General features: G+C 60.3%; 42 protein-coding genes and 1 pseudogene. 24 read left to right on the forward strand and 19 right to left on the reverse strand.

What is annotated here, in order from left to right:
• Positions 1 to 51 precede the first annotated feature (51 nt).
• The 8 genes from uppO (at position 52) to QD336_RS23065 (ending at position 9,313) form a co-directional block, all read left to right on the forward strand.
• A complete protein-coding gene (gene uppO, locus QD336_RS23030; protein ID WP_499172286.1) occupies positions 52 to 1,467 on the forward strand; it encodes a polysaccharide biosynthesis phosphomannomutase UppO in 1,416 nt (471 codons plus the stop codon).
• Positions 1,468 to 1,988: 521 nt separating this feature from the next.
• Positions 1,989 to 3,017, forward strand: a complete 1,029-nt coding sequence (locus tag QD336_RS23035) for a LacI family DNA-binding transcriptional regulator (RefSeq protein WP_499172287.1) — start codon at positions 1,989 to 1,991, stop codon at positions 3,015 to 3,017.
• A gap of 281 nt (positions 3,018 to 3,298) precedes the next feature.
• The gene (locus QD336_RS23040) at positions 3,299 to 4,240 is read left to right on the forward strand and encodes a sugar ABC transporter substrate-binding protein (protein WP_499172288.1); all 942 of its coding nucleotides are present in this window, start codon (positions 3,299 to 3,301) and stop codon (positions 4,238 to 4,240) included.
• A 137-nt stretch (positions 4,241 to 4,377) separates the two neighbouring features.
• Positions 4,378 to 5,301, forward strand: coding sequence for a substrate-binding domain-containing protein (locus QD336_RS23045; RefSeq protein ID WP_499172289.1), 924 nt, complete (start codon positions 4,378 to 4,380; stop codon positions 5,299 to 5,301).
• A 44-nt stretch (positions 5,302 to 5,345) separates the two neighbouring features.
• On the forward strand, positions 5,346 to 6,242 hold the full coding sequence (locus QD336_RS23050) for a sugar phosphate isomerase/epimerase family protein (RefSeq protein WP_499172290.1): 897 nt from the start codon (positions 5,346 to 5,348) through the stop codon (positions 6,240 to 6,242).
• Positions 6,243 to 6,252: 10 nt separating this feature from the next.
• Positions 6,253 to 7,263, forward strand: a complete 1,011-nt coding sequence (locus QD336_RS23055; RefSeq protein ID WP_499172291.1) for a Gfo/Idh/MocA family protein — start codon at positions 6,253 to 6,255, stop codon at positions 7,261 to 7,263.
• A gap of 8 nt (positions 7,264 to 7,271) precedes the next feature.
• Positions 7,272 to 8,057 (forward strand): TIM barrel protein, encoded by a 786-nt coding sequence (locus tag QD336_RS23060; protein WP_499172292.1) that lies wholly within the window; start codon positions 7,272 to 7,274, stop codon positions 8,055 to 8,057.
• 209 nt (positions 8,058 to 8,266) lie between these two features.
• Positions 8,267 to 9,313 (forward strand): LacI family DNA-binding transcriptional regulator, encoded by a 1,047-nt coding sequence (locus tag QD336_RS23065; protein ID WP_499172293.1) that lies wholly within the window; start codon positions 8,267 to 8,269, stop codon positions 9,311 to 9,313.
• 9 nt (positions 9,314 to 9,322) lie between these two features.
• Here QD336_RS23065 and QD336_RS23070 read toward each other — a convergent pair whose 3' ends face one another.
• The 6 genes from QD336_RS23070 to QD336_RS23095 are packed head-to-tail and all read right to left on the reverse strand — an operon-like array spanning position 9,323 to position 17,463.
• Entirely contained in the window at positions 9,323 to 10,372 is a 1,050-nt protein-coding gene (locus QD336_RS23070) for a carbohydrate ABC transporter permease (RefSeq protein WP_499172294.1), read from the reverse strand.
• Between the two features lie 2 nt (positions 10,373 to 10,374).
• On the reverse strand, positions 10,375 to 11,370 hold the full coding sequence (locus tag QD336_RS23075) for a carbohydrate ABC transporter permease (protein WP_499172295.1): 996 nt from the start codon (positions 11,368 to 11,370) through the stop codon (positions 10,375 to 10,377).
• 1 nt (position 11,371) lies between these two features.
• On the reverse strand, positions 11,372 to 12,475 hold the full coding sequence (locus tag QD336_RS23080; protein WP_499172297.1) for an ABC transporter ATP-binding protein: 1,104 nt from the start codon (positions 12,473 to 12,475) through the stop codon (positions 11,372 to 11,374).
• Positions 12,475 to 13,827, reverse strand: coding sequence for a polygalacturonase PglB (gene pglB, locus QD336_RS23085; RefSeq protein ID WP_499172299.1), 1,353 nt, complete (start codon positions 13,825 to 13,827; stop codon positions 12,475 to 12,477). The genes QD336_RS23080 and pglB overlap by 1 nt, the downstream gene beginning before the upstream one ends.
• A 5-nt stretch (positions 13,828 to 13,832) precedes the next feature.
• Positions 13,833 to 14,927: a beta-galactosidase BglB gene (bglB, locus tag QD336_RS23090; RefSeq protein ID WP_499172300.1), complete on the reverse strand. Its 1,095-nt coding sequence runs from the start codon at positions 14,925 to 14,927 to the stop codon at positions 13,833 to 13,835.
• Between the two features lie 13 nt (positions 14,928 to 14,940).
• Positions 14,941 to 17,463: a hypothetical protein gene (locus tag QD336_RS23095; protein ID WP_499172301.1), complete on the reverse strand. Its 2,523-nt coding sequence runs from the start codon at positions 17,461 to 17,463 to the stop codon at positions 14,941 to 14,943.
• A 194-nt stretch (positions 17,464 to 17,657) separates the two neighbouring features.
• On the opposite strand from QD336_RS23095, the gene QD336_RS23100 reads away from it, so the two are divergent.
• Positions 17,658 to 18,938, forward strand: coding sequence for an ABC transporter substrate-binding protein (locus QD336_RS23100; protein WP_499172302.1), 1,281 nt, complete (start codon positions 17,658 to 17,660; stop codon positions 18,936 to 18,938).
• A 220-nt stretch (positions 18,939 to 19,158) separates the two neighbouring features.
• Entirely contained in the window at positions 19,159 to 21,141 is a 1,983-nt protein-coding gene (locus tag QD336_RS23105) for a phosphatase PAP2 family protein (protein WP_269343174.1), read from the forward strand.
• A gap of 51 nt (positions 21,142 to 21,192) precedes the next feature.
• Here the strand turns inward: QD336_RS23105 and QD336_RS23110 are convergent, their stop codons facing one another.
• From QD336_RS23110 to QD336_RS23130, 5 genes are all read right to left on the reverse strand, one after another.
• On the reverse strand, positions 21,193 to 22,416 hold the full coding sequence (locus QD336_RS23110) for an MFS transporter (RefSeq protein WP_499172303.1): 1,224 nt from the start codon (positions 22,414 to 22,416) through the stop codon (positions 21,193 to 21,195).
• Positions 22,416 to 24,845, reverse strand: a complete 2,430-nt coding sequence (locus tag QD336_RS23115) for a TonB-dependent siderophore receptor (protein ID WP_269343178.1) — start codon at positions 24,843 to 24,845, stop codon at positions 22,416 to 22,418. Before QD336_RS23115 ends, QD336_RS23110 begins: the two co-directional genes overlap by 1 nt.
• A 110-nt stretch (positions 24,846 to 24,955) precedes the next feature.
• On the reverse strand, positions 24,956 to 25,924 hold the full coding sequence (locus QD336_RS23120; protein WP_269343180.1) for a FecR family protein: 969 nt from the start codon (positions 25,922 to 25,924) through the stop codon (positions 24,956 to 24,958).
• Between the two features lie 83 nt (positions 25,925 to 26,007).
• Positions 26,008 to 26,514, reverse strand: coding sequence for an RNA polymerase sigma factor (locus QD336_RS23125; RefSeq protein ID WP_499172304.1), 507 nt, complete (start codon positions 26,512 to 26,514; stop codon positions 26,008 to 26,010).
• A 197-nt stretch (positions 26,515 to 26,711) separates the two neighbouring features.
• Positions 26,712 to 27,860 (reverse strand): ROK family transcriptional regulator, encoded by a 1,149-nt coding sequence (locus tag QD336_RS23130; RefSeq protein ID WP_269343183.1) that lies wholly within the window; start codon positions 27,858 to 27,860, stop codon positions 26,712 to 26,714.
• Between the two features lie 144 nt (positions 27,861 to 28,004).
• Here QD336_RS23130 and QD336_RS23135 point away from each other — a divergent pair, with 144 nt between their 5' ends.
• From QD336_RS23135 to QD336_RS23160, 6 genes are all read left to right on the forward strand, one after another.
• Entirely contained in the window at positions 28,005 to 29,234 is a 1,230-nt protein-coding gene (locus QD336_RS23135) for an extracellular solute-binding protein (protein WP_499172305.1), read from the forward strand.
• 84 nt (positions 29,235 to 29,318) lie between these two features.
• Positions 29,319 to 30,359: an ABC transporter ATP-binding protein gene (locus QD336_RS23140; protein WP_499172306.1), complete on the forward strand. Its 1,041-nt coding sequence runs from the start codon at positions 29,319 to 29,321 to the stop codon at positions 30,357 to 30,359.
• Positions 30,359 to 31,213: an ABC transporter permease gene (locus QD336_RS23145; protein ID WP_499172319.1), complete on the forward strand. Its 855-nt coding sequence runs from the start codon at positions 30,359 to 30,361 to the stop codon at positions 31,211 to 31,213. Before QD336_RS23140 ends, QD336_RS23145 begins: the two co-directional genes overlap by 1 nt.
• Positions 31,210 to 32,076: an ABC transporter permease gene (locus QD336_RS23150; RefSeq protein ID WP_442864907.1), complete on the forward strand. Its 867-nt coding sequence runs from the start codon at positions 31,210 to 31,212 to the stop codon at positions 32,074 to 32,076. The genes QD336_RS23145 and QD336_RS23150 overlap by 4 nt, the downstream gene beginning before the upstream one ends.
• Before the next feature lie 46 nt (positions 32,077 to 32,122).
• Entirely contained in the window at positions 32,123 to 33,019 is an 897-nt protein-coding gene (locus tag QD336_RS23155; RefSeq protein WP_269343190.1) for a glycerophosphodiester phosphodiesterase family protein, read from the forward strand.
• Positions 33,016 to 33,801: an inositol monophosphatase family protein gene (locus QD336_RS23160; RefSeq protein ID WP_499172307.1), complete on the forward strand. Its 786-nt coding sequence runs from the start codon at positions 33,016 to 33,018 to the stop codon at positions 33,799 to 33,801. Before QD336_RS23155 ends, QD336_RS23160 begins: the two co-directional genes overlap by 4 nt.
• Positions 33,802 to 33,864: 63 nt before the next feature.
• Here the strand turns inward: QD336_RS23160 and QD336_RS23165 are convergent, their stop codons facing one another.
• A complete protein-coding gene (locus QD336_RS23165) occupies positions 33,865 to 34,614 on the reverse strand; it encodes an SDR family oxidoreductase (RefSeq protein WP_499172309.1) in 750 nt (249 codons plus the stop codon).
• 96 nt (positions 34,615 to 34,710) lie between these two features.
• Between QD336_RS23165 and QD336_RS23170 the strand changes: the two genes are divergently transcribed.
• Positions 34,711 to 35,640, forward strand: a complete 930-nt coding sequence (locus QD336_RS23170) for an AraC family transcriptional regulator (RefSeq protein ID WP_499172310.1) — start codon at positions 34,711 to 34,713, stop codon at positions 35,638 to 35,640.
• A gap of 109 nt (positions 35,641 to 35,749) precedes the next feature.
• On the opposite strand, the pseudogene QD336_RS23175 reads toward QD336_RS23170, so the two are convergent.
• Positions 35,750 to 36,066 (reverse strand): annotated as a pseudogene (locus QD336_RS23175) (flavin reductase family protein).
• Here QD336_RS23175 and QD336_RS23180 point away from each other — a divergent pair.
• Positions 36,008 to 36,130, forward strand: coding sequence for a hypothetical protein (locus QD336_RS23180; RefSeq protein WP_499172321.1), 123 nt, complete (start codon positions 36,008 to 36,010; stop codon positions 36,128 to 36,130). The pseudogene QD336_RS23175 and the gene QD336_RS23180 sit on opposite strands and share 59 nt — an antisense overlap.
• A gap of 197 nt (positions 36,131 to 36,327) precedes the next feature.
• Here QD336_RS23180 and QD336_RS23185 read toward each other — a convergent pair whose 3' ends face one another.
• Complete coding sequence (locus QD336_RS23185) at positions 36,328 to 37,461, reverse strand: ROK family transcriptional regulator (protein ID WP_499172311.1); 1,134 nt, start codon at positions 37,459 to 37,461, stop codon at positions 36,328 to 36,330.
• Positions 37,462 to 37,753: 292 nt separating this feature from the next.
• Between QD336_RS23185 and QD336_RS23190 the strand changes: the two genes are divergently transcribed.
• The 4 genes from QD336_RS23190 (at position 37,754) to QD336_RS23205 (ending at position 42,665) form a co-directional block, all read left to right on the forward strand.
• Positions 37,754 to 38,746 carry an ABC transporter substrate-binding protein gene (locus QD336_RS23190; protein ID WP_331284192.1) on the forward strand — a complete coding sequence of 331 codons (993 nt, stop codon included), beginning with the start codon at positions 37,754 to 37,756 and terminating at the stop codon, positions 38,744 to 38,746.
• A gap of 113 nt (positions 38,747 to 38,859) precedes the next feature.
• On the forward strand, positions 38,860 to 39,945 hold the full coding sequence (locus tag QD336_RS23195; protein ID WP_269343200.1) for an ABC transporter ATP-binding protein: 1,086 nt from the start codon (positions 38,860 to 38,862) through the stop codon (positions 39,943 to 39,945).
• Positions 39,942 to 41,627, forward strand: coding sequence for an ABC transporter permease (locus tag QD336_RS23200; RefSeq protein WP_499172312.1), 1,686 nt, complete (start codon positions 39,942 to 39,944; stop codon positions 41,625 to 41,627). Before QD336_RS23195 ends, QD336_RS23200 begins: the two co-directional genes overlap by 4 nt.
• Before the next feature lie 81 nt (positions 41,628 to 41,708).
• Positions 41,709 to 42,665 carry a hypothetical protein gene (locus tag QD336_RS23205; RefSeq protein WP_499172313.1) on the forward strand — a complete coding sequence of 319 codons (957 nt, stop codon included), beginning with the start codon at positions 41,709 to 41,711 and terminating at the stop codon, positions 42,663 to 42,665.
• 171 nt (positions 42,666 to 42,836) lie between these two features.
• On the opposite strand, the gene QD336_RS23210 is transcribed toward QD336_RS23205, so the two are convergent.
• The 4 genes from QD336_RS23210 to QD336_RS23225 all read right to left on the reverse strand — a co-directional run bounded on the left by QD336_RS23210 (position 42,837) and on the right by QD336_RS23225 (position 45,935).
• Complete coding sequence (locus tag QD336_RS23210) at positions 42,837 to 43,400, reverse strand: flavin reductase family protein (protein ID WP_269343208.1); 564 nt, start codon at positions 43,398 to 43,400, stop codon at positions 42,837 to 42,839.
• A gap of 11 nt (positions 43,401 to 43,411) precedes the next feature.
• Complete coding sequence (fdxA, locus tag QD336_RS23215; protein WP_499172320.1) at positions 43,412 to 43,747, reverse strand: ferredoxin FdxA; 336 nt, start codon at positions 43,745 to 43,747, stop codon at positions 43,412 to 43,414.
• A gap of 103 nt (positions 43,748 to 43,850) precedes the next feature.
• On the reverse strand, positions 43,851 to 44,450 hold the full coding sequence (locus QD336_RS23220; RefSeq protein WP_499172314.1) for a superoxide dismutase: 600 nt from the start codon (positions 44,448 to 44,450) through the stop codon (positions 43,851 to 43,853).
• Between the two features lie 444 nt (positions 44,451 to 44,894).
• Positions 44,895 to 45,935, reverse strand: coding sequence for an aldo/keto reductase (locus QD336_RS23225; RefSeq protein WP_499172315.1), 1,041 nt, complete (start codon positions 45,933 to 45,935; stop codon positions 44,895 to 44,897).
• Between the two features lie 185 nt (positions 45,936 to 46,120).
• On the opposite strand from QD336_RS23225, the gene QD336_RS23230 reads away from it, so the two are divergent.
• Positions 46,121 to 47,026, forward strand: a complete 906-nt coding sequence (locus tag QD336_RS23230) for a LysR family transcriptional regulator (RefSeq protein WP_499172316.1) — start codon at positions 46,121 to 46,123, stop codon at positions 47,024 to 47,026.
• A 96-nt stretch (positions 47,027 to 47,122) separates the two neighbouring features.
• On the opposite strand, the gene QD336_RS23235 is transcribed toward QD336_RS23230, so the two are convergent.
• Positions 47,123 to 47,908, reverse strand: a complete 786-nt coding sequence (locus QD336_RS23235) for a 2-keto-4-pentenoate hydratase (RefSeq protein WP_499172317.1) — start codon at positions 47,906 to 47,908, stop codon at positions 47,123 to 47,125.
• A 286-nt stretch (positions 47,909 to 48,194) separates the two neighbouring features.
• On the opposite strand from QD336_RS23235, the gene QD336_RS23240 reads away from it, so the two are divergent.
• The coding region (locus QD336_RS23240) for an AGE family epimerase/isomerase (RefSeq protein ID WP_499172318.1) at positions 48,195 to 49,194 on the forward strand (1,000 nt) is incomplete at its 3' end.

Genomic DNA, 49,194 nt, shown 5'->3' on the forward strand with positions numbered 1-49,194 from the left:
TTCACATTATCGATTTGCACCTCAAAAGAATTTATGGAAACGGAGTTTGGTATGAGCCTGAAATTCGGAACAAGTGGCCTTCGCGGCCTCTCCGTCGATCTGAAGGGACAAGCCTCCGCCATTTATGCCACGGCATTTGCAAGGCACCTTCTCACATCGGGTCAGGCAAAAATGGGTGATCCCATTCTCATCGGCCGCGATTTTCGCGATTCGAGCCCGGATGTTTCAGCCACCTGCATCGCCGCTCTGAAAAAAGCCGGCCTCACCCCGCTTGACTGCGGCACCGTGCCGACACCTGCCCTGGCGCTTTACGGCCTGTCGCTGAAGGCGGGCGCGCTGATGATCACCGGCTCGCATATCCCGGCCGACCGCAACGGCATCAAATTCTACCGCCCGGACGGCGAAATCGACAAGCAGGACGAGACCGCGATTGCAGCCCTTGCGGCCGAAATCGAGGAGGAAGGCATGGACGCCGAGACGGCGACGGCCGAAGACCATTCCGCCATCACCGCCGAACTCTTTTACGAACGCAACGTCGCGCTGCTGCCGGAACAAGCGCTTTCCGGCCTCAGGATCGGCGTCTATCAGCACAGCACGGTGGCGCGCGATCTCTTCGTCGACGTCCTCGCCCATTATGGCGCAGAGGTCGTGCCGCTCGGCCGCTCCGAGACCTTCATCCCGGTCGATACCGAGGCCGTCTCGCCGGAAACGCTGGCCCTTCTCAAAAAATGGTCGCCGGAACACGGCCTCGACGCCGTCGTTTCCGCTGATGGCGACGGCGACCGCCCATTGCTTGCAGATGAAAACGGCGTGCCGCTGCGCGGCGATCTGATCGGCCTGATCACGGCCAATTTTCTGGATGCCGGCGTGGTCGTCACCCCCGTCACCTCCAATTCCGGCATCGAGGCCAATGGCACATTCGAGGTCATTCGCACCAGGGTCGGCTCACCCTTCGTCATTGCCGGCATGGCAGGGGCACTCGCCGAAGGAAAGAACGGCGTCATGGGYTTCGAGGCCAATGGCGGCCTGCTGACGGCCTCCGCCTTCACGCTCAACGGCAGGCCGCTCTTACCGCTGCCGACGCGAGACAGCTTCCTGCCGGTTCTCGCCGTRCTGCTGCTTTCGGCCGAACGGAAAAAGCCGCTGTCRCAGATCGCCGCCGCCTATAACCTGCCGGTCGCCGCCGCCGACCGTCTGGAGAATTTCGCYCAGGAAAAGAGCGCCGCCCTGATGGCGCATCTTCGCGCCTCCCGCGGCAATCTCGAAGACTTCCTCGCCCCGGTCGGCACGGTCAAGGCGACGAGCGACATTGATGGCCTGCGCGTGGCACTGACCGACGGTAGCACCATCCATTTCCGCCCTTCCGGCAACGCCCCGGAAATGCGCTGCTACGTCGAGGCCGCCAACCAGGACGAGGCCGAAACGCTGCTCAATAAGGGGCTCGAGCTTATCCGGAATTTTGGGTGAGTGTGGATGCCGTATACGCGATGGTCTAAGCTGCACGCATGAAGAGAACAGACACAATCAGGAATTCAAGCGTCACGCTCATGCGGTGAAAAGCATGGGCGTGACGCACACAATAGCCTCTTCCGCTGCTCCGGGATGATATCGAACAATCCGTGGTATGAATATTCTGATGACCAGACGCCGGGTCGGATCGGTTCTGACTTCATAATGTCGCCAATGATATCGCATTGAGTACCTCCACATCGCATCTTTCATCATTCCGGCCTTGAGCCGGAATCCAGCTGACGTACGTCTGTCCGGCGAGAGAGTCTTTTCAGCGCAAGGACTTGGGATCGCTGGATGTCGTAACAGGTACAGAGGAAGAAGCGTGTGGTAAAAGGTAGGCCTCGCGATGATCAAATCTTAAAATACGCATACTGTAGCCTGCCGCATGAAATCCTCCGACATGCGTTGGATTCCATCATCATCCATGACATGTTTTGCGAGATATGAGAGGAATCTTTCCGCCTGCTGGAGCCAATATGAAGCGTCCAACCATCACCGATGTCGCAAAAGCCGCCGGCGTCAGCGTCGCCACTGTCGACCGGGTGCTGAACGGCCGCCTGCCGGTGCGGGAGGAGACCGCGCGGCGGGTGTTCGAGGCGGCGGAGAAGATCGGTTTTCACGCCACCAACATCATTCGTCAGCGCATGCTGGCCGATATGCCTTCCTATAGTCTCGGCATCATCCTGCGCAAGGAACGGCATGCCTTTTATCAGACCTTCGCTGACGAGCTGGAGCTTGCGGCGCGCAACATCCGGGATCGGCACCTTAGCCTGCGCATTGAATTCGCCCAGTCTGGTGAACCGGGCGAGCTGGCAGCGCTGCTGACCGGCATGAAGGGCCGCGTGCAGGCAGTGGCCGCTACGGGGCCGGATCATCACGATGTCACGGCCGCTGTCGAGGTGTTGAAGGCCAAGGGTATTCCCACTTTTTCGCTGCTTTCCGATTTTGCCCAGGGTGTGCGGGAAGCCTATCTCGGCGCCAACAACATGAAGGTCGGGCGCACGGCGGCATGGATGATCTCCCGGCTGGCGCGCGGTAAAGGCAAGGTGCTTCTTCTCCTCGGCGGCCACCGTTTCCATGGTCATTCCCTGCGCGAAACCGGGTTTCGAAGTTACATGCGCGAATATGCGCCGGAATTCGAGGTAATGGATGCGCTGATTACGCTGGAAACACGCCGGCTGACCTATGAGCTTGTCATGGATACCATCGCCAAGCACCGGGATCTGGTCGGCATCTATTGCGTCGGCGGCGGCATGGAGGGGGTGATCGAGGCGTTGCAGCAGGAAAACCAGCAGGAAAATATCGTCTGTCTGGTGAATGAACTCACCCCCGAATCCCGTCAGGCGCTCCTGGAACGGCGCATCAGCGGCGTCTTCCAGACCCCGCTGCGCGAACTCTGCGCCGATCTTCTGACCACCATGGTTCACACCATCGAACACGGCATGGCGGAAACGCCGGGACAGCGTTTCGTGCCCGCTCATCTGTGGGTTCCTGAGAGCCTATGATGGTTTGATGGATTCCATCATGAATCCTGTGCCTGTTTCTATCATGCTTGATGGTTTTGTCTGCTGCTGACGCGTTGACGCCGCGACCGGACTAGGAAATCTTGGCCGCCTGTGGAGCGGGCAGGAGGCCGACCTTCACGACATTAGATTATTTCAGGGTTGCTTGACGCCGCGGATTTTCCTTCGCGGCGAATGGGCAGCTTTTGCCGGAAAGCCATGACAGCGCGAAATGCGCGAGATGGTTTGACCGGTTCTTTTCAAGGGTTTTGGAGGAGAACGACATGAAAAGACATTTTGCAATTGCAGCTTTCGCCGCCATGCTGGCGACGGGCGCGTCGGCTGAGACCGTCGGGGTTTCGATGGCGCTGTTCGACGATAATTTCCTGACTGTGCTGCGCAACGGCATGATCGATTATTCCAAGGGCATGAACGGCGTTTCGCTGCAGGTCGAGGATGCGCAGAACGATGTCGGCAAGCAGCTGAGCCAGGTACAGAATTTCGTCGCTGCCGGCGTCGATGCCATCATCGTCAATCCGGTCGATACCGACGCGACCGTAGCGCTTTCACAGGCCGCCGCCGCCGCCGGCATTCCGCTCGTTTACGTCAACCGCCAGCCGGTCAATCTCGACAGCCTGCCGGACAAACAGGCCTTTGTCGCCTCCGATGAAAAACAATCGGGCACCCTGCAGACGCAGGAAGTCTGCCGGCTTTTGAAGGAAGCGGGCAAGACGGAAGCCAAGGCGGTGGTGATGATGGGCGAGCTTTCCAACCAGGCCGCCCGCATGCGCACGCAAGATATCAAGGATGTCGTCGCCACGCCCGAATGCAGCTTCATCAAGCTTGTCGAGGAACAATCCGCCAACTGGTCGCGCACGCAGGGCTCGGACCTGATGACCAACTGGCTTTCAGCCAGCGTTGAGTTCGATGCGGTCATTTCCAACAATGACGAGATGGCCATTGGCGCTATTCAGTCGCTGAAGGCGGCCGGCCGGTCGATGGACAGCGTCATCATCGCCGGCATCGACGCCACGCAGGACGCGCTTGCCGCCATGGCGGCGGGTGATCTGGATGTGAGCGTTTTCCAGAACGCCGCTGGCCAGGGCAAGGGTGCGCTGGATGCGGCGCTGAAACTCGCCAAGGGCGATGCGGTGGACAAGAAGGTCTTCGTACCCTTCGAACTCGTCACGCCTGACAACCTCAAGAACTATCAGGCCAAGAATTGAGCCATGGCCTTGCCCAGGCGGCTTCTCCGCTCCCGGGGAGTGCCGTCGGGCAGGCCGAACGCGCCGGAGCCGGCAGGATGGCCGGCTCCGGCGACACGAAATGATTGAACCAGCGGCGATTTCCGCGGGAGGAAACCTTGAAAAAACTATTGATGGCGACGGCACTCTGCATCTTCGCGACACCGGCCCTTGCCGAGACCCGTATCGCGGTGTCTATGACGTCTTTCGACAATCCGTTTCTGACGATCCTGCTTAACGGCATCAGGGCAGAGGCCGGGCGCGATAAAAACATCGAGCTTCTGGTCGAGGATGCCCAGCTTGATCCGTCGAAGCAGCCTAATCAGGTGCAGAATTTCATCGCCAATGGTGTTGATGCAATCATCGTCAATGCGGTTGATGGCGATGCCACTGCCGCAATCACCAAGGCCGCGTCAGCCGCGAAAATTCCGCTCGTTTATGTCAACCATCCGCCGGCCGAGCTGGAAACCGGCCTGCCTGATGGAACGGCCTTTGTCGGTTCCAACGAACTCGATTCCGGCACCATGGAAGCTGAAGCCGCCTGCAAGCTGATGGGCGGCAAGGGCAAGGCCGTCATCCTGATGGGGCCATTGGAAAACCATGCGGCGCTGGTGCGCACTAAGGATGTTGAAACGGTGTTTTCCAAACCGGACTGCAAGATCGACATCCTCGAAAAGCAGACGGCGAACTGGAGCCGCACGCAGGCGCAGGACCTCGTTTCATCCTGGCTGACGGCGGGTATCCAGTTCGATGCCGTCATCGCCAACAATGATGAAATGGCGATCGGCGCAGCACAGGCGCTCAAAGCGGCGGGCGTTTCCATGAAGGATATCGTCGTTGCCGGCATCGACGCCACGCCGGACGGTCTTGCCGCCATGCAGGTCGGCGATCTCGATATCACCGTTTACCAGAATGCGACGAAGCAGGGCGAGGTCTCCGTCCAGACGGCGGTAAAGGCCGCTGCCGGGCAAAGCATCGAAAAGACGCTCTGGGTGCCTTTCGAACTCGTCACTCCGGAAAACATGTCCGTCTGCGCGAAATAGCCGGGGCTTTGGCCCCGGTCCGCTTATCTCCACTGGAAACAGCCATGAAACATACGCTCGATCCCCACATGTTCCGGCACCTCTCCCTGGCCGAAACCTGCCGCAAGGTCGCAGACCTCGGTTACGATTACGTCGAACTTTCGCCGCGCCCGGATTTCCTCTCCTGGTGGACGAGGCCCAAGGTCTATCCCGAACGCGTCGCCGAATTCAAAAAGGCGCTGAAGGACCATGGCGTCGGTCTCGCCACGCTGCAGCCGATGTATCGCTGGGCAAGCCCCTATCCGGACGAATGGGAGGTGGCGATCGACAACTGGAAACGCGCCATCGAGATTGCCGTCGAGATGGAATGCCCGCTATTCGTTTCGGAATTCGGCCGTGGCGGCTCGCCGGATCGCAGCCTCAACGACCGTTCCGGCCTGCATCGCCCGGAAACCTGCGAGGCGCAGTTCTTCCGCGCCATGGATATTCTGGTGCCGATCCTCGAGCGGGAAGGGCTGGTGCTGTCGCTGGAGGCGCATCCCGAAGACTGGATCGAGGAGATCGCCCCGGCCATCGACATCATCAAGACCATCAATTCCAAGGCGGTAAAGGCCTCCTTCATCGCACCGCATACGTTCTTTTACGGGCCGGACATGGTGGCGAATCTGCGCGCGACCGAGGGCCATCTGGTACATGTGCGCCTTGCCGATACCTACGACCACAACAAGTCGTCGCAGCTGCGTTACATCGTTAATCCGCCCGGCTCGAAGGTGAGGGTGCATCAGCACACGGATTTCGGCCAGGGCGAGATCGACTGGGAGACCTTCTTTGAGACGCTTGCCGACATGAAATTCGATGGCGTGCTGTCGAACTGCGTCTTTGCCTGGGAAGACCGCGTCGATGACAGCGCGCGGTTCATGCTCAGCGAAACCCGGCGATACGTCGCCAAATACTGGAAATGAGGTTTTTCAGATGACTGTGAGAATTGGTGTCGTCGGCACCGGCGCAATCGGGCGTGATCACGCCCGCCGTATCAATCAAGTTCTGGGCGGCGCAAAGATCGTTGCGCTCAGCGACGTCAACCGCGCCTCGGCCGAGGCGGTTAAAAACGACATCGCCCCGGATGCCGTCGTGTTCGCCACCGGTGAAGAGTTGATCGCATCGCCTGACGTGGATGCCGTGCTCGTCACGTCATGGGGCGCAACCCATGAACAATATGTGCTGGCGGCCATTGCCGCCGGCAAGCCGTGCTTCTGCGAAAAACCGCTGGCGACAACGGCCGAAGGCGCAAGACGCATTGTCGATGCGGAGGTGGCGCATGGCAAACGGCTGGTTCAGGTGGGCTTCATGCGCCGTTATGATGCCGGTTACGTGGCGCTGAAACAGGCCGTGGATAACAGGATCGGCGCGCCGATCATGGTGCATGCCGCCCACCGCAACCCGACGGTTCCGGAGCAATATGTGACGCCCATGGCGATCCACGACACGATGATCCATGAGATCGACGTGCTGCGCTGGCTGCTCGACGATGACTATGTTTCCGCCCGTGTTCTCTTTCCCCGCTCCACTGCGCGCAGCCATACGAGACTGAAGGATCCGCAGATCGTCATTCTGGAGACGGCGAAGGGCACGATCATCGACGTCGAAATCTTCGTCAATTGCCATTACGGTTATGATATCCAGTGCCAGGTGGTGGGTGAAGACGGCATTGCCAGCCTGCCGGAACCGATGTCGGTGCAGACGCGCCTCGGCGCCAAGCTGCAGAACGATATCCTCACCGACTGGAAAGACCGCTTCATCGCCAGCTACGATGTGGAATTGCAGGATTTCATCCACGCGGCGGCGAAGGGAACGGCCTCGGGGCCCAATTCCTGGGACGGCTACGTGGCCGCCATCACCTCCGATGCCTGCGTTGCCGCGCAGGAGACGGACGGGGTGGCCGTCGCAATCGAGCTTCCCACCCGTCCTGCTCTTTACCAGTGAGGTCTTTCATGCGTTTTGCCATCAACCACATCACCGCGCCGAAGCTTTCCCTCGAGCAGTTCTTCGCCACCGCCCGCAGGCTCGGCCTCACCGAAGTCGAAATCCGCAACGACCTGCCTGATATTGTCGGCACGACGGATCCGGCGGCGGTGAAGGTGGCGGCCGAAAAGGCGGGCGTGACGATCATCTCGATCAATGCGCTTTACCCCTTCAACGTCTGGTCGGGCGACCTGCCTTTGAGGGCTGTTGCCATGGCCGATTATGCCGCGGCAAGCGGTGCGAAGGCGCTGGTAATGTGCCCGCTGAATGACGGCACGGTGGTGTCTTTTGACGATCTCGTCACGGCGCTGAAGGCCATGAAACCGATCCTCGAAGAACGCGGCCTGATCGGTTTCGTCGAACCGCTCGGCTTCCCGGTCTCGTCACTGCGCACCAAAGCCGAGGCCATCAGGGCAATCGATGCGGCTGGCGGCGGCGATGTCTACAGGCTGGTGCACGACACCTTCCACCATCACCTCGCGCGCGAGACGGCGTTCTTCCCCGAACACACCGGCCTCGTCCACATTTCCGGTGTTACCGACCTTGCGGTATCCGTGGCCGACATGCTCGACGCTCACCGTGTTCTTGTAGATGGCGGCGACCGGCTGGAGAATATCGCCCAGATCAAAACGCTGGAGGCGGCCGGTTACAAGGGGCCTTACAGCTTCGAACCCTTCGCGACGGAAGTGCATGAGTTGAAGGACCCTGCTGCTGCCGTGAAGGACAGCATCGACCATATCTCCCAGTCGCTCTGACCGCCTTGCCGCCCGCAGCTTGCTGCGGGCGGTGCTTTTGGCCAGGTGATGGCAAAAACCCAAAGAAATCAATTCCGCATTTACGGATGTTGCTGTAGTCTTCCCCAGACTAGAGAGCAGCAAACAGGCACGGGTATTCTTCAGATCGACTGCGCGGGGCAGGCTTTCTGCCCGCACTGTCCGAAGAAGAGTGGTTGAATTTCCCCTATATGAAAGCGGATAGGAAAACGACGCTTAAGGACGTAGCGCGGGAGGCGAATGTTTCGCTGAGCACGGCTTCGCACGCCATCAACGGCACCGCGCCCTTGACCACGCAGGTTCGCGAGCGGGTGCTGGAGACGGCCCGCACGCTCGGATATCTCGAAAACCGCCGGCAGAAGGCGACGATCGCCACGCTGCGTGTCGTACTTCTGGCCATGACCAATGATGCAGCACCGCAGAGCGACCTCAACATGGTCAGCTGGACGATGCTGAACGGTTTTCGGCGCGAATGCGAGCGGCGCGGCATTCGCATCGTTCCTTATGTGAGTGCAACAAGCCGGATTGATCCGGTCGCTGTGGCGGTTGCTGCCGATGCAGACAATGTCGATGGCGTCGTGGTTCTCAATGATGACAGGCAGCAGCTGGTCGAGGCGCTGTCGGCGCTCGGCCGGCCGGTGGTGCTGATCAATGGCGAAGACCCGGCGATGATCGTCGATACGGTGACGGCGGAAAACCGTTTTGGCGCGCGTCTCGGCATCGAGCATCTGCTGTCGCTCGGGCATCGCAATATTCTGCACATCACCTGGAAGGGGCGCACGACGATCCGGCGCCGTTATGATGGTTTTAGCGACGCCTTTCTGGCCGCAGGCCTTTCCGTGCCTTCCGATATGGTGGTCGAGGTGGAAAGCTATGAGCCGCAATGGGGTGAGGCCGCCATTCGCCGGCTGCTGGCCGAGGAGCGTCCGCTTCGAAACGCAACGGCGATCTTCTGCGCCGCCGACAATCTGGCGCTCGGCTGCCTGAAGGCGTTGACGGAAGCGGGTATCCGGGTGCCGGACGATGTTTCGGTGCTGGGGTTCGACGATATCATGCCGGCGGCCTTCAGCGCGCCACCGCTCAGCACTATCCAGTTGCCGGCCGACCGGCTGGGCGGTGCGGCGCTTGCGCTGCTGGAGCAGCGGCTGGTGGCAGCCGATCCGACACGTCCGGCGCATCGGCTGGAACTTGGTTGTCGGCTGGTGTTGAGGGGCAGCATCGCGCCGCCCCGCAGGTGATGTCAGGGATTACTTCATCCCCGTGCCGGCAATGCCTGTCGTGATATAGCGCTGCAGGAACAGGAACACGACGGTGACGGGTGCGAGGCTGAGGAAAGTCATGGCAAGGATATAATGCCATTGCACCGAGAACTCGCCCTGGAAGGCATTGAGGCCCACCTGGAGCGTGAAGTTTTCACGGCTGCTGAGAACGATCAGCGGCCAGAGGAAGTCGTTCCAGCGCCAAAGCACCGAGAAGATGGCGAGAACCGCAAGCGCCGGGGCCGTCAGCGGCAGGATGATGCGCCAGAAGATGCGGAATTCGCTGGCGGCATCGACGCGCGCCGCCTCGATCAGCTCGTCGGGGATGGTCAGCATATATTGCCTGAGCAGGAACACGCCCGTCGGTGTTGCGACGGTGGGGATGATGACGCCCCAGAGATTGTCAACGAGGCCGACGCCGACGATGACGAGATAGGCCGGCACCATGACGACGGTGAGCGGGATCATTAGCGTCGAGATGATCAGCACGAAGATCGCCTTCTCGCCGCGGAAGCGGTATTTGGAGAGCGCAAAGGCCGCCATGGCGTTGACGATCAGCGTCAGAACCGTCGCGACGAAGGTGACGAAGACCGAGTTCTTGAGGAAGGTGAGGAAGCTGAACTGCGTCAGGGGATCGGTAAAATTCTCCGTCGCGATGGTCAGCTTCTGAACCGGCGTTATTTCGCGTGTGTCGACGCTGACGGGCGGGCCGGGATTGGCCGGATCGACCATCTGGGCTTTCAGGCCGACGCGGCGGACCATGGCCATTTCCCGCTCCGCGCCGTCGATTGGGGCTTTCCACAGGCTGAGCGGCTTGTCGTAACCCTGAACCTCCACCTGCACGGCGGCGCGCGGCAGAAGGCTCGGCGGAAACCTTGTGATCTCGGCTTCCGGTTTCAGCGATGACATGGCGGCCCAGACGACCGGGATGAGGACCGCGAGCGTGCCGCCGATGAGCCAGACCCAGGAGAGGATATCGGTGAGGCCGATCCGGCCCGGGCGGCGGGTGCGTGTGAGGAAAGAGACGGCGTTGGACATGGTCAGGACTCCATCTTTTTGCCGAGGCGCAGCTGCACGAGGGTGAGTGCGAGAAGCACAAGGCCCATGAGAACCGATGCAGCGGACGCAAGGCCGAACAGCCTCAGATCACTGCCAAAGGCCATCTGGTAGATATATTGCACGACGAAGGTATTGGCCGTTCCCGGTCCGCCGCCATTGGTCAGAACCCAAGCTTCATCAAATATTTGCACGGATCGGATCATCAACAGGATGAGCACGACGAGCAGGTTGGGGCCGAGAAGCGGCAGGGTGATGCGCAAAAGCGTGCGCCGGGGCGAGGCGGCATCGATGGCGGCGGCTTCATAGAGATCCTTCGGGATGGCCTGAAGGCCGGCCAGCAGGATCAGCGTATAAAAGCCCATATGGAACCAGACCGAAACGACGACCACGAAGAAACGCGACCAACCGACATCCAGCAGGAAGATTTCTGGCGGCACGCCCAGCATCTGGAAAAAGGCGTTGAGCAGGCCATTGCGGTCAAGGAACCATTTCCAGATGAGGCCGATGACGACGGGAGACAGCAGCACGGGGTAAAAGAACATGGCACGGAAGAAACCGCGCGCGGCGATCGCCCGGTTGAGGATGAGCGCCGTGATGAGCGCGACCAGCAACGTGGCAATGACATTGAAGGCGACAAACCAAAGCGTGTTCCAGATCGCCGTCCAGAACAGCGATTCACGGCAGCTTCCGGGGTCCATATAGCTCTGGCAATCCAGCAGCTTGCCGAAATTCTCCAGGCCGACAAAGGGACGGTCAGAGATTAGAAGTTCGGTGCCGCCGGTAAAGGCGTAACCGACGGCAATCGCAATCGGCAAAAAGGTGAAGATGCCGAAGAGAACGAGGTTCGGCATCAGGAAGATATAGGGCATGCGCCTTTTGCCGATCAGCCGCTCGATGAAGTTGAGCGGCACTTCGGCAATCGCCATCACGGCGTCGAGCGCGCGGTCGGACAGTCTCGCAAGCGTCGGATTGGCCATGCTAACCCCTCCCTTCGCTCGCGACGCGCGGCAGCGCCAGTTCGGTGGCGGGATCGAAGACATGCACCTTTTCCCGTGCCGGCATGATCTTCAGCACCGAGCCGGAAGCGGGCGCGAAATGGCCCGCCTGATGCACGATAATCTGCTCTTTCTCACCCTGAAGGTTGCCGTAGAGATAGGTCTCGGTGCCAAGGCTTTCGTGATATTGCACCTCGAAGGGCAGGCCGGCATCCGCGATGGTGAAATGCGTGGGGCGGATGCCCGCGAGAACCGCCTGTCCGGGACTGACGGTTGTCGGATCGACGAGGCAGGGGAGTGACACGCCGTAGCCGGCGTCGATGGCGATGGTGCCGTCTTCCCCCTTGGTGATGGTGCCCTTCAGCATGTTCATGCGCGGCGAACCGAGGAAACCGGCAACAAAGAGGTTGCGCGGATTGTCGAAAAGCTCAAGCGGGCTGCCCACCTGCTCGATGCGCCCGGCGCGCAGCACGACGATCTTGTCGGCCATGGTCATGGCTTCCACCTGGTCGTGGGTGACATAGATCATCGTCGTCTTGATATCACGGTGCAACCGCGTGATTTCGGCGCGGGTCTGCACGCGCAGTGCGGCATCGAGGTTCGACAGCGGCTCGTCGAACAGGAAGATATCAGGCTCGCGCACGATGGCACGGCCGATGGCGACACGCTGGCGCTGGCCGCCGGAAAGCTGTTTCGGCTTGCGGTCGAGATAGGGCTCGATAGCGAGCATGCGCGCCGCCTCATTGATGCGGCTTTCGATTTCCGCCCGCTTGAAGCGCAGGTTTTCCAGACCGAAAGCAAGATTCTTGCGCACACTCATATGCGGATAAAGCGCATAGGACTGGAAGACCATGGCGATCTTGCGCTCGGCCGGCGACAGCGCGCTGACATCGCGCCCGCCAATGCCGATGGTGCCGGAGGAGACGTCCTCGAGCCCCGCGATGATGCGCAGCAGGGTGGATTTTCCGCAGCCCGAAGGGCCAACGAAAACGACGAACTCCCCATCCTCGATCTCAAGATCGATATCATGCAGCACATGAACGGCGCCGAATGCCTTGTTGAGGTTTTCTAGCTTCAGACTTCCCATTACCTGCTCCCTTCGGGCAAGCTCGTCGTCGCGACGATCTCTTCGATATTCCAGCCCTCCGGCAAGGGCGTCACTCTTTTGATGGCGACATCATGCGCCGAAAAACCGTGAACGCCCGAAAGAAAGATCGCGGGCATGCCACCGGGATAATCCTCCATGCCGACGATCCGGCCCTCAGCATCCTGCGTCCACGCATTGGCGCGGCCGGCGGCATCGGCGCTTGGCGCTATATCGGCATTGGTGGGGCGCAGGTCATATTGCAGGCCGGTGCCGAGCTTGCCGGGCTGCTGCGCAAGCGTGATGCGTTCCAGCCTGACATTGTGAATGCCGGCCGCCGAGGTGGAGACGAGGTTGATCGCTCCCTCCATGGAGCCGCCCAGATGTTCCACCACGAGGTTTTCCACCCGGCCGGCCTGTCGTTCGGGGCGACGGTCGACGACGGTGACAGTGACCGCTTCGCCGGAGCCCCAGAAACCGCCCGGAGTTTCATGGCATTCGGTCTCGATCCGCGAAAAGCGGATGTTGCGCATGGCGCCGCCATCGCGGGAGAAAAGACCCATGCCGCGGTTGGACTGTACGACCTTGCAATCCTCGAACACCACATTGGTGAAATCGCCGAAGGATTCGGTGCCGAGTTTCAGCGCGCAGCTCATGCTGGAAACGGTGCAGCGGCGCACGGTGATATCGGCGCAGACCCCCACGGCCTTGCCATCCGGCCCGGCGCTGGTTTTGAGGCAGATGCCGTCATCGGCAGTCGAGATAAAGCAGTCCTCGATCAAGGCGCGCCGGCAGGCGTCGAGCACGATGCCGTCCGTATTCGGCAGGCGGCGGTCGTTTTCGATGCGCAGGTTGCGGAAATGGAGGTCTTCGCAATCGACCATATGCAGCGTCCACATGGGGGAGCCGCTGACGTTCAGGTTTTCAAGACGCACGTTGCGGCAGGCTTCCAGCACCATCACCCGCGGGCGTTTTTTCGCCGGGATATAGGTGCCCATGGCCGTGTCATCGCCGATGATGAAGTTTTCACCGCCGGCCTCGATGCGGCCGGGACCCGTGACGGCGATATTGCTTGCGCCTCTTGCAATGATCATGCCGCGATCGGAATCTTCGGCAATCACCGAAACCCGGGTGAGCGCATAAGCGTCGTAATCGGAAACGGGAGCAAGCACGGCATTTTCGGCAAGGTGCAGTTCCACGCCGCTCTTGAGACGGAGGCCGGTGCTGACATGGCGCCCGGCCGAGAGAGACACGCGCCCGCCGCCTGCTGATGACACGGCATCGATAGCCTGCTGGATGGTCGCCGTGGCATCAAGGCTACCTGCCGCGACTGTGATGTCCTGATTGATGTTCATGATGTTCACGATGCCTTTGGCCTTTTCAGAAAAACGTCGATCAGAAGCAGCATCGTCAGCGCCTGCCCATAGGGCGTGGGCAGATTGGGAATGCGGCGGTAGAAATCGAGATCGTGGCCCATCGGCGTACCATCGGAAACCCCGTGGACGACGCCTTCGTTATCGATATTGCCAAGCACGGCCTTCAGTGCGCGCTCCGCATGCGGTCGGTTCTCCTCGCCGAGAATGCCGGCCTCGATGCCGCGCAGAATGCCATAGGCGATGCCGGCCGTTGCCGATGTCTCGACCGGCGAGGTCGGGTCATCGAGCAGCGTATGGAACATGCCGTCTTCGCGCTGATATCTCCTCAGCGACCGCACCTGGCTTGAAAGCACATTGGCGAGGAAACGTTTGTCCTTTCCGGCAAGTGTCGGTACCAGCTCGAAAAGCTCGGGAATGGCGACGGTGATCCAGGAATTGCCGCGAGCCCAGAAGGCGTCCGCGAAATTGTGGCGGCCGTTGAAGGTCCAGCCGTGATACCAGAGCCCGGTGATCGGGTCGGAGAGATACCGCGCATGGACCATGAACTGGTAGACCGCCTCATCGATCCAGTCCTGGCGTTTGCAGACCACACCGGCGCGGGCAAGGAACAGACAAGCCATGAACAGCGTGTCGTCCCATAATTCACCCTCGTTCAGCCGCTCCTTGACGACATGCTGGAAGCCGCCATCCTCGGTTTTCGGCAATTCATTCACCAGCCAGTCGGCCCAGTCTTCCACCAGCGCCCGGAAATCCGGCCGGTCGACATGTTCCGTCAGGATGACGAGCGGCAGCATCGGCGCGGAGCTGTTGATCTGGCGCGGTGGCAGGCCACGGTCGATCTGCCAGCCATACCATGTCACGAGGTCGTCCAATGCCTTCTGGTCATTGGCGGCGAGCGCACGGCGCAGGAAGCCATAAAGGCCCACACCCACTTCCCAATCCCATTCGTCGAACTGGATCTTGCCGTCGGAACTGCCGCTGACCAGACCTTCCTGAATGCCCTTGAGGCGGCTGAAGGCGGCGGCGACATTGTCGATGGTCGTCCGGAGAGTGTCTTTTTCCATGCTTGGCTGGTTCATCTGGTCATTCCGCTTAGGAGTAAAAGGGGCGTGCCGCGCCATCCGAGGTGGGATCGGCGCTATCGAAGGTGATTTTCGGTTGCGGTTGGTCATGGTCAAAGGCCATGGCCTGTCCGCCGATGGTGAAGCTGCCGTCCCAGGTGAGCGTTAGGTCTGGCCCGCCGGATGGTGTGACTGTGAGCAGCCGGTTTTCGACATCGAAGGTGACCTGAGTGGCGAGAATTTTCTCGCGGAAGCGGGCGAAGGCCTCCTCATCGCCACTGCCGATGACACCGATCCAGCCGGCGCGACGGCCAGGCGATCTGATTTCGCGGTTGGCGGTGGCGCCAGCGGTGACGGGTTCAAGCCCGTTTGTCGCATATAGGGCGGCAAACCCGCGGCCCGAACGGGTGATGAGCCAGTTACCGTCCATCACCACCTCGTCCAGCCCGTCGCGGCCGAGATAGGCATGGGTCCAGTCATTGCGGTGATCCCCGGTGTCAAAGATCAGCATTGCAATATCGCGGTGCTGCGCCACGCGGGGCAGGATGCCGCTGCCGGCCCAGTAGGAGGGGCGCTGCGTGCCCCATGGATCGTCTTCGCCGGGGTGATTGACCCAGAGCCGCGCCATCGGGTGGCCGGCAAGCTTGATGTCCATGACATGCTGCTGGTGACCGCCGCGACCGGTCTTGTGATCGACAACGGTGGAAAGCTGGGCGGCCTCGTTCTTGAACAGCACGAGCTTGCCGGGCTCCAGCCCCTGCGCATACCGCGCCTCCACCATGCGGCCGCTTGTCAGCTGGGAAAGGGCGGCAAGGTGTGCCGGCGGCAGGTAACCACCGCAGCAGAACATCGGTAGCGAGGCAACGCCATTGTTGAGCCAGCCTTTGCCGAAGGCAACCTCGGCAAAGGGCGCCAGCTCCGTTAGCGGCCCGGCGCGCAACTCCTTGTCATAGGCTCGCCCCTGGGAACCGGAAGGGACGCCGCCGAGTGTATGCAGCGCGATCATTTTGAAAATGAGATCAAGCTGGTGGCGCGCGCGGGCGGCAAGTTCCGGCCCTGCCCAGTGTTCGATGGCCAGCAGGCCGATGAAATCCACGGGGTAATAGGCGGCCGAATTCCACTCCGCGAGGCCATGCGCCTCGACGCTGTCGAACCAGCGCTCCAGCCGGTCCGCTGCCAGCGCCGCCTGCTCGCGTCCGGTGCGGCCAGAGGCGGTGAAGGTGGCATCCGGCAGATAGTCACCGGCGAGCAGCTGGCTGGTATGGAAGCAGAGGACATGGTTCTCGCTCCAGAACCACATGACGTCATTGCCCGGCTCGTCCACCCAGTAGCGATAACCGAGGATCGAAGCGTTGATGCGTGCCCGCATATCCGCCGGCAGCCGGTCACCATAGGCGTGCACCAGCCAGAGTAGTGGGATCATGATGAAATCAGAGCAATCTTCGCGCCGGTCGATGGAATGCAGCGTGGCATCAACGATGCCGCCGATCGTCTTGATGTCATCGCTGCCGGTGGCGACCATCGCCAGCGCGCGGCCGATGCGCCAGGCGCCGAAGCGGGCACTGAAGGATAGGGTCACCTTCTTCCGCTCGTTGATATCGTTAGAGGATGCTTCCGGCGCGATATCGCGCATGAAGGCGGCATCGATGAGACGGGTGACGGTGCCGGCTCCCGATCCGAGGGTTATCCTGACGCCATGATACCCGTCGGCAATGCCAAGCGTCTCGGGGATCGTCAGCGAGGATTGCCCGGCCTTCAGCACGGTCTCGACATCGGCGAGTGCGGCGCGCTCATGGCCATGGCTTTTGACAGCGATATGCACCGGCAGGTCGTGCGCGGGCGCTGCGCCGAAGACAAGCTCGAGCGCGCTGCCGGAAAACACATCGCGGGCAGGGTGCACGTCACGCACCAGCGCGGCCAGACGCTTCGTCTCCTCCCGGTCGAGAGGGACCGGCAGCACGACGGTCAGCGGCACGGCATCGATGACCTCAAGCTCGAAGAACCAGATGATGTCGCGCTCCGCCAGGTCCTCGCAGAGCAGCAGCACCTCATTGTCGCCCGCCGCAAGCGATAGCGTAACATCGCGGCTGCTTTCGACATTCCGGATGAAGGGTTCGAAGCGCAGCTGTTCGACGCCGTTTACCCAGATGCGAACGCCGCCGCAGGTACGAAGCCGCAGATGAGCCTGCCTTGCCACGTCGCTGCGGAACGTGCCCTTCAGCCAGCGCTGCACATGGGTGGGAACATGCCAGAAGCCGGTGAATTCAACGCGGCGGTTGGAACCGGGCAGGTTGAGATGCGATACCGGCCAGTCCGTGTCGGGCTCAATGTCGCGGCCGATCATGGTCTGCTGGAAGGCCTTGCGGCAGGGCAGGTCGCCGACATCGACGAAACCGTTGATGAAGCGGTAATTGACCCGATCCTCTGCCGGTGCCGGCGTGCCCGGAAACGATGTCTCCACCAGATCCGAGACGATCCATGCCGTCACCGTCTCGCCGTTGCCGACACTGTAGGTCGGCTGCGAGGCGCTTGCCGCTAATGCTGCATCCGTCATATGGATCGCCTCCCGTCGATCTATAATGAAATTATTTTCACTAACCGACCTTCGCTTTTTCACGTCGATTTGTGCGATTTACACAAAACAAACAGCTTGACGTTTATTCTGTCAAGTCGCAAAACATTATAAATCGAATTTGGCAGAGGAGCTCTTGTTCGGTTTATGAAAATGTTTTCATTGGGAGGATGAGCATGATGAAATTGTTTTCGGGGGTCAGCGCCCTTGTATTTGCCTCCGTCGCCGGTCTTTCTGCCGCCCAGGCCGAGACCCGCACGATCACCTTTCTTTTTACGGATGACGACCAGGGCTACGTGCAGCGCATGGCCGCGCTCAGCAAGGAGTTCGAGGCAGCCAATCCGGACGTGAAGATCAACTTCGTATCGTCGGGTTATGATGCGGTTTCCAAGCAGCTGCCGGTGCAGCTGGCAGTGGGCGAGGGCCCTGATATCGCCAAGATCACCGACTGGCAGCTGGCGCCCTATTACCTCGACATGCGGCCTTACATGAAGGATGCGGAAGCCTTTGCGAAGCTGCACGGTTCCAGCCTCGACCAGCTTCGCCTGCCCAATATCAACGATCCGAAGTCGATCAACGGTTATATGGCGTCGCAGACGCTCAACCTGCCCTTCGTCAACAAGACGCTGTTTGAACAGGCGGGTGAACCCTTGCCCGGCCCGACCGCAAAATTCAGCGAGATCGTCGAGGCATCCGCCCGTGTCGCCAAGGCGACGGGTGTGCAGATCCCCTTCACCATGGACCGTTCCGGCCACCGTTTCTCCGGCGGCGCCTTCTCTTATGGCTCGACCTATGTGAAGGACGGTAAGTTCAGCTTCCCTGACGATGCGGCGAAGAAATATATCGCCGATATCTATTCATGGACGCAGAATGGCAGCTTCCCCAAGGAAATGTGGGGTGCTGCCGGCGGCTCGCAATACAAGAACATGGGTGACGAGTTCGTCAACGGCAATGTCGTGACGTATCTCGCCGGCAACTGGATGGTCAATCCGTTCCAGAACAAGATCGGCGACACCTTCGAATGGACCGCGATCAATGCGCCCTGCGGCGATACCGGTTGCTACGCCATGCCCGGCGGCACGGCGATCGTCGGTTTCAAGCGCACCAAATATCCGGAAGACGTGGCCCACTTCATCGAATTTCTCGGCTCCGAGAAGGTGCAGCGGGAAATCGCTGAAAACTACGTCATCCTGACGGGTGCGGAAATCGCCAATCCGCAATACAAGCTGAAGAGCGAAAACGCCAAGGCGGCGATGCAGGTCTTCCTCGACAACAAGAAGAACGTGCCGCAGGCCGCCCGCGAATTCGAGCGCGCCAAGGGCGGCAGCGCCATGTACCAGCAGATCGTGCAGCGCATGAGCCAGCTGATCGTCGGCGAACTGACGCTCGACCAGACCTACAAGGTTCTGGAAGAAGATATCGCCAAGATCAACGAGGCAGTCGCGGTCAAGAAATAATCGGCATTTATCCGGCTTTGCCGCAAGGCGAAGCCATTGAAGACCATGCCCGGAGTCTCCCTCCGGGCATATTCATCCCCTCCTTGCAGGCGGATATTGTTCTCGATCAGCCCCATCGAAAAACTGAAATAAGCATCGTCTAAACCTGATGACGAGACGCGCGGAAAACCGCGTCGACTGTTTCGTCGCGCGTCACTCGCTGCAAATCATAGGATTCGTCATGGCCAAACTGAATATGTCGTCTTTTCCGTCCGCACGCGCGGCCCTGCTTGCCTCTGCCGCATTGCTGGTTCTCGTTCAAGGCGCTGAGGCATTCGATCGCAACGGGCCGGCGGGCCAGGGTTATGCTATCACGGTGCCGGAGCCTGCCGCGTCCTATCCGCTGCCGTTTGCCGATAATTACCGCAACCAGACCGGCAAGAATGCCAAAGGCGAGGACGTTCGCGCCTATGACGACCGGGACAATCCGATCATCGAGATTCTCTCCGGTTTCAACCGCATCTGGACACTCGGCGATGAAAAATGGGCCGATGGCGGCGCCAATGGCGATGGTCCTACGGATTTCACCCATGTGAAGATCGTCGATCCCGCCGTCTGGCAGGAAAACATGCGTTATGTGCTGTCCGTAACCGGCGACAACCGCACCCGCGCCGCCGCTTTCGAAGCCTATATGAACGACCGCCGTTCGCAGGGTTACAGCGTCATCGACGGCTTGGGCCCGCTTGCCGGCTGGTATCGCGAAGGCGCGGGTGCGACAACGACGATCAATCATACGCTTGCCGATTTCGACCCGAACGAGGTCATCACCCGCAAGGAAGACGACAAGGGCACCGAGGCCGGTGCTGCCGATAGCGAGCTCAAGGATTTCGTCGCCTTCATGAAGGTGATCCGCGGCCCGGAAGGCACGACATCGCCCGCGAAATATTTCTATTCCTCACCGCGGCCCTGGCGCATGAATGCGAAGGGCGAGGTGATCGAGACCGGCAAGGAAACGATTGGCGACCGTAGCTTCGAAAGCTACGACAGCGGCTCGGGTGTCATCGTACCGGCGCTGAAATATGCCCGCGAAAATCGCGGCCGCGGCAAGGATGGCGGTTTTCCGAGCGGGCACACCAATGCCGCCTATCTCGCAGCCATCGCTTATGCCTATGCCGTGCCGGAGCGCTTTTCCGAATTGCTGACGGCAGCTTCCGAACTCGGTGAGAGCCGTGTCGTCGCCGGCATGCATTCGCCGCTCGACGTGATCGGCGGCCGCATCACCGCAACCGCCATGGCCGCGGCCATGTTGCAGGATCCGAAAAATGCCGAGGTGAAGAAGGCCGCGCATGACGCCGTGCAGGCCTATTTCGCCAAACGCCTGCCACAGGGCCAGTCGCTTATCGACTTTGCCCATGGCGCAAAGCCGGATGTCGACCGTTTTGCCGATGCGGTGAAGAACGGCGCGGATTATCGCCGGCGCATGACCTTCTCCTTCAGCCGCGACAAGGCAGCGGGTGACGCGGCGATGGTGGTGCCGAAGGGGGCAGAGGTTCTGCTGGAAACGCGACTTCCCTATCTGAATGCCGAAGAGCGCCGCGCCGTGCTGTTTTCCACCGGCATCGAGGCCGGTTATCCGCTACTTGACGACAGCAACGGCTGGGGCCGGATCAATCTGGTTGCCGCTGCCGGTGGTTACGGCGCGTTTGACGGCGATGTCGAGGTGACCATGGATGCCGCCACCGGTGGCTTCAATGCGGCGGACCGTTGGACGAACGATATTGCCGGGGCAGGGCGTATCGTCAAATCCGGCAGCGGTGCGCTGACGCTCAGCGGCAACAACAGCTATGGCGGTGGCACGATCGTCAGGGACGGAACGCTGGTGGCATCGTCTGCCGATGCGCTGGGAACCGGCGGTGTGCTGGTCAGCGGCGGCACGCTCTCGCTTGGCGGAGAGAAGGATGTCGTTATTGGTGGTGATTATCAGCAGTCGGGCGGCACGCTGGCGCTTGATCCGCAAAAGGCGCCGCTGCACGTCAAGGGCAATGCGGTGCTGGAGGGCGCAACGCTGAAGCTCACCTTTGATGGCGGCGCGCCGGCCGCGGGCACACGGTTCGACGTGATTTCCGCCAACGGCCTGACCGGAACCTTCACCGCGATCGATGCGGGCAATGTGAAGGTGCGGCCGGTCTATACCGGCTCGGCACTGTCGGTGGTGGTCGAATAGGCCGATGCAAGAGGCCTGCCGGGCGTGGTTTAAGCCGCCCGGTGCTTCGGTTCAGGAGTTCTGCCGTCGCATCAGCAGGAAGATGACCGGTGCGGCAAGCACCGAAACGATGGCGGCGATGATGAAGGAGGCCTGATAACCGAATTTTTCGGCAATCGCGCCGGCGCCCAGCCCGCCGATCATGCCGACAACGCCATCCATGCACTGGAACAGGGTGAAATCGACGCCTGCCTGCCGGGGGTCGGACCAGCCCATGAAGCAGGCGTAAAGTGCGACGAAGCCAATGGACATGATGCCCGACGAGCTTGCCACCGCAACCGCCATGACGACCCATTGCGAAATATCGCGATGGGCGCTGAAATAGGCGAAAAGGCACAACAGCGCCGTCTGCACGAAGATGGCGATGAGCAGGATTCGTGACGCCCCGTAGAGCCGCACCAGCGTGCCGCCGAGCAGCGCGCCGGCGAAACCGACGATCATGCTGCCCACGCCATTCAGCGTGCCGATGGTGGCGAGATCGAAGCCATAGTCGACCAGAAACGGGCCGAGCATGGCGAGACCCCATTTCTGCGCGGCGACATAAACGGCCGCGACCAGAAGACCTGTGCGGACTTCCCGTCGCTTGAGCGCGTTTTTGATCGATGGCAGGTGGTCCCGTGTTTGCGTGACCGTTCTTGCCGCAGGGCCGAACAGGAAGGGGAGCGCAAGCAGGATGACCAGTCCGGCCATGACCAGCGTGGCGCTCATCCAGCCGGCGCGTTCCACCAGCACCAGAAACAGGCCGGCGCCAATGGCGGAACCGAGATAGGAGCCGCCCACCTGCGCGGCATTGCCCCAGCCATGATGCTCTTCCGCCAGCGTTTCGACCGCGTAGCCGTCGCAGGCGATGTCGACGGTTGCCGTCACCAGTGCGATCACCGACAGGATGGCGATTGCGACGGAAACCGGCGACGGGCCGGTGAAAGCAAGAACAGCGAGGCCGCAGGCGCAGGCGGCGATGCCCGTGCCGACGATCACCCGCGAGCGGTTTTTGCCGACGGGCGGCAGCCGGTAACGCTCCACATGTGGCGACCAGAGGAATTTCAGCGCCCAGGGCAGAACGACGAGGTAAAGCAGGCCGATCTGGTCCAGCGGCAGCCCGGCGGTTCTGAGCACCGCCGGCAGACCGAGAAAGGTCAGCCCGCCAATCACGCTCTGGCCGACATAAAGCCCGCCGACCGCCACGAAGACGGCGGCCGGCGAGGGCTTGGTTGTGGCAGGGTTCTGCTGCAGCATCAGAAGCGATACCGGATGCTGCCGACGACCTTGCGGCCTTCGTCATAATAGCAGAAGCCCGTGGTGCAGACCTGTTTCACCTCGTCGAGAAGGTTGGTGGCATTGATCTGCAGTTTCACGCCTTCCAGCGAAGGCAGGGCCTTGCCAAGATCGTAGCGCAGCGATGCATCGACGAAGGTGCGGGCCTCATTGTCGAGAATGGGCGTGTGCTGGTTGTCGCCGAAGCTCGATCCGACATAACGCAGGCCCGCGCCGATGCCGAGGCCTTCCAGCGCGCCTTCCTGGAACTCGTAATCGGCCCACAGCGAGAAGGTGTGATAGGGCGAGGAATTGAGCTGCTTGCCCACCGTTTCCGACGTCAGTTTGGTGATTTCAACGTCGTTATAGGAATAAGAGCCGATGAGGCTCCAGCCATTGTCGAGCGAGGCCGTGGCTTCGAGTTCCACGCCGCGCGAGCGCAGGTCGAGCTGGCGCAGCAGGTTGATGCCGGAGGAGGTCTCGTAGACCGTGGCATTGTCCTGATCGAGATTGAAGAAGGCGGCGCTCAGCAGGGCGTTATATTGCGGCAGGGCATATTTGACGCCGAGTTCATATTGCTTGCCGACCGTCGGCTGCGCCTGGCCCGTCACCGTTCCCGTGGTGATGATGACGCCCGGATTGGCGACGAAGGAGGTGCCGTAGCTGACATAGGGCATCACGCCGCTGTCAAAGACATAACCGAGGCTGGCGCGGCCCGTCGTCTTGGTTTCATCGCCGTCATAGGTGGGAGCCGTTGCGTCTCCGACGGTCTGGGCCTGATATTCGGTGTCCAGCCAGTCGTGGCGGATGCCGGCCGTCAGGCGCCAGCGGTCGATCTCGATCTGGTCCTGCGCATAGATGCCGAGCGTGTTCATCCGCTGAGTCAGGATAAGCGATACGTCGGGCACATAGGTGAAGGTGTCGGTGAAGGCACTGGCGCCGCTGCCCTGTTTCGATGTGTAGGACATATGGCTGAAGTCGATACCGGTCAGCAGCGTATGTTTCGCCGGGCCGGTGTCGAATTCCGTCTTGAGGTAATTGTCTGCGGAAACGCCTTCATTGTCCTCGATGGTGATGCCGGGATAATTGGCGAAGACCCATTGCTGGTCGGCCGAAAGGGCCGAATAACGCGCCTTGCTGTAGAAGGTGACGTTGTCGTTGATTTCGTGCTCGAACTCATAGCCGATACGCCATTGTTTCTGCTCGAAATCATTAAACCGGGAATCGCCGCCATAGACCGATGTCGCACCGATGGATGTGCCGCTGGCTCCATATTTGTTGATGTATCCCCAGGTGCCGCCGGTGGTGCTGTCCATATATTCGCCGAGCAGCGTCAGCTTGGTGCCGGCATCCGGCTGGAAGGTGAAGGCCGGCGCGATGAACAGCCGGTCGTCCTTGATGGCGCTGATTTCGTTGCGGCCGTCGCGGGCCACCCCGGTCAGGCGGTAAAGCATGGTCTTCTCGTCATCGACAGCGCCGGAAAGATCGAAAGCGCCCTGCACGCGGCCGAAGGAGCCATATTGCAGCTCCACCTCGCGCAGCGTCTCTTCGGTCGGGCGTTTCGAGATGATATCGACGATGCCGCCGGAGCTGCTGGCGCCATAGATGGAGGCGGCCGGGCCGCGCAGGATGGAAACCGCTTCCACGCCATAGGGCTCAAGCCGGGCGCTGCCGTTCTGGCTGCTCACCTGCCGCAGACCGTCGCGGAAAATGCCTGTCGTGCTGAGATCGGTGCCTCGCACCTTGAAGGCGTCGAAGCGCGGCTCGGCGCCATATTGGCCGATGCGCGCACCGGGCGTGTAGTTCAGTGCTTCCGAGAGGTTCTGCGGTTTCAGGTCATCGAGCTGCTTGCGGCTGACGGTGGTGATGGACTGGGCGGTTTCGGCAATCGGCGTATCGGTCTTGGTAGCGGTGCGTCCGGATTTGCCGACATAGCCATTGCTCTCGATGATGCCCCTGGCGCCTTCAAGGCCGGTGCCCTGCACGGTGACCGGCGCAAGCAGGGTGCTGCCGGCGGCAGCCGCGCCGCCGCTTTCACCGCTCTGGCTGGCGGGATCGAAAATGCGGACGGTGTTGCCGCCGGCCAATGCATAGTTCAGCCCCGATCCGGCCAGAAGCCCGCTGACGGCCGCCGATACGCTGAGCGTGCCCTTGACGCCGGCCGTGCTGCGGCCCCTGGTGATCGCGGACGGGTAGACCATGCGCAGATTGGCCTGGCGGCCGAAGGTGAGGAGGGCGTTTTCCAGCGGGCCGGCGGGAATGGAGACGGTGACGGTGGCGGGCGCACCGCTTGCGGCAGGCGGTGTCTGCGCTCTGGCGGTCGTGGCGCCCGGACCTGCCGCGACGATGCCCCCGATGATCGCCGTCGTCGTCAGCCAGAACCAGCCGCGTGCCTGCTTGCCCAAATTCATGTCATTCCCTCTCACTCGTGATCTCATGCCGCCCGCAGAAACGGGTCCTGATTGCCTAGAGTGAAAAGGCGGGCCGACTCCTGACGTCGGATTCGCGAAAAAAAGCTATTTTATCGCGAGCGGACGAAAACCAGCATTCCGGAAAGCCGCGATACCGAAACGGGAAGGCTCTCTTCGAGAATGGTGAGCGCCTGATCCGTGTCCTTCAGGTCGAAGATGCCGGAGACGTGCTGCCTTGCCGCCGCCTCATCGAGGATGACGATGCGGCCCCGGCGATATTGCGAGAGAATATCGAGAACCTCGCGCAGCGGCTGGCCGGAAAAGACGAGCTTGCCCTCGCGCCAGGCCATGCTGTTGGCGACATCCTTGCGGGCGCGCACCAGCCTGCCATCGCCGCCAAGGGTCACCGCCTCTCCGGGCGTGAGCACGGCGATCTCGGCGCCTGTGGTCACCTCGACGCGGCCTTCCTCCACCTGCACCTCCTGCGGCAGCGCGCCATTGCCGGTGCGCACCGAATAATGGGTACCGAGCGCCTTTGCCGTCAGCGCTCCATCTTCGACGATGAAGGGCCGCTCCGGGTTTTTGGCGACATCGAAATAGGCCTCGCCGCGAAGAAGGGTGATGCGCCGTTCCTTTTGCGAATAATGAACCGCAATTGCCGTGTCGGTGTTCAGGCTGATGCGGCTGCCGTCTTCCAGCGAAAGCATGCGTGTTTCGCCGATTTCGGTGTAATAATCCGCCTGCCAGCGGTCCTTCAATCCGCTTTTCTCCGCAAACAGCGCTGCAAGCCCGATGAGGCAGAGACCGGCAACACCCGCCAGCATTGCCCGGCGAGGTCCGCGCCGTTTTCGCTGTTCGGCCGGCGCAAGCTCGATATCGCCAAGCTCGCCCCAGAGGCTCCGCATGTCCTCATAGGCGCTAGCATGGGCGGCATCGGCGCGCAGCCAGACATGAAACGCCTCGCGCTCCGCTTCCGTCGCATCTCTCGACTGCATGCGCGCCACCCACAGCGCGGCCTCTTCGGCTAGACCGTCATCGGTCAAACCGTTATCCTTCAGGCCGTCCGGGCGCTTGTTCATGTCCTGATCTGCCGTTGTTGCGTGCTGATGTGTATTCCTTTTCCCTTATAGAGTGAAAAAGGATGCGAACACCTGATGCCGGTTTACATTTTTATTTGCGCGCGGACCTGACGGCAGTGCAGCAGCGCCTTGATGATGTGTTTTTCCACCATGTTGCGGGAAATGCCGAGCCGGACGGCGATCTCGCCATTGGAATGGCCATGCAGACGGCTGAGCACGTAGACCTGCTGGCAACGTTTGGGCAGGGCCTCGATGGCCCGCGCCATTAAAATAAGGTGCTGTCGGCCGGCGACGATCCGTTCCTGTCCGGGGTCCTCGCAGGCGACGGCAAAACCCGCCTCGTAAGGGGCGAATAGCGGCCGCTCGCGCGACTGGCGGATGACCGTCAGGCGGGCGACGGACCGGGCGATCTGGAAGAGATAGGCTTGGGGATTGTGGATCAGCGTCGCATGCGAGACTTCCAGCGCCCGCAACAGGGTTTCCTGCATGGCGTCGGCGGCGTCTTCGCGGTTCTGCAGCTGCCGGCGGAAAAACCGCATCAGGCGGTTTTCTTCCTTGGCGTCAAGAACCTCAAACAGGGCTTTGCTCATCAATCGACCCGGTGGCGTATTGGCCTGGCGCATGAGGCGGGCCGAGACACCGCTTCATGTCAGAATAAACATGATAGTTGTAATCATATTTATCGCCTTCGGATGCAAGCTGCCAACCAGTAAAAAACCGGGGGCGAAATCAGGCTCACGTTTCCGTGATGATTGTTGCGGGATTACATCAGGCCGTTTGGGCTGACCTAGAGGAAATAGCGCACCCTGAGCGGCAGCAGCGCAGCACCGATGGCGGAGGGATCGCCGACCGTCTCGCTGAGAACCAGCTTCGCTTCCTTTGGCCCGACACCATAACGATGTTCGCGCTCTGAGGGCATGTGCGTGCGTTCGATCATCATCTGGCCAAGCGCGCGCGGCAATTGCCCGCCGAAGACGATGGCCTGTGGATCGAGCACCGCGATCAGGCTGGCCACCAGCCTGTCCACCTGCGGCATGGTTTCGGTCAGCCATTCCTCGACGCCCGGCCATGTGGGGTCGAACTGCTGATAGAGCGGTTCGATCGAATGAATGTCGACGCCGTTTCTCTGCAGGGTGGCGATCAGATATTGCAGGGCCGGCCGTTTGGGCGATTCGTCCGGGCTGTATATGCCGCTGAATTCGCCGGCATTGCCATGAAAGCCGTGAAACGGCTGGCCGCCAAGGATCAGCCCGCCGCCGAAGCCATAGTTGAAGGACAGATAGGCGAAGGTCTGGCACCAGGAGCCGACACCGCGAAGGCTTTCGCCGATCGCACCCGTGGTGGCGTTGTTCTCCAGCCAGACCGGCAGGTGGAACCGTTTCTCAAGGATCGGCTTCAGGTCCATCAGCGACCAGTCGCGCAGGGGCTCCGGCGCATTGAAGGCGCGGTCCTCGGACACGAAGAAGCCGGACATGGAAAAACCGAGGCCAAGCAGGCGCTCGCGCGGAATGCCGTGTTCCGAGAGCAGCCGTTCGAGGGCCAGCGACAAGGCAGCAAGCGTCTCCTCCCGGTCCTCCGGAAGCATGTCAAGTTTTTCCTCGACAATCACGTCGCAGCGGAAATCGGCGATGCAGATGACGACGGAGTCGGTGTTGATGGAAATTCCAAGCGAATAGGCCGCCTCCGGCACCAGCTCGATGGTGGGGCTCGGCTGGCCGCGCGTGCCCTTGAGCGGCGCGCCGGTCTGCAGAAGCCCGCGCTCCAGCAGGCCTTCGATCAGCCGGTGCACAGATTGCTGCGTGAGGTTGGTGTGGCCGGTAATCGAGGCGCGGGCAATGGGGCCGTGGCGGCGCACGATATCCAGAATGAGACGCTCGTTTTCGCTGGCAAGCGGCTGGCGGTCGAAGGTTAGCTGCGGCGTCTGATCTGTGTTCATGGCCTTGGATAACGGCTGCGCGGGGCGGCGGCAACACGGGCCACCGGTTGCGACAGCATTTTTCACTGGACTGTCACAAATATTACACTTAGAGTGTATTAATAAGGGGCCGGTCAACAACGGGTCCCCAGGAGGAACCATTCAATGCGCATGAAATTTTTTGCGATCGCCGCGCTTGCGCTGGCGACGACGGCAGCGCCGTGCCTATCGGCTGACAGCAATATGAAAAACCTCGACTTCGATCTGTCGAAGGTCACGCGCGACAATTTCTACGACATCGTCGTTCCGGCCGCCAAAGCCGAGGGTACGGTGACGATGTATAATTTCGCCGGCAGTTTCGCCGATACGTGGAAGGAGCTGATCACCCGCTTCGAAGCCAAATATGGCATCAAGGTCGCCTATAGCGACGTGAAGGGCGATCAGGCGAACCAGCAGTTGATCGCTGTACAGGCGGCAGGTCAGGATTCGCCCGTCGATGCCTATTTCGCCGGTGGCGGCAGCTATCCGCTGCTGTCTGCCAAGGGCGTTGTCGGCAATATTGCGCTGACGAAAATCCTGCCGAACATGGCCAATTACAATCCGGAACTGGCTGAAACTGTGTTCGGCAAGCCGCATGGCGGCAGCTTCCCGCTGGTGCATCTCAACCAGACGGCTATCGGTTATGACTCTGCCTTCGTGAAGGCCGAGGATGTGCCGAAGAGCTTCGAGGACCTTCTTGTCTGGGCCGAAAAGAACCCCAAGCGTCTCGGCGTTACCCTGCCGGCCAAGGGTGGTTCGGGCGGCGGCTTCATCTATTCTGTCGCACTCAATTATCTTACCGGCGACTGCCGCAAGCAGCTGACCGACTATAACCAGACGCTGCAGCAGGCCGAAGACTGGGCCATGGAGTCCGAGTGCCTCACGCCCGTCTGGGATTATTATCGTCGTCTTCTGGCCGTGGCCGAACTGACCAACGGCAATGCCGATACGCTCAACCTCATCAACAACCAGCAGCTTTATATGGGCACCGTCTGGGAAGATCAGGTCATGAGTTTCCTCGGCACCAAGCAATTGCCCGACAGTTTCCGCGTCACGCTTCTCGAAAAAGGTCAGGTCGGCTCTGGCGACGCCATGTTCGTGCCGGCTAACGCCAAGAACGTCGCCTCCGCACTGCTTCTGATCGATATGGCGATGAGCAAGGAGTTCCAGCTCTGGAAGCTGGAAAACAAGGCCTCCCGCTCTCCGCGCGCCGATGTCACCAATGATCTGATGCCGAAGGCCGTGCAGGAGCATGTGCTGCCGCAGAGTGTCTATCCGCGCCTGTCGCTGCCGGCTTTCTGGGACATGTCGACGGCGCTTGCCGAAGCGCTCGATGAAAAAGTCCTCAACCAGTAACGCCATCAGGATGACCGGATCGTGCGGCCGCAAGTGCCATGCACGGTCCGGAACCCTTGGTCAAAAATATGAGGGAGGCTCGCCATGAGTGAACTCGAGATCAGCAATATCAGCAAGGATTATGGCGCCAGCCGGGCGCTTCATCCCGTATCGATCACCGTGGAGCGGGGCGAATTCGTCACCATTCTTGGGCCCTCCGGTTGCGGCAAGTCGACGCTTTTGCGCATCCTCACCGGCATCAGCCAGCCTTCGCGCGGTGAAATCCGGCTGGGCGGCAAGCGCATCGATCAGGCGCCGCCGGAAGCGCGTGATATCGCCATGGTTTTTCAGTCCTATGCGCTTTTCCCGCATATGTCGGTTGCCAAAAATCTCGGCTTCGGGCTGAAGATGAAGAAGGTTGCGAAGGACGAGCGGGCCCGCCGCATCGCCCATGCGCTGGAAATTTGCAATCTCACCGGTCTGGTGGATCGCATGCCCCGGCAATTATCCGGCGGCCAGCAGCAACGCGTGGCGCTGGCGCGCGCCATCGTCATGCAGCCGAGCCTGCTGCTGTTCGACGAGCCGCTCTCCAACCTCGATGCCAAACTCCGCGATACGCTGCGCCATGAGCTGACCGAGCTTCACCGCCGCATCGGCGCGACCAGCCTTTATGTGACGCATGATCAGGCCGAAGCCATGGCGATGTCGGACCGGATCGTCGTCATGAATGCCGGGCGGGTGGTCGAGATCGGCACGCCGCTTGAGCTTTACCGCGCGCCGAAGCATGCTTTTACCGCCGGCTTTCTCGGCCAGACCAATCTTCTGCCCGTCTCCGCCGAGGGTGAGCAGGCGCAATTGCCCTGGGGCCAGCCGGTGACGCTGGACCGGGCGGCGGCCGGCAATGTGCAGATTTCCGTTCGCCCGGAAAACATCCACATCCGCGCCGATCAGGCCGGTGAGGGCACGGTTTCCGCCGTTTCCTTCATGGGCGCCAATGCGCTCTATACGGTCGAGATCGGCGGCCGCCAGATAAGGGTCAGCCAGTCCGGCGCGGAAACCCTGATCGATGCCGGGCAAAGGGTGGCCCTCCAGTTTCCCGGTTCGGTCCATCTTCTCGATGACAGGATGGCGGAGGAGGCGGCATGATGGCCGGGATCCTTCGCGACAGGCGCGCCCAGCTTCTTCTGCTGTTGGCTCCGGGGGTAGGCTATCTTCTGGTCTTCTTCGGCGGGCCGCTGCTGTCGGCACTGATCGGCAGCTTCAGGCAGGAGGATGGCAGCTTCACGCTGATGTTCTACCAACGGATTTTCACCCGCCCCTCGATGATCCGTGGCCTCACGACGTCAATCTATTACGGCGTCATGCCGGTCATCGTCTCGCTTGTGGCCTCGGTGCCGCTGGCGCTTTTGATCCGCAAGAGCTTTCTCGGTCGAAAACTGTTCAGCGGCCTTTACAAGTTGCCGATGGCGGTGCCCGGCATCATCGTCGGCCTGATGGTGATCGTTGTCTTCGAAAGGGGCGGTTTTCTCGACCGGCTGGTCGCGCCGCTGGGGCTCGAACTACCCAAACTGGTGCGCGACGACTGGGGCATTGGCGTCATTCTCGCCAGCGTCTGGAAGCAGATACCCTTCATGACGTTGATCATCACCAGCGCCTTTGCCGCCATTCCCGAGGATATCCGTTATGCCTCGCGCACGCTTGGCGCTTCGCGGCTGAAGACATTCTTCTTCGTGGAGGTGCCGCTCGCCATGCCCGGCATCACCGCCGCCATTCTTCTCACCTTCATCGGTTCCATGGGCTCTTACGCCATTCCCGATATCGTCGGCCCGCCGACGGCCCGGCCGCTTTCGGTGCTGATGATCCAGGAGTTTAATCAGGGCCGTTTTAATCAGGTCTATGCCATGGGCATGGTTCTGAGCCTCTTCGCCGTCACCGTGCTCATTCTTTATTATTCCCTGACATCCCGCATCGGCCCCGGCCAAAACCGAGGAGACGCATGATGAGTGTTATCACCATTGAACCCACCATCACTCCCCGCCGCCGCGCCTTCACGCCGGAGGACCGGATTTTCGTTTCCATCGGGCTTTATGGCGCGCTGACGCTTGCCATCGCCGTGCCGCTGGCGTTGATGTTCCTCTGGAGCATTGCCGACGGCTGGTCGCCACCACTTGTCGTGCCGGAGCATTACACCACGGCGCGCTGGGCAGGCATTTTGGGCGATACAAGCCTCATCCGCGCCGCGATCAACAGCATCCTCATCGCCATCGTCGTCACCTTCCTGACGGCGGCCATCGCGCTGCCCACCGCCTGGGCGATGGCGCGGTTTCCCTTCCGGCTGAAACGGCTGGTGGAGATTTTTATTCTGGCGCCGATCATCATTCCGGGGCTGGTCGTCGCCGTCGGCATCGGGCAGGTGTTCCTGCTTTTCGGCCTTGCCTATTCGGTAACGGGGGTCATCCTCGTGCAGATCGTCGGCACCCTGCCGCTGATGATCCGGCTGATGACGGCGGCGCTGGAGACCATTCCTGACGATCTCATCCATGCCGCCCGTTCGCTGGGTGCGGGCACCGTCGGCATCGTCCTCCACATCATATTGCCGCTGGCTGTGCCCGGCCTTCTCGCCGGCGGGCTGATGTCCTTCATCGGCAGCTTCGAGGAATTCGACAAGTCCTTCATCGTCGGCGCGCCTGTCGTCGAGACCTTGCCGATCAAGCTTTACATGTATCTCGATCCCTATTCGATGCAACTGCCGCTCGCCTCCATCGTCTCCTTCATCCTGCTTCTTCCCGCACTCGTCGTCTTCATCATCGCCGGCCGCATCCTGCGCGACGACCTGATGGCGGCGGGCATGGGGAAAATCTGATCCGGGCAGCCAAACCCGGTAATTGCAACGTCCGAAAGTGAAAACCATGCACCAGACCCTTGCCTCCTCCCCAAAGACCTCCAACGCCTGCAATGTGCTTGCGCTCTGCTCGCGTGACAATCCGGCCATCCTGACCATCGCCCATCGCGGTTTCTGGACGGCCACCGCCGAAAATTCACTCGCTTCTGTCCGCGCCGCGATTACGGCCGGTGTCGAGATGATCGAGATCGACACGCAGGCGACGGCCGATGGCCGGTTGGTCGTCATTCACGACGAAACGCTTGACCGCACCACGACGGGCAAGGGAGCCATGAGCGCGCTGCCTTTCGAGGTGGTTCGCGCAGCGAAGCTGAAGATCGGTGCTGGTGGTGACGGCGCTGGCGTGACCGATGAATGCGTGCCGACGCTGGAGGAATTGCTGGAAGAGGCGCGCGGCAGGATCACCGTCAATATCGACACCAAATTCACCCGCGATCTGCCGCAGGTCATGGAAACCGTGCTGCGGCTCGGCATCGAGGATCAGGTGCTGGTCAAGACCGATATCGATCCTGAAGCGAGCCGTTTCGAGGTGCTGGAGACAGACTGGTTCGGAAAGATTCCGCATATGCCGATGTTCCCGGTCAGAAAGGGCAGGTTCGCCGAGGATCTGCGCCGGATTGAGGCGTTGAAGGCGCCGATGATCGAGGTGAAATTCACCGACATTGCCGATCTGGCCGAAGGCCGTGCCGAGATGGAGCGCCAGAATATCCGCCTGTGGATCAACTCGCTCGACGTTTCCCATTGCCTCGATTTCAACGATACAAGGGCGCTTTCAAACCCTGAAGCCGTCTGGGGTGCTCTTGCCGAGGCGGGCGTCGGCGCGATCCAGACGGATGAAGTCGAAGCCTTCACCTGCTGGCTGAAGACGGGCGCCGGCGCAACTGGCAGGGCGTGGACACGATGAGCGAGCGTCGCGACCGCGCCGTCGCCATCATCGAGGAAGCGATGGGCCTTGCCCTTCGCTTTTTCGAGGCGCGCGACGCCATTGCCACCCGGACGAAGGGTTTTCAGGATTTTGTCTCGGAAGCCGATACCTCGGTCGAAAGGTTCGTCCGTGACCGTCTGGCGGCGGCCTTTCCCGGTGAAACCGTGCTGGGCGAAGAAATGGGCGGCGTGGCCGATGACGCCTACTGGATCATCGACCCCATCGACGGCACCGCCAATTTCCTGCGTGGCTCGCCGCTCTGGGGCATCTCGCTCGGCTTCGTTCGCAACGGGCGTCCCGAACTTGGCGTCGTCGCCATGCCGGTCTTCAAGGATATTTATGCGGCGGCGGATGGGACGGGTCTCATGCTGAACGGCAAACCGCTTGCCCGCCTTGTGCCCTTCGAGGATGTGCAGGTCATGTCGCTCGGCGATAGCGCCGCCGCCGATGCGGAAGAAGTCGCTGCTCTGAATGTCGGGCTCAGGCATGCGGGCTGGGTGGTGGAGTCCATCCGCTCCACATCGATCGGCCTTGCCTTCGCGGCACGCGGCATCTTCGACGGCCATCTGCAGAAGCTGACGACCATGTGGGATATCGCCGGCGGCGTCGTTCTCGCACGGGAAGCGGGTCTCGATGTCCGTATCGGAACGCGCCCCGGCAGCGGCATCCCTTGGGTTGCGGCCGCAACGCCGGCACTGATGGCGGTGACGGAGGGATTGTGGCCGGAGATCGCAGAAAAAGAGCTGGCGGAACCTGCGTGAGCGCTTGCGAAAGTCGATGGCAGATGTTGCTGCAACATCTCTGCCATCCGCCGCTTTCGGGCGTCACTTCGCCCGGGCCAGCGCAATTGCGTCAGGGCCAGCGGGAAAACGGAGTTGGCCGGACACATCATGGGCGGCGCTCCAGATCGCTTCGGCGACATCCTGTTCGCTGGTTGTCATGGCCGGTTTGGCGAAGCCTTCGAGAATTGGGCCTGCGAAGTCCATGTATTCGTCCGGCAACAGCTCTTCCAGCGGAAGGATGGCATTTGTCGTGAAACGAGTGGTCGGCGCATAGCCCGGTTCCACCAGCTTCACGCGGATGTTGAAATGACCGAGTTCATGGGCAAGCGAACCGGAGAAACCTTCGATTGCCTGCTTGCTGGCGGTATAAACGGCGGCAAGCGGAAACGGCGCGAGCGTGGCGCTGGATGTGACGTTGATGATCGTGCCGGACCGGCGCTTTCGCATCTCGGGAATGATCGCCTGCGTCATTGCCATCACACCAAAGCTGTTGGTGTCGAAGATCCTGCGGATTTCCGACATTGGCATTGCTTCGAAAGCGCCGACCATGCCAATGCCTGCATTGTTCACCAGCACATCGACCGGGCCTGCCGCATCGATCAGGGCCGCGACGCTTTGCTCGTCCGTCACATCCAGCGGCAGGATGCGCAACCGGTCGTTATCGCCGCCGAAGCGATCGGGCTCCGGACGCCGCATGGTCGCAACGACATTCCAGCCACGCGCGAGGAAAAATTCGGCGATCGCCTTGCCATAGCCGGATGAGGTGCCGGTGATGAGGATCTTCTTGGTCATCATAAGTCTCCATTGTTCGATATGACCGGAGATAGACCATGTGTTTTGGATGATATATGCTCTGAACACCAAAGTTTATTATTGATCGTCCAGGCAGTGGATCCTCTTAGCGATATCATAGATCTCTTGCGGCCAAGTGCCGCCGTTTCCAAACCTATCTCCGGCCGGGGTCGATGGGGTGTGCGTTATCGTGCCTATGATGCACCGGGTTTTGCCGTGGTTCTGGCCGGTGCGGCCTGGGTCATGATCGATGGCCGGGAGCCCTTGCGGTTGACGAGCGGTGATTTCCTGCTTTTGCCCTCCACGCCCGCCTTCTCGCTTTGCAGCGATACCGACGTCGAGTGTATTCCGGTCGAGCCGCAAGGCCGGGCGGTGCGGCATGGTGGACAGGAAGGGGAGCCTGATTTTGTCGCGCTGGGAGGAAGCTTCACGTTCGAGCGGGTCAATGCAGCGCTTCTGCTGTCGTTGATGCCCGACCTGATCCATGTGCCGGCGGGTGAGGGTGGAGCATCCCGGCTGGCGCGCCTGATCGAGTTGCTGTCGGAAGAATGCGCGCGCGAGGATGCAGGCAAAGAGCTGGTCATCCGGCGCATGCTGGAGGTTCTGCTGGTTGAAGTGCTGCGTCGGCCGAACGCGGGCAGTGAGGCAATTCCGGCAGGGCTGGTGAAGGGGATGCGTTTGCCCGGGCTTGCCCGTGCATTGTCCGCCATGCACGCCAATTTCCGCGCGAACTGGACCGTGGCCGAACTGGCCGGGATCGCCGGCATGTCGCGCTCGGCCTTCGCAGCGCGTTTTAATGAAATGCTCGGCTGCGCGCCGATCGAATATCTGGCCCGCTGGCGGATGGCACTTGCCAGAGACGCGCTGATGCGCGGGGTAAAGTCCCTCGATCATATCGCGGAGGAGATCGGTTATGAATCCGCCAGCGCATTCAGCACCGCTTTCCGCAGGAGAACGGGTGTCGCTCCGGGCAGCTTTGCCCGCGCCAATGGCGACAGACGCCGAAAGCAGGCGGATTTTCTCTAGCGGTTGCCGGTCATGGCGGTGAGAGCCTTTTCGGATTATCGAGACGGAGTGATGGGGTAGCGTTGATCTGTGCCAGTATAGGCGCGTTCGCTCCAGAGCAGGGCTTTGCTCAGGGGATTTTGACGGCCTCGATGATACCGCCCACGAACAGGATATGGTCTGCGGCATTGATGGAACCGGCAAGTTCGCAATCCATGGATAACAGCGCGTCGGCAAGTTTAGGGCTTCCTGATGGCCAGGTATCCCAGTCTCCAATGCTGAACCGGTCCGGGTGATTTGCCTTTCCCGCAAAGGCATCGGCAATCTCCTCCTGTCCTCTGGCCAGTGCCGCAACGGAAATCGCCTGCTCGCGGCGATGATATCGACCATGCGGCTGCTGGCGTCGATGGAGATCATCAGCAGCGGCGGCTCTGCGCTGCGCGACATGAGGGAGGTGATTGTTCGCCCGACCCGCTCTGCGGCGTGGGCGGCCGTGGCCATGGCCACGTGAGGACAAGGCCGGCCATTGAATCCTTGAGTTCACGCGGGGAGATCATCGGAGACGCGCAGGCTTTCAGCGGAAGAAGTCACGGGACCTGCACCGGTTCAGCCTGCATAAAACTCCCATAAAAACTGTTGTCGGGTCAGGGGTGCAGGCATCCGGCAACTTAATCCGTCATTGGGCAAGAGGCTAACGACTAACAGCGGCTAAGCCCATCCCTTCAGGGCCCTGCCTGAATAATAGCTGGGCGTCGTGGCACGGTAGATCGGTATGCTGGCGGCACCGAGATGCGGCAGGTCGCTCATCATCGATTTGCGTATTTCCGGGGGCTCTACGAAGAAATCCTCGCCAAGCATTTCTAGCGACCCGATGCGCTGTACGATATGGTCAAGAATCCAGTCGGGCAGTGATCCGCCAAAAATGATGGCGCCGGGATCCATCGTTCGGGCGACGGTCAGAGCCAGCAACCGAAGCTGGTCCGTTGCCCTTTCCAGCCAGGTAACCACGGCGGGATGGTCGCAATAGCTTTCATCGATATCCTTCAAACGCCGGATATCCAACCCGTGGGCGGCCAGCGTGTCGCAAAGATCCTGTCCGGAGGGACGCGGATTTGATTTTGGAAACAGGCCACCAAACTCGCCAGCATTACCATTCGTGCCGCGATAGAGATGACGCTGCACCACGACGGCGCCGCCGATGCCATATGTCAGCCAGATCATCGCAAAGTTACGGATACTGCGGCCCGCTCCGTAATAAAGCTCGGAGAGAATGACGGTGTTGCCGTCGTTTTCATGAAAGACCGGGAAATCGAAATAGGGCTGGAAGTCCTTGTCGACGTCGATGTCGCGCCAGTTCTCGAACTGTTTGATGCGAAAGACATGGCCTCGATCGCGCTTGAAGTGGCCCGGAAAGCTGATGCCGCAGCCGAGGACATCCTTCTTTCTGATTTTAGCCTTTTCCAGCACTTGGCGGGCAGCCGTCTCGGCCATTTCCATAATGTGCTCGAAACTGTACCCTTCAAGCTCGGACCGAATTTCCTGCCTGATCGTGCCGTTGAGATCGGCGATACAGACACGCAGATCGTCTGGATTGAAATAGACCCCGAGCGTGAAAAGCCCGTTTGGATTGATTTCGATAGCAGTGGACGGTTTGCCCCGTTTGCCGTCACTGCGGGCTTCTTCTGCTTCGAGGATCAGGCCGGATTCCAGAAGATTGGCGGTCAGGCGGGTGAGGGTTGGCGCGGAGACGTCCATCTCGCGCGCGAGTTCAATGCGCGACATGCCTCCCTTGCCACGCAAGATTTCAAGCAGGCGTCGCTCATTATAGCCGAGGTCGATCAAACCATTCTCCCGGGAGACGTTACGCCGGATGAATAGCGTAAACTGCGCGATTGTACAGCAAATTTCCCAGCCTAAGCGGAACCAAGTGTTCGGGGCGAAGCCTGACGTTCGTTATAATGCCGTTGTTTATCAGCGATCTAGCGTATTCCGACTTCGGTGGAAAATTCACGCTTGACTTATTAATTTACGTAAAGAAAATAAATATTAGGCAACGAGCCGCGACGGGAAAAACAGCAAAAAAATCATGTCGCAGCGTCTCGTTTTTCAGGGAACAAAAAAACGGAGCCCCCTTATGCGTCAATCATGCACTATTTTCGCGCGCCTTTTTGCTGGCGCGGCATTCATGGCCAGTGCCGCTCTCGCCCACGCGGAAGGTACTGTCGTGGTCTATTCGGCAGCGCCGCAGCAGCTCATGGACGAGTTGCTGCCCCTGTTTGAAAAGAAGACCGGCACCAAGGTCGAGCTTGTCAAAGCCGGATCCGGCGAGCTGATGAACCGCATCAAGGCCGAAAGCGGCAAGGCGGCAGGTGATGTGATCTGGAGTGTTGATGGAACGGTGATCGATTTCTCCGCGAATCTTTTCGAACCTTACAAGCCTGTCGAAGCCGCCGCGATCAACCCAGCTTTTTCGCCAAGTGCGAACTGGGTGCCTTTCACAGCTGTCGTGACAGCCTTCATCGTCAACAAGGACGCTCTGAAAGGCGCACCGGTTCCGACATCCTGGGCCGATCTCGCCAAGCCTGAATACAAGGGCCTGATCTCCTCGGCCCGTGCTGATCAGTCCGGTTCCGCCTATATCCAGATGGCAACTGTTTTGCAGGACTTCGACAGTGAGGAGAAGGGCTGGGAGATTTATACCGGCATCCTTGGCAACTCAGTCCTATCCACCTCTTCCGGCGCCGTGCCGCGTTTTGTCAATGACGGCGAGCAGGCCGTCGGCATCACGCTTGAAGACGCCGCGCTACGTTACAAGCTCGGCAGCGCTCCGGTCGAGATTGTCTACCCAAAAGAAGGCACGGCAATTGCGCCTGACGGCATGGCACTCGTCAAGGGCGCGCCGAACACCGAAAACGGCAAGGCCTTTATCGACTTCATCGTGTCCAAGGAAGCGCAGGAAGTGGTGGTGAAAGCCGGCCGTCGCTCGGTGCGAACCGATGTTCCGGCGAACGTGGCACTTGTTCCGCTTTCGGATGTTCCTGATGCGAAATACGATTTCAAGTGGGCTTCGGACAACCGCTCGCGCCTGATGGAAAAATGGAACGAGATCCTTCTCGACGTCCAGTAAGAGCATAGGAGGGCGGTGCGTCAGGCACCGTCCCCGCTTCCCTCGTTCACATCCGCATTTTCGTTCCGTCCACCGTGGTCGCGTGCCGCGCAGGATTTGTCATGGAGCAGCACATGGCCGCCGTTGAGATTACCAGCATCAAGAAAAGTTACCGGGATGTCGTTGCCCTATCCGACATCAACATCTCCATTCCTTCGGGATCATTTTTTACGCTGCTTGGTCCGAGCGGTTGTGGAAAGACCACTCTTTTGCGAACGATCGCCGGATTTCACCAGCAGGACAGCGGCAGCATCAGCATCGAAAGACAGGCGATCGAGCATGTGCCCGCCCATAAGCGCGATGTCGGCATGGTGTTTCAGGACTATGCGGTTTTTCCGCATATTTCCGTATTCGACAATGTTGCCTTCGGTCTGAAGCAACGCAAGGCGTCGTCCGCCGAAATCCGGGAACGCGTCGGCAAGATCCTCGATATCGTCCAGCTTGCTCCTTATGCCAAGCGTATGCCGCACGAACTTTCCGGCGGCCAGCAGCAGCGTGTAGGCCTGGCGCGCGCACTCGTCATCAATCCCAAAGTGCTTTTGATGGACGAGCCGCTGTCCAACCTCGACGCCAAACTCCGCGTGGACCTGCGGCGCGAACTGCGCGAAATCCAGCAAGCCATGAACATCACCACCGTCTATGTCACCCATGATCAGGAAGAGGCGCTTGCCATGTCCGATCTGGTTTGTGTCATGTATGGCGGTGTCATTCAGCAGGCCGCACCACCATGGGAAGTCTATAACAATCCCGCCAATCGTTTCGTCGCGTCTTTCGTTGGAGCCAATAATTTCCTGACGCTCGATCGCACGGGCGGGCAGACATCCATCTCCGGCCACAAGGTTGCAATGCCGCAAGCGGATGCGATTTCGCCGGAACGGAAGATCGTCGCTGCGATCCGCCCCGAGGCGATTTCCGTCGGTCCTTCCGCGAACGCTGTTGACGAGCGCATCGAACTGCCGGTGACCATACGCCAGGTAAGTTTCACCGGTCGGGAAATGAATGTCGCGGCCGTACTCTCGTCGGGTGAGGAGATCGAGGCAATTGCCAAGCCATCGCCAGAGATCATCGCCCTTCAACCGAATGAGAAAACGACGTTCTCCTGGTGTGCGAGCGTTTCACAGTTGTTCGGTGAGGGTGTAACCGGGGAGCGCCTGTCATGACGAATATGATTGTGACTTCAACGCCACGAAGTTTCCAGCTGCGACTGCCGGGTTTCTGGACCAGTGTGACGGTACTTGCCCTCATCCTGCTGGCGATCTTCCTGATCCTGCCGATCTTCAGCGTGTTCTTCATCAGTTTCTTCGACGCCAAAACCGGTGCATTCGGGTTCAGCAACTATGCGGAGGTGTTCACGCGGCGTTTTTATACCGTCGCACTCTGGAATACGCTGCTGATCGGCGTGCTGGGCATGCTTGGTGCGTGTCTTCTCGGTATCCCGCTTGCCTTTTGCACGTCCCGTTATTGCATCAAGGGACGCACATTCATCGCCACCTTCGCGGTACTGGTCCTTTGCGCGCCGCCCTTCATTGGTGCTTATGCCTGGATCATGCTGTTCGGTGCCAATGGTGCGGTCACCAACGTGTTGTCCTTCGCCGGCATTTCTTTGCCGACGATCTATGGGGTCCCGGGCATCGTGATGGTCTTTAGCCTGAAGTTCTTCCCGTACATCTATTTGATGACGGAGAACGCTTTGAACACCATTAACAAATCCTATGAGGATGCAGCCGAAAACCTTGGCTGCACATCATTCGAGCGTTTCTGCAAAATCACCTTGCCCTTGGTCTTTCCGGCAGTCAGCACCGGGGCGATCATCTGCTTCGTGCTATCGATCGCCGACTTCGGAACGCCGGCAATCCTCGGCAAAGGGATCCGAACGCTCTCCACCATAGCGTATGCGCAATACACTTCAGAGATGGCCGGTACGCCGACCATGGCCGTGACGATTTCGATGGTAATGATCGCGATTTCCATGGCCGCACTTCTGTTGCAGCGGCACATTCTTGCCAAGCGCCGTTACGCCAGTTCACTGACCAACCGACCGGTCAAGCAGTCAATGCGTCCGCTGAAATCATTCCTGGTGCACGGCTTCTGCTATCTGGTGGTGTTCATCGCCATGTTGCCGTCGCTCACTGTAATATACACCTCGTTCCTCGCAACCAACGGCCCAGTCTTTACCGGCGGCTTCGGATTGGACAGTTATGCCCGCATTCTGCGGGATTCCCCGCAGGCCATTGCCAACAGCTTCACCTTTGCCCTGGCTGCCGTAGTCCTTATTGCGATCGTGTCGGGCCTGCTGTCCTTCATTGTCGTTCGGCGCGACAACGCCGTCTCCGGTTCGCTGGATCTGCTATTGATGGTACCCTATCTCATTCCGGGTGTCGTCATGGCGATCGGTTACGTCACGACGTTCCGCTATCCTCCTTTTGATATTACCGGTACGGCGCTCATCATCATCCTTCTGGTGTTTATCCGCCGGCTACCCTACGGCGTCCGATCCACAACATCGATCCTCCGGCAGATCAAGCCTTCGATCGAGGAGGCAGCGGTTAATCTTGGGGCTTCACCTGCAAAGACCTTCCTCTCTGTGACGGTGCCATTGATGATGCCCGGCCTGATCATCGGTTCGCTGATGAGCTTCATCACCGCCATCAACGAGCTGTCCTCGACGCTCATCCTTTATACCGCGCGCACGATTACCATGCCGGTCCTCATCTACATTCAGGTGATTGACGGGGAATTTGGCACGGCAGCGGCGCTGTCGACCGTTCTTTTGGTCAGTACAGGTATCTGCGTCTTCCTTGTTTTCCGTCTGTCGGAAGACAAGGAAGCATCCTTCGTCTGACCGCTTGACCATATCATAAAAGACCACAGCAGCGGCGACCGGCGTGTCGTCGCCTGCTCCCCTCTGCAAGGAACAGACACGATGAATATCGCGAGCTTTTCGCAATCGAAATACAAGAACGCGGCAACGCCGGGGGACGACGTGGCAATTCTTCTTCCCGGAAAGGTTCTGGCCGTTTTCGACGGTGCTACCGACCCGACCGGGGCAAATTACGGCGGGCTGAGTTCCGGCCGCATCGCAGCCCTTGCCGCCGCAAATGCAGTGGCGGAGATGAGCATCCAAGGTACTTTGCAAAATTGCGAGGCAACCGCGCTATTCCAGACCATCAGCGATATACTGAAAAGGGAGGCACAGCGCATCAATGCGAACCACCCGCCGTCCACTACTCTCGCAATCGTGGTCGATATGGGCGACAGCTTTCGGCTGCTTTTGGCTGGCGATTCCGGCGTGCGTATCAATGGCACCCGGTTGCTGCAACATGCCAAGCTCATAGACCGCGTCAGCACGTCGGCCCGCATTCACGTCTTCAAACAGCTATTCGCTCTACTTGAAGACGGTGACGCGGCGGAGGCGAAAACGCGAGCCACCATATTTTCCGGCCTGCGCGCGGCTGTGAAAACCGGCATCATGACTATGCCCGACGCAGAAAATGTCATTGCCGCCGCTGCTGCGGCAAGCGGTCTTCAAAACGATATCGAAGCCGTCGAAGAGTTTCTGATGGGTGGCATTCGTGTCCAGCCACACTATGCAAACAGACAGGGCCATGTTCTCGGATACGCTTCGGTCAATGGCGGGGAGGTGATAGGGGAGGGCACGGTGGATCTGTCCCTTGCCAAGGATACGGTCACCAGCCTCGAAATCTTCTCCGATGGTTATCTGTCATTGCCCACCGGCATCGACGTCACAGACTGGGAAGCGGAATTTGCCCGCGTCGAGGCAGCAGATTTTCACAAGCTCAGCGACTACCCATCGGTGAAGGGATCGACAACGAGCGAATTCAGCGACGACAGGACGGTAATATGCCTGAAGGCTCGGTAAAACATCGCGGCGACAGGTATTTCGTCGCTGTCGGTCTTCCGCTGGTTGCGAAAACTCCCATAACCGATTGCCGGCAAGGGCAGGCTGTTATCGCCACTTTGTGGAAGCGCTAAAAGCCGATAAAAAGACGCTGTATATCTGAGCTCGCAGACGGGAAATTCTTGGATCGAGCTAGCTCCTTATCTCTGTGCCAGTATAGGAGCGGCTGCTCCAGAGCAGGGCCTTGCGTGAGGGATTCGAGGTCGATTCGGTGATGGCGCCGACGAAGAGGATATGGTCTGCGGCATCGATGGAGCCGACGAGTTCGCAGTCCATGGACAGCAGCGTATCGGCAAGCTTCGGATTGCCCGAGGGCCATGTGCTCCAGTCGCCAAGGCAGAACCGGTCCGGCAGGCTTCCCTTTCCTGCAAACATGTCGGCAATATCTTCCTGCCCTCTCGCCAGCGCTGCAACGGAAAATCCCCGGCTTGCGGCGATGAGATCGACCATGCGGCTGCAGGCATCGATGGAGATCATCAAAAGCGGCGGCTCGGCGCTGAGTGGCATGAAAGAGGTGATCGTGCGTCCGATGCGCTCTCCGGCATGGCAGGCCGTGGCCACGGCCACGGTGAATGCGAGACCTGCCATCGCGTCCTTGAATTCCCGTGGCGAGACCATCGGTGCGGCAGAGGTTTTCAGCGGAACATGCGCGTGCGTGACCACACCGCCATCGATCAGCCTGAGATTATGAGACATGCAGTGCCGGGCTAACCGCCCGCTCCCGGATTTTTCGAAAAAATGGAAAATTTGGCCGCAGCGCCATTCATGATGTCGGCATTGTCCGGCGGCATCCTTTTCTGGTGCACGCGAGGCCAGATGCCGGAATAGTGGCGATTGAGGTCGAGCCAGACATGCAGCCCTGCCTCGGTATCCGGTCTGATTGCGGCGGCAGGACATTCCCGCTCGCAGATGCCGCAATCGATACATTGATCGGGGTGAATGACGAGCATGTTCTCGCCTTCATAAAAACACTCGACCGGGCAGACTTCCACGCAGTCCATGTATTTGCAGGCGATGCAGTTTTCGGTGACGACATAGGGCATGAGATGCTCGAATGGAGTTGCAGCCGGACGGCGGCTGTCCGGCTGCGCCTGACCCGGCCAGCCGCCCAGGGCAGCGGCGCAGGCCGGGTCGGTGGAACTCAAATCAGAGACGGGCGGCCACTGCCTGCCAGTTCACCAGATTGTCGAGGAAGTTCTCGACATAGGCTGGACGCTTGTTGCGGAAGTCGATGTAATAGCTGTGTTCCCACACATCGCAGCCGAGAAGTGCCTTCTGGCCGAAGCACAGCGGATTGACGCCGTTTTCCGTGCGAGTGATCTTCAGCGTACCATCGGTATCCACCACCAGCCACGCCCAGCCCGAGCCGAACTGTGATGCGCCGGCAAGGGCGAAATTCTGCTTGAACAGCGCCACCGAGCCGAAGGACTGCGTCAGCGCGTCTTCCAGCGGCCGGGGCATCGCGTGTTTTTGTGGTCCCATGATTTCCCAGAAGAGATTGTGGTTCCAGTGCTGGGAGGCATTGTTGAATACGCCGGATTGCGCCACCGCGCCCTTCTCATAGGTGCCCCGCACGATGTCCTCGAGGCTGCTTTTTTCCCATTCTGTGCCGGTAATCGCCTTGTTAAGATTATCAACATAGGCCTTGTGGTGAAGATCGTGATGGAACTTCAGCGTCTCCTCGGACATGCCCGAAGAGGCGAGCGCATCATGGGCATAGGGGAGGTCGGGAAGCTGGAAAGCCATGGGGTATCCTTTGTCAACTGTTCGTTCAAGAGCATGGAAAGAGCCTTGCGAAAACAAGGTGACAATACTTCTAGGACCTCAATCACGGTTGAGGTCAAGCGGTTTTTGAGGGATAAAATCACCGGCTGGCGGGCCTATAAAACATGCGCCTCGATGGCGCGGATTACCGCTCGCCAACCTTCACCATGGCGACCCATTCTTCGAGTGCCCTCATCATTGCCGAGCCCGCATCTTCCCCGCGGACAAATGCTCACCATGTATGCACGTCTTGCCACACGGCGGCCATCTGCCATCCGAGCCGCTCTTTCATTCTCGGGAGCGAGACGGCGACCAAGCGGTGCACGATCGCTTTTGACCGCGACAGTTGCACGACCGGCCGCCCCCCGTTGGTTTCTGGCGGCTGGGGCAGCTCGAAGCACCGCCACCCGCCAGTCTTAAAAAGCCCTAGCCGGTGACCGCCGGCGGGTTAAGCCGCGCAAAACCAGCCTGCCGCTGATACGGGAAATGCGGATAGGGGGCCGTCGTTTCACTGGCCTCATCCAGCCTTGCCACCTGTGCGGGCGTCAACTCCCATCCCACGGCATCGAGGTTCTGGCGAAGCTGTTCCTCATTGCGTGCGCCGATGATCACGGTGGAAACAGTGGGTCGCCTGAGCAGCCAGTTGAGGGCGATCTGCGGCACGGTCCTGCCGGTTTCTTCCGCGATTGCATCCAGTGCGTCGATGACACGGTAGAGCCGGTCTTCATCCACGGGCGGGCCGAAACTCGCGGTCTCATGCAGGCGGCTGCCTTCGGGCAGGGGGGCGTTACGGCGGATTTTTCCGGTCAGTCGCCCCCATCCCAGCGGGCTCCAGACCATGGCGCCGAGGCCCTGATCCGCGCCGAGCGGCATCAGGTCCCATTCATAGTCACGGCCGATCAGGGAATAATAAACCTGGTTGACCACATAACGCGGCCAACCGTATCGATCGGCCACCGCCAGCGATTTCATGACCTGCCAGCCGGAAAAATTCGACACGCCGGTATAGCGCACCTTGCCGGACCGGACGAGCGTATCGAGCGTCGACAACACCTCCTCAACCGGCGTAAAGGCATCGAAGGCATGGAGCTGGAGAATATCGATATAATCGGTCTGGAGTCGTCGCAGCGCGTCCTCCACCGCACGTACCAGCCGGAAACGGGAGGAGCCGGCCTCGTTTGGCCCGTCACCCATCGGAAGGCTGGTCTTGGTCGAGATCAGAACACCGTCCCGCCGTCCCCTGATGGCTGCGCCGAGGACCTCTTCCGACGCTCCGTTGGAATAGACATCTGCCGTGTCGAACAGGTTGACGCCGGCTTCCAGGCAGATGTCGACAAGGCGGCGGGCTTCCGTGGCGTCCGATGTGCCCCAATTGCTGAAGAGTGGACCGGAACCGCCGAAGGTTCCCGTGCCGAAACTCAGGACCGGCACTTTCAGGCCGGATTTGCCGAGAGAGCGATATTCCATGGGGCATTCCTTTCTTGCTTCGGGATAGTCTCGCGCCGCGCACACGGCTGCGCCAGTCCGTCCATTCCATCATGGTGCGGCAGGTGAGGGATTGCTATGGTCCTGAACCGCCATCTGAAGATAGACGCCCGTTCTTGCATGAAATAGAATGCCGAAAATAATATCACTTATGAGATGAAGTCATCATGGCACGACTTGAGACCAACCGGGCAGGGGAGATGGAAATCTTCGTGCGGGTCATCGAACTTGGGGGTTTTTCGCGCGCGGCCGCGGCGGCAAACATGACGCCCTCGGCGGTGAGCAAGCTGATCGCGCGGCTGGAAACACGCCTTGGAACGCGTCTGCTCAACCGTTCCACCCGGCAGTTGCAGATAACGCCGGAGGGCTGCGCCTTTTATGAGCGGGCCACCCGCATTCTCGCTGATCTCGAAGAGGCCGAACGCGCCGCCGGTGAAAGGGAACAGCCCGTTGGCCGCGTGCGCATCAACACGAGCGCCTCCTATGCGACGCATATTCTTGCGCCCATATTGCCGCGGTTCCTTGCGCTTCATCCGGGCATCACGCTCGATATCGTCCAGACGGATCTGGTGGTCGACCTTCTCGCAGAGCGCATGGACGTCGCGGTTCGCGCCGGGCCCCTGAAAAGCTCAAGTCTCGTTGCCCGGAAACTCGGCGACACAGGGATGATCATTGCCGCTGCGCCGGATTATCTGGAGCGCTGCGGTGTGCCGCAGAGCATAGCCGATCTCGAAGGGCATAATCGTCTCGGGTTTGGTTATAGCCGGTCGATCGACGGATGGCCTTTGCGGGAAGGCGGCAAGACCGTTGTCATTCCCGCGACGGGACGCGTACAGGTCAGTGACGGCGAGGGCCTTCGCCGTCTTGCTCTCGCCGGTGTCGGGCTGGTGCGCCTTGCCGCTTTCACCGTGCGGGAGGATATTGCCGCCGGCCGGCTCGTATCTGTCCTCGATCATCTCGATGCAGGTGAAAAGGAGACGTTTCATGCGGTTTATGTCGGCCAGCGGGGGCCGCTTCCCGCACGCATCCGGGCATTGCTCGATTTTCTCGGTGAATATGGGCGGGTGAAATGACGCATCGCAAAACAGGCGCCGATTAAAGACGCGCCTGTTTTCCGTATCACGCCCGGTCATCCGGGAAATGGGTTGTGCAACCCGGTGGGAGGAAATCTATTTTTGGGGGCCCGACAGGGTGAGAGCGCCAACCGACCCCAGCCTTATGTGTGTCTTGCCAGAAAGTGTACCCGGTATCGCGCCGCAGAGGCTGCCGGTTGTCACCACGTTGCCGGCTTTCAGCATGTCGCCCGTGTTGAGTGCCGCATTGGCAAAGGCCAACAGTGGCGCCAGCGGATCGACATTCGGGTGTTTTACCGTGGCATTAAAGAGTTCCACTGATCCCTCGGTGACGATGAGCTGCGGCAGGGGCTTGCCGTTACCGGCAAAAACCTCCACTATGCCCTTATCCACCTGCGGACCGATGGCAAAGCCGTGATTGGCGAGACGATCTGCGAGAAACAGCGGAAACGGCACCTGGTTTTTCTCCGCCAGCCTGTAGCGGAGAAGCTCGACACCCAGATGGACCTTGTCGATATAGCGCATCAGATCGGTTCTGGTCAGCGGCCCTTCGGTGGCGGCTGGGATATCGGCGGACAACGTGAAGCAGATTTCGACTTCGATACCTTCCGTACCACCAAGGGGAAAAGAAGCGATATTGGTCTCATTGACCTGGCAGCAATCAAACATGGGTGCCCCGACGGCCTCGCCATCCGGGCGGATCGCCAGCTTCCAGCCGGCAACCGGTTTTCCCCAATATCCGGCAAAGGCCTGTTGAACTGCCATAGCCTTTGCAAGCGTGGCGGGAATGAGGTTCTTCGACTGCAGTGCCACCAGAGTGATTTGTGTACCTTCGCGGCACGCCGTCGTAAAGCTTTTGGCCAGTTTCTCGATTGCCGTCATTATCTCGCTATTCCGTGGTGATCTTACTCATCGAATGGTGTCACGATTTGGCGCTGTCTGCCAAGGTCATCAATGCCAAATTGAGGCGCTCGCATACTTTCAGGAAGGGCCGCGGCGGTTCATTCCAAGGGGCGGTAACGGACAATACCCTGCCTCGTGGCGGCTCAGGGCTTTATGAGATGACGTTTTGTACCTAATTGCGTCTCAAAACGTAAATTTAAGTGTTTGCCTTTGGATTCCCCTAGCGTATTCGTCCCTGACAGGACTTAGAACAGAGAGTTATCGTATGACAGTGCAATTTCCGAGCATCGCGCAGACGCTTGCCGAAGAGATCGGAACATTACGGAAATGGCTTGACGAAGAGGCCCTGCCTTTGTGGTGGGAAGCGGGTTCGGCGCGTCCGGATGGCGGTTTTTACGAGCGCCTCGGCCAGGATGCGAAGCCGGTCTTTTCCGACGATCGCCGCGCCCGTGTGCAGCCGCGCCAGGCCTATTGTTTCGCCGCCGCCGGCCAGCATGGCTGGCAGGGGCCGTGGAAAGACGCACTCCTGCATGGCTTAACTTGGTTCGAGAAGGTCTACCGCCTCGATAACGGCCTTTACGGCAACCTCGCCGACCGGACCGGCCGGCTGATCGATCCCTCCTTCGATCTCTACAATCAGGCTTTCGCGCTGTTCGCCGCAGCACAGGCGGCCGCGAGCCTTCCTGAACGCCAGGACGAGATGCGTGTCAGGGCACTTGATATCCTCGCCATTCTCGAGCGCGACTACAGACACCCCATTGCAGGCTTCGAGGAGGAAAACCCGCCGCGCGCACCGCTCTGTTCTAATCCGCACATGCATCTTTTCGAGGCGATGCTGGCATGGGAAGAACAGGATCCGGATGGTCCGTGGTCGGCGCTGGCCGACGAGATCGCCGACCTGGCGCTCACCCGCTTCATCGATGGCGGCAATGGTGGCCTGCGCGAATTCTTCGGCTATGACTGGAAACCCTGCGAGGGCGAGAAGGGCCGCATCATGGAGCCGGGCCACCAGTTCGAATGGGCCTGGCTTCTGGTGCGCTGGGGCAGCCTGCGCGGTAATGGCGAGGCGATTGAAAAGGCCAAGAGACTGTTCGAGATCGGCGAAGGGCATGGCATCTGCCCGCGCCGCAAGGTGGCGGTGATGAGCCTCTTTGACGATTTTTCGGTGCATGACGGGCTGGCGCGGCTGTGGCCGCAGACGGAATGGCTGAAGGCGGCGGTGCGGCTGGCGAGCGTCACGAATGGCGAGGAGCGGCAGCGTTACC

Source organism: Rhizobium sp. BR 250, assembly GCF_047445855.1.
Classification (GTDB): Bacteria; Pseudomonadota; Alphaproteobacteria; order Rhizobiales; family Rhizobiaceae; genus Agrobacterium; species Agrobacterium tumefaciens_I.

Bases quoted from the DNA above. Each gene is read 5' to 3' on its own strand.
- QD336_RS23035 (WP_499172287.1), top strand. From the start codon at position 1,989: ATGAAGCGTCCAACCATCACCGATGTCGCAAAAGCCGCCGGCGTCAGC.
- QD336_RS23040 (WP_499172288.1), top strand. From the start codon at position 3,299: ATGAAAAGACATTTTGCAATTGCAGCTTTCGCCGCCATGCTGGCGACG.
- QD336_RS23050 (WP_499172290.1), top strand. From the start codon at position 5,346: ATGAAACATACGCTCGATCCCCACATGTTCCGGCACCTCTCCCTGGCC.
- QD336_RS23055 (WP_499172291.1), top strand. From the start codon at position 6,253: ATGACTGTGAGAATTGGTGTCGTCGGCACCGGCGCAATCGGGCGTGAT.
- QD336_RS23060 (WP_499172292.1), top strand. From the start codon at position 7,272: ATGCGTTTTGCCATCAACCACATCACCGCGCCGAAGCTTTCCCTCGAG.
- QD336_RS23065 (WP_499172293.1), top strand. From the start codon at position 8,267: ATGAAAGCGGATAGGAAAACGACGCTTAAGGACGTAGCGCGGGAGGCG.
- QD336_RS23070 (WP_499172294.1), bottom strand. From the start codon at position 10,372: ATGTCCAACGCCGTCTCTTTCCTCACACGCACCCGCCGCCCGGGCCGG.
- QD336_RS23075 (WP_499172295.1), bottom strand. From the start codon at position 11,370: ATGGCCAATCCGACGCTTGCGAGACTGTCCGACCGCGCGCTCGACGCC.
- QD336_RS23080 (WP_499172297.1), bottom strand. From the start codon at position 12,475: ATGGGAAGTCTGAAGCTAGAAAACCTCAACAAGGCATTCGGCGCCGTT.
- pglB (WP_499172299.1), bottom strand. From the start codon at position 13,827: ATGAACATCAATCAGGACATCACAGTCGCGGCAGGTAGCCTTGATGCC.
- bglB (WP_499172300.1), bottom strand. From the start codon at position 14,927: ATGAACCAGCCAAGCATGGAAAAAGACACTCTCCGGACGACCATCGAC.
- QD336_RS23095 (WP_499172301.1), bottom strand. From the start codon at position 17,463: ATGACGGATGCAGCATTAGCGGCAAGCGCCTCGCAGCCGACCTACAGT.
- QD336_RS23100 (WP_499172302.1), top strand. From the start codon at position 17,658: ATGATGAAATTGTTTTCGGGGGTCAGCGCCCTTGTATTTGCCTCCGTC.
- QD336_RS23105 (WP_269343174.1), top strand. From the start codon at position 19,159: ATGGCCAAACTGAATATGTCGTCTTTTCCGTCCGCACGCGCGGCCCTG.
- QD336_RS23110 (WP_499172303.1), bottom strand. From the start codon at position 22,416: ATGCTGCAGCAGAACCCTGCCACAACCAAGCCCTCGCCGGCCGCCGTC.
- QD336_RS23115 (WP_269343178.1), bottom strand. From the start codon at position 24,845: ATGAATTTGGGCAAGCAGGCACGCGGCTGGTTCTGGCTGACGACGACG.
- QD336_RS23120 (WP_269343180.1), bottom strand. From the start codon at position 25,924: ATGAACAAGCGCCCGGACGGCCTGAAGGATAACGGTTTGACCGATGAC.
- QD336_RS23125 (WP_499172304.1), bottom strand. From the start codon at position 26,514: ATGAGCAAAGCCCTGTTTGAGGTTCTTGACGCCAAGGAAGAAAACCGC.
- QD336_RS23130 (WP_269343183.1), bottom strand. From the start codon at position 27,860: ATGAACACAGATCAGACGCCGCAGCTAACCTTCGACCGCCAGCCGCTT.
- QD336_RS23135 (WP_499172305.1), top strand. From the start codon at position 28,005: ATGCGCATGAAATTTTTTGCGATCGCCGCGCTTGCGCTGGCGACGACG.
- QD336_RS23140 (WP_499172306.1), top strand. From the start codon at position 29,319: ATGAGTGAACTCGAGATCAGCAATATCAGCAAGGATTATGGCGCCAGC.
- QD336_RS23145 (WP_499172319.1), top strand. From the start codon at position 30,359: ATGGCCGGGATCCTTCGCGACAGGCGCGCCCAGCTTCTTCTGCTGTTG.
- QD336_RS23150 (WP_442864907.1), top strand. From the start codon at position 31,210: ATGATGAGTGTTATCACCATTGAACCCACCATCACTCCCCGCCGCCGC.
- QD336_RS23155 (WP_269343190.1), top strand. From the start codon at position 32,123: ATGCACCAGACCCTTGCCTCCTCCCCAAAGACCTCCAACGCCTGCAAT.
- QD336_RS23160 (WP_499172307.1), top strand. From the start codon at position 33,016: ATGAGCGAGCGTCGCGACCGCGCCGTCGCCATCATCGAGGAAGCGATG.
- QD336_RS23165 (WP_499172309.1), bottom strand. From the start codon at position 34,614: ATGACCAAGAAGATCCTCATCACCGGCACCTCATCCGGCTATGGCAAG.
- QD336_RS23180 (WP_499172321.1), top strand. From the start codon at position 36,008: ATGCGGCTGCTGGCGTCGATGGAGATCATCAGCAGCGGCGGCTCTGCG.
- QD336_RS23190 (WP_331284192.1), top strand. From the start codon at position 37,754: ATGCGTCAATCATGCACTATTTTCGCGCGCCTTTTTGCTGGCGCGGCA.
- QD336_RS23195 (WP_269343200.1), top strand. From the start codon at position 38,860: ATGGCCGCCGTTGAGATTACCAGCATCAAGAAAAGTTACCGGGATGTC.
- QD336_RS23200 (WP_499172312.1), top strand. From the start codon at position 39,942: ATGACGAATATGATTGTGACTTCAACGCCACGAAGTTTCCAGCTGCGA.
- QD336_RS23205 (WP_499172313.1), top strand. From the start codon at position 41,709: ATGAATATCGCGAGCTTTTCGCAATCGAAATACAAGAACGCGGCAACG.
- QD336_RS23210 (WP_269343208.1), bottom strand. From the start codon at position 43,400: ATGTCTCATAATCTCAGGCTGATCGATGGCGGTGTGGTCACGCACGCG.
- fdxA (WP_499172320.1), bottom strand. From the start codon at position 43,747: ATGCCCTATGTCGTCACCGAAAACTGCATCGCCTGCAAATACATGGAC.
- QD336_RS23220 (WP_499172314.1), bottom strand. From the start codon at position 44,450: ATGGCTTTCCAGCTTCCCGACCTCCCCTATGCCCATGATGCGCTCGCC.
- QD336_RS23225 (WP_499172315.1), bottom strand. From the start codon at position 45,935: ATGGAATATCGCTCTCTCGGCAAATCCGGCCTGAAAGTGCCGGTCCTG.
- QD336_RS23230 (WP_499172316.1), top strand. From the start codon at position 46,121: ATGGCACGACTTGAGACCAACCGGGCAGGGGAGATGGAAATCTTCGTG.
- QD336_RS23235 (WP_499172317.1), bottom strand. From the start codon at position 47,908: ATGACGGCAATCGAGAAACTGGCCAAAAGCTTTACGACGGCGTGCCGC.